Source organism: Marinobacterium aestuariivivens, from assembly GCF_042661465.1.
GTDB lineage: Bacteria > Pseudomonadota > Gammaproteobacteria > Pseudomonadales > Balneatricaceae > Marinobacterium_A > Marinobacterium_A aestuariivivens.
The window spans coordinates 5,713,822-5,770,004 of the sequence record NZ_JBHSWE010000001.1; the positions used below are offsets into that span (position 1 = coordinate 5,713,822).

The following is a 56,183-nucleotide window of genomic DNA, read 5'->3' on the forward strand; positions in this document are numbered from 1 at the left end:
CAGTCCATCGCGCCGGAGGTAGGCTCGATGAAGGTGTTCGTGCGTACCCCGCAGTACATCGTACCGATGAAGAACTACAAGTACTCCAAGGAGAATTGGGCGAAGTGGGGCGAGCGATTCCATGAGTTGAAAGCCCGCGTACGCCAGACCTTCGCCGGCTTCGATTACGACTTCGAAGCCCCGCCTTGGGCCGACCTGACTCGGCAGCAGCGCACCGACATTCTGGAACAACATTGGCTGGAGGGCTCGCTGTCCTTGTGGCTGGCGACGTTCCCGGAAATCTTTTACGACGAAGAGGTCAGCGAAGAGGTGTCCAAATTCGTCCGCGACAAGATGCGAGCACGTCTGCATAACGATCCCAAACTGTGCGACCTGCTGATCCCAACCGACTACGGCTTCGGCACCCACCGCGTACCGCTGGAGAACAAGTACCTCGAAGTCTATCTGCAGGACAATGTGGAGGCGGTGGACTGCCGCACGGCACCGATTGAAGAGATCGTCCCCGAGGGAATCCGTACTGCCGACGGCAAAATCCATGAGGTGGATGTCATTGTGCTGGCGGTAGGCTTCGATGCCGGCTCCGGTGCACTGAGCCGCATCGATATCCGTGGTCGCGACGGCCGCGCGCTGAAACAGCAGTGGCAGGAAGAGATCCGTACCGCCATGGGGCTGCAGGTCTACGGCTATCCGAACCTGTTCACCACCGGCGCCCCGCTGGCACCGTCCGCCGCGCTGTGCAACATGACCACCTGCCTGCAACAGCAGGTCGACTGGATCACCGGTTGTATCGACCATGCCCTGAGAAACGGCAAGCAGACGGTGGAGGCCACCAAGGCGTTCGAGGATGCCTGGGTCGAGCATCACGACGAGGTGGCATCGAAGACCCTGGTGGTCAAAACCGACTCCTGGTACATGGGCTCCAACGTGGATGGCAAGCCGCGCCGCCTGCTCTCCTACATCGGCGGGGTAGGCAATTACCACAAGCGTTGCGACGAAATCGCGGCCGAGGGTTACCCCGGCTTCGCGATGTCCTGAAGCTTATCCACCGTTACGCAGAAATCGCCGGCTGTGCACAGCCGGCGGTCCCCCCTCCGCGCGCAATACGTGTCGTATGCAAGGAGATTTGTCGTGAGCAACTACTATTCGCAAGAGAATCATGGTCCATTCGAGCTGATCGGTATCGGTGACCTGCAGCTCGAGGAGGGCGGCACCCTGTCCGACTGCAAACTCGCCGTTTCACTACACGGCCAGCTCAACGCCGCTAAAGACAATGCGATCCTGGTACCAACCTGGTACTCGGGTACCAGCAAGATCATGGAACAGGTCTATATCGGTACCGGGCGGGCACTGGACCCGGATAAATATTTCATCATCTGCGTCAACCAGATCGGTAGTGGACTTTCCACCTCGCCAAGCAACAGCAGCGGTCCCGACTTCCCCCAGGTACGCATCAGCGACGATGTCCGCGCCCAGCACCGCCTGCTGACCGAACATTTTGATCTCGATAGCCTCGCCCTGGTGGTCGGTGGTTCGATGGGTGCCCAGCAGACCTACGAGTGGGCCGTGCGCTATCCGGAGTTCGTCAAACGTGCCGCTCCCATGGCCGGTACGGCGAAGAACACAGAGCACGACTTCCTGTTCACCGAAACCCTGATCGATGCCATCACCACCGATCCGGGCTTCCAGAGGGGCCGTTACCATTCGCCGGAAGAGGTCGCCGCAGGCCTGAAACGCCATGCCCAGTTGTGGACCCTGATGGGCTGGAGCACGGAGTTCTTCCGTACCGGACGCCACCATGCGCTGGATTTCGCATCGATGCCAGCGTTCGTGGATAACTTCATGACCGGCTACTTCGCACCGATGGATCCGAACAACCTGCTGTGCATGGCGTGGAAATGGCAGCGCGGCGACGTCAGCCGCCACACCGCTGGCGACCTGTCTGCCGCGTTGGGACGCATCAAAGCCAAGACCTACGTGATGCCAATCAGTCATGACATGTTCTTCCCCTGCACCGACTGCCAGGCTGAACAGCAGTTAATCCCCGACAGCGAATTCCGCCCGCTGCAGAGTGTCGATGGTCACCTGGGCCTGTTCGGCACCGATGCGCAGATGGTGGAGCAATTTGACGCCAACATCCGGGAGCTGTTGGCTACGCCGGTCGCCTAAGCCCGGCATATGGTTGTCGCCCGCTCGGATCGGTCTTCTCCGGTCATGGAGATCCACCATCTTTAGCGGACGCTGTTCCAGGTGCACCTCTCGCCCCCGGAACAAATAGCCCCAAAGTGTCATGGCACCTTGCACCGCTCAATGGCACTATGGAGCTTGGATGGGTGGCAACACCCATCCCCTACTAACGGTACCGATTAAAATAAAAAGCCATCCGGGCCGCTAGGCAGTTAGGGCAAGCAACGGCGGCAACGCCGCAGCTAACCCTTTCCTGACCTGCAGGCTGCTGTGACAGCAGGTCCCTGAACCGGGGTTCCAACTTCAAGGGGAGTCGGCGCACTTATCCCTTGAATAGCTGCCGCAGAGCACTCGTCAGCCCGGCGAGGATAGTCCTATGCCGAAAGTTATCACCCCGGACGAGCTTCCCAAGTGGGTTCCGGGCAAACTGCTGACCAGCAGTGCCTCTTTGGGCTGGAAGGACGTTGCCCAGCGCTCCTATCTGTACAAGGGACAGGAGGTGCCGATTCCCCCTCTCGATCACTTCATGATCGTACGCTATCGCAACGGCCATACCCCCATGTACCGCCAGCTGGACGACAGCAAAGGCACCCGCACCACCTGCGCACCGGGCGACATCTCCCTGCTGACCAATGCCCAGAACTCCCACTGGCACTGGACCCAGGACATCGAGGTCGCCCACATTTACCTGTCCAATGCATTGATGTCGCGGGTTGCCTGCGACGTTCTGGGACGCCCAGTGGAGGATGTTCGTCTGCACGATGTTCTGCAGATGCAGGATCCGATTCTGACCTCGATCACCGATGCCATCGATACCGAAGTACATGCCAGCGGCTTGGGCGGCACTCTGTATGTCGAAGCGCTGGGCATGCAGATGGCGGTACATCTTTTACGCCGCTACGCCAGCGTAACCTTTCGAAATCCCGCCGATGTCGGCGGTCTGACACCATGCCAGAAACGACGCTTGATCGATTACATCGAGTCGCATCTGCACAGCGCTATCCGGTTGGAGGATCTGGCCCAGGAGGTCGGTCTCGGAGTATGGACCTTCTCGCGCAAATTCAAGGAGAGCTTTGCCACATCACCCCATGCGTTCGTCACCGAACAACGGGTGCAAAAGGCCCGGGCAATGCTGACGGAAGGACGTTTTGCAATCAAGGAGATAGCCTATCTATGCGGCTTTTCCGATCAGGCCCACCTGACTCGTGTGTTACGCCTTAAACTCGGTGCGACTCCGGGGCAATTGAAAGGGACGACTCGCTAGACATCCGGGCCATATGCCACCTCCTTGTCCAACAATGGTTCTTTCACACCACGGCATGATTCGGATCGCGCTTCTGGAATCGGCCACGCCGGCTTACTTTGTCCAGGTGCGGACCACCAATTGATTCCGTTATGAGCCATTCGGAATTGATCTGCCAGCGGGGATGAAGTATCGGCCTGCCCAGACGTTCCCGGCGGAATTCGCAGGCTCCTCCGACATTTGCTTCCTGCAATGCCGGTATTTCTGCCGCCCCTGGCGGTCATTCCACCCTACCGGGGCAGCGTCAGGCAGGCTTCGAGCCCGCCCTCGGGGCGATTTTGCAGCCGCAGTTCGCCGCCGTGGGCGCGGGCAATATTGCGGGCGATCGAAAGCCCGAGGCCCATGCCGGCCTGACCGCTGCGCTGCGTCGACAGCCGGGTATAGGGCGCGAAGGCCCGCTCGAGCTTGTCTTCGGGGATGCCGGGGCCATCGTCGAGCACGCGGATTTCGAGGCGCTCCGGACTGTCGTCCATGCGGATAGCAGCGCTACCGCCATAAAAGAGCGCGTTGTCGATCAGATTGCCCAGACAGCGCCTGAGCGCCAGCGGCTTGCCAAAGAAAGGCATGTGCTGCTCTCCCTGCAACGTCACCGTTTGACCGCCGAGCCTGGCACTGTCGCACAGATGCTCGAGCAGGCGATGCAGGTCGACCTCGACCCGGTTCTCGTGAATGTCGGTGTCCTTGACACTCTGGAGTGCCCCCTTGACCAGCATGTCGAGATCCTCGAGATCACGGCAGAAAGCCTCGCGCTCATCGTCATCGTCGAGCATCTCCGCGCGCAGTCGCAGCCGTGTGATCGGCGTCTTAAGATCATGGGATATCGATGCGAACAGCCGCTCCCGGTCATCGAGATAGCGCTGGATCCGCAGTTGCATGGCGTTGAAGGCCCGCGCCGTCATTTCCAGCTCGTAGCTGCCGGTCTCCGGCACGGGTTGCGCCTGTCCCTGACCGAAGCTTTCGGCGGCCCGGGCAAGGCGTCGCAGCGGTCGGGTCAGCGAGCGGACGATCCAGACACCGAACAACATCATCACGACAAGGGAGATCAGCAGCGACAGCAGGCGCTCGTTCGACAGCGGCGTACCGGTCTCCAGGAATCCCGGGTCAGGCATCAGGGTCGCGAGATAGAGCCACTGCTCGTCGGCGATCGGTATCTGGATCACCAGGATGGGCGCCTCGCGGGAGCCGACCCGCAACGCCTGACTGCCCCAGCGTTCGGGCAGATCGGTGAGCAGGATCTCGTTGCTGATGACGTGCAGATCGGACGGCCGGGAAAAAGCGATGCGAAGGTGCTGATCCGGCCCGAGTTCGCGCCCCAGTACGTCGCGAAACTGATCCACCACCACGCCCTTGAGCCGCGAGTCCGGCAGGTCGTTGATGCGGATCTCCTCGCGATTGAGGGTAACGAAGAAACGGGTACCGCCCATGTCCCGCAACTGGTCGAGCACCACATGGCGGTAGGCCGTCGGCAGCGAGGTGAAGAACTGCACCGTGGAGGCGACCCGGAACGCCATGTGCCGGGACATTTCCCGGACATTGGCTTCGCTGTCGGCGCGCCACTGCGTCAGCCAGATCGCGCTCGACACCAGTTGCGCCAGCAATACCCCCAGTGCCAGCACCGCCAGGATTCTGCCGGAGGCGGATCGCGGCCAGTGCCGCAGGCGCTTAGCCAGCCAGGCCATGATACACCCTGCCCCTTCGCTCAACCCGCAAAAGGGCGAGCCAGATCGCGCCCGACACCCGTTGCGCCAGCAGCAACTCAAACGCCAGCGCCAGCGCCAGCACCGCCAGGATTCTGCCGGAGGCCGAACGCGGCCACTGCCGCAGGCGCTTAGCCAGCCAGGCCATGATACACCCTGCCCCTTCGCTCAACCCGCAAAAGGGCGAGCCAGATCGCGCCCGACACCCGTTGCGCCAGCAGCAGCTCAAGCGCCAGTGCCAGTACCGCCAGGATCCTGCCGGAGGCCGAACGCGGCCACTGCCACAGGCGCTTAGTCAGCCAGACCATGGGCTCCGGCCTCAACGCTGCGGCACATCGCTCTGCTCCACCGGCGCCGCCAGCACGTAGCCCTGCCCACGCACGGTCTTGATCAGCTGCGGCGAGCGGGCGTCGTCACCCAGACGCTGCCGCAGCCGGCTGATCTGGACATCGATAAAGCGATCCATCGGCAGGTTGTCGCGACCGCGGGTGGCCTCGGCAATGCGATCACGGCTCAACACCTCCCCGGCGTGATCCAGCAGCAAGCGCAGAAGCGCGTATTCGGCGCCGGACAGTTCGACGGTCTCGCCATGGCGGTCGAACAGCTGACGCTGGACCGCGTCGAGCTCGAAGCCGGCAAACCGCTGATAGCGCCCGCCCGCCGCGGGTGGCGAAGCCTCCGGTGCCTGGTCGCTGCGGCGCAGGATGGCGCGGATGCGGGCCAGCAGCTCCCGCGGGTTGAACGGCTTGGCGAGATAATCGTCGGCACCGATTTCCAGCCCGACAATACGATCCATCTCATCCGAGCTCGCCGTCAGCATGATCACCGGCACCCGGGAAAAGGTCCGCAGCTTGCGGCAGACCTCGAACCCGTCGTCCCCCGGCAGCATCACATCCAGCACCACCAGCGCGGCCGGCGCACCGGCCTTCAGCTCGGCCAGCAGACTTTCGCCGTCGGCGGCCGTGCGTACCTCGAACTGATTGCGCTCGAGGTAACTTTTCAACAGCGAACGGATATCGGCATCGTCATCGACGACATGGATCGGCTTGTGCTGAGTCATATTTCAATCGCGTCAACAGTTAACAGTATTGAGCTAACAATGGCTACTCGCTGCTTTTGCTGTAACTGTATTCTGTTCACTGTTAACTATTCACTATTCATGCGGATAGCGGGTCGGTATCAGGCTGTCCTTGATCTTCTTCAGATAGCGCTGAAAGTCCACCCCCGTCGCAGGATCACGCCGGTGGCCAGCACATCGAGCAGCGTCAGCTGGATAATGCGCGACGTCATCGGCATATAGACATCGGTATCCTCCTGGCTCGGTACCGGCAGCAGCAGGGTGCACTCCTCGGCCAGCGGCGAGCGCTCGCTGGTGATACCGATCACGGTCGCACCGCTTTCCCGCGCCAGCCGGGCGATATCGACCAGCTCGCGGGTCCGGCCGGTATAGGAGATCAGCACCACCACGTCTCCGGTATTGGCGCCTGCCGCGACCATGCGCTGCATCAGCACATCGTCATAGGCCATGACCGGAATATTGAGACGGAAGAACTTGTGCTGCGCATCCAGCGCCACCGGCCCCGACGCCCCCAGCCCGAAGAAGGCCACCTGCTTGGCCTGACTGAGATAATCCACCGCACGGGTGATCTGGGCCGCATCCAGGCTCTGGCGTGCGGTATCCAGGGCCGCGATGGTCGACGAGAAGATCTTGTCGGTGTATTCCTCGGTGCTGTCGTCCTGCTCGACGCTGCGCGAGACATAGGGCATGCCCCCGGCGAGACTCTGGGCCAGCTGAATCTTGAAGTCCGGGTAACCGCGGTTGTCGAAACTGCGGCAGAAACGGTTGACCGTCGGCTCGCTGACGCCCGATGCCTGGGCCAGCGCCGTGATGCTGAGGCGGGTCGCGGTCTGGGGATCGCGCAGAATCACCGTCGCCACCTTGCGCTCGGACTTGTTGAGGCTGTCGAGCCGCTGGCGAATCTGCTCGAGTAGATTAACACTATTAGTGTTCATGCTGAGTTCTGCATTGGTAAATTAACTACATTTTGCTTTCCGGGCCCACTATAGCGTCCCACCGGCCTCGCTGCCAGCCGCCACCTGAGGCCGCGGCCTCAAGGAACGGTAAGAAACCCACATAATTATGTAAGTTTTACAAATTTATTCGTTGACTCTCCGGAAATCGCCCGATACGATCACAGCATATTCGTTGAATAAACAAAAAAACAGGCCAAGACCCATGCCCACTGCCGATACCTCCTGCGACATCCTGTTCTTCGGCGCGCTCGGCGATCTGACCCAGCGCAAGCTGCTGCCGGCACTTTACCAGCTCGAACGTGCCGGCCTGCTCCATGCCGACACCCGCATTCTGGGCCTGGCGCGTGGATCCGAACCCGCCGAGAGCCTGACCCAAAGCGAAGCCAGCCTGCGTCGTTTCGTGAAGGAAAGCGAGATCGAGGAAGCGCCGCTGCGCACCTTCCTCGGCCGGTTACAGTTCCTGAATTTCGATTTCGGCGCCAGCGAAGGCTACCGGGACCTCAAGGCGCTGCTCGACGAACAGCCCGGGCGCAACCGTATCTTCTACTATTCCACCGCCGCCTCTATCTACGGCATGATCAGCGAAAATCTCGATGCCGCCGGCTGCATCGACGAGCGCAGTCGCGTGGTGCTGGAAAAGCCGATCGGTCACAGCCTCGAGTCGTCCCACGAAGTCAATGCCGCCGTCGCACGTCACTACGACGAGGCGCAGATCTACCGCATCGATCACTACCTGGGCAAGGAAACGGTGCAGAACCTGATCGCACTGCGATTCGCCAACAACCTCTTCGGCAATCAGTGGAATCAGAACCACATCTCCCATGTCGAGATCACCGTCGCCGAGAAGGTGGGCATCGAAGGGCGCTGGGGTTACTTCGACAAGTACGGCCAGCTGCGCGACATGGTGCAGAACCACCTGCTGCAACTGCTCTGCCTGGTGGCCATGGACCCGCCGTCGGATCTCAGTGCCGACGCCATCCGTGACGAGAAGGTCAAGGTCCTGAAGGCCCTGCGCCCGATCACCGACGACATCCGGGACACCCATGTGATCCGCGGCCAGTACGCGGCCGGCGAGATCGACGGCAAGCCGGTGCCCGGCTATCTCGAGGAACCCGACGCCAACGTCAGCAGCGACACCGAATCCTTCGTCGCCATCAAGGCTGAGATTCGCAACTGGCGCTGGGCCGGCGTGCCCTTCTACATGCGTACCGGCAAGCGGATGCCGGAGAAGCTGTCGCAGATCACCATACACTTTCGCCAGCAGCCGCATTACATCTTCGACCCGGAGCAGCGCAAGCTGGCGGAAAACCGGCTGACCATCAAGCTGCAGCCCGACGAAGGCATCTCGCTGCAGATCGTCACCAAGGACCAGGGCCTGGACAAGGGCATGCAGCTGCGCTCGGCACCGCTGCAGCTGAGCTTTTCCCAGGCATTCGAGATGACCCGGGTACCCGACGCCTACGAGCGACTGCTGCTCGAAGTGATCCAGGGCAATCAGTACCTGTTCGTGCGGCGCGACGAAATCGAACATGCCTGGACCTGGTGCGACCAGATCCTGGCGAACTGGAAAGCAGGTGGCGCACCCCTGCCCTATCCGGCCGGCAGCTGGGGCCCCGACGCCTCCGACGCGATGCTGACGGCAGACGGGAGGCACTGGCATGAGCAAGAGTGAGTTGAAACTGCCCGAACAGGTCAGCCTGCTGCGCTTCGACGATCCCGAGCAACTGTGCGACGCCCTGGCCGAGCGCATCGGTACGGTGATCAGGACTGCGACTGCGGACCACGAGCAGGCGTCGATCGCGCTGTCGGGCGGCCGTACGCCGGTTCCGCTGTTCGAACGCCTGAGCCGGATGGCCCTGCCCTGGCAGGACACCCTGGTCACCCTCGCCGACGACCGCTGGGTCGCGACGGAAGAGGCGGACAGCAACGAAGGTCTGCTGAAACGCCACCTGCTGCACGGGCATGCCGCCGCTGCACGCTTTATCGGCCTCTGGCTGCCGCAGGGCAATGCCCACCAGATGGAGGAGGCCTGTGCCGAGCGCCTGGCACAGCTGCCCGATCAGCTCGACCTGGTCGTACTGGGCATGGGCAACGACGGCCATACCGCCTCGCTGTTCCCCTGCTCGGAAGACCTCGGCCGTGCGCTGGAAACCGACCGCTCCTGCTGTGCCGTGACGCCGACCAGCGCCCCCCACGAGCGCATGACCCTGAGTGCGGCGCGCCTGCTTGCGAGCCGGGAGCGGATTCTGCATCTCAAGGGCGAGGACAAGCTGGAGACACTGCAGCAGGTGCTGGCCGGCGACGATATCCGCGAGATGCCGATCCGCCTGTTCCTGCAGCGCCCCCTGACCATTTACTGGAGCCGCTAGGCCAGCCAAAGATTTCCAGCGACAGCCGCCACCCCGGTCTGTCGCCAAAACAGGACAGATTATGACTATCAAGACCCTTACCGCTGACAAGACCGCCCGGATCGACGAAATCTGCGCCCTGGCGCCGGTTGTTCCGGTACTGACCTTCAACTCGGCCGCCGAGGCGCTGCCAATCGCCGAAGCGCTGCTCGAAGGCGGCCTGCCGGTGCTCGAAGTGACCCTGCGCACGGAAGCGGCACTGGAGTCGATCCAGTTGCTGTCAGAACGCCTGCCGGAAGCCCGCGTCGGCGCCGGCACCATCGCCGATCCGGCGCAGTACCGGGCCGCCTGCGAAGCGGGTGCCTGCTTTATCGTGACCCCGGGATCGACCCGCGAACTGCTCGATACCGGCATCGACAGTACGGTACCGCTGCTGCCCGGTATTCAGACCATTTCCGAGATGATGGAAGGCCTGCAGCGCGGCTACCGTCGCTTCAAGTTCTTCCCGGCCAGCGTCGCCGGCGGCCCCGGCCCTGAAAGCCTACGCGGGCCCCTTCCCGGACGTGCGCTTCTGCCCGACCGGCGGCATCCGCCTCAACAGCGCCAATGAATACCTTTCGCTGGACAACGTCATGTGCGTCGGCGGCTCCTGGCTCACGCCCGCCGACCTGATCGAAGCCGGCAACTGGTCCGGCATCCGTGACCTGGCCCGCGAAACCGTCCAGCGCCTGCGCGGCTGACCGCCGCCCCGCATGGCGGGGCCCCTGAACCCTGACATGGCTGTTTTGCGCCGCTCACCGAGCGGCGTTTTACCGCCAGCCCCTATTGGCGCCGGAAAAATACAGCGTCCGGAAACGAAGTTAACGGTATAAAACTTCGGCACCCCACGCCAGTTCCAGGGCTCGGCGCTCGCCGGACCGCAGCCCCCTGACCACCAGGCCATAGGAGCGGTCGATCATGCGCTCGATCTCGCCCCGGGGCAGCGAGCCGTCCAGCACCACCGTGTTCCAGTGGCGCTTGTTCATGTGATAGCCCGGCTTGACTGCCTCGAAGAGGTCCCGCAGCATCTGCGCCTCGGCGGGATCGCACTTGAGGTTGACGCGGGCAATGCTGCCCTCATCGAAAAGGATCGCGAACAGCTTGTCGCGGATCTTGAACACCGCGGGACCGGGGCCGAACGGGTAGTCCTCCCAGGCCTCGGGCCGGCTCAGCAGATAGTCCCGCACCTGATCGTAGTTCATGGTTCAGCATTCCCAGATTGCCATTGCAGTGCTCAGCATTCGCGGTGGAATTCGCTCCGCTCATTGCCACCCTACGCTCTGCCCATCCTCCATTGCATCACGCATCACGCATCACGCATCACGCATCACAATATTTCGAACGACTCGACGTAGATCAGTTCGCAGGCCCCGTTGCCGGTATCGTCCCGGGTCAGCGAACTCTGCCAGCGCCAGCCCTCGGGGCTGACCGCGCGCACCAGATAGCCCTTGATGCGCACGAGATCACCGGGACCCGCCTTGCCGATCTGTTTTTCGATCCAGGCGTCCGCCGGGATCAGGTGCATGTTGGCGCTGGAGCGTTCGATCTCGCGCCGGGGGATCGGCATTTGCTCGGCGCGCCAGCGGTACCAGCGTCCGGACTGGCTGATCTCGATCTGCTCGAGCACCCGGGAATCGGACATCCGCCCCCAGCCGAGCGCCAGGTCGTACTTCGCCAGGTCGGACTCGCGGTCGAGCCAGTAGCGCTCCCGACCGAGCACCCGGGCGTCCAGCTCGAAGCCGGCCAGCACCTCGATACGGTGCCCGTCGAACTCGAACGCGCTGCGCTCCACCTCGGTCTGCAGCGGCGCGGCCGCCACCAGCACGCCGTCGGGCTGCGTCTGCCCGGCGTCGCGAAACAGGAAAAGCGCCAGCAGCACCGCCGCCAGCAGTATCAGAATTCGGCGTGACATCCCGGTCCCTTCTGTCCGGAGCATATGAAGCAGCCCGCAGTCTAAACTACCGAATGCGGCCCCAGGAGGAATCTTCGCCGATGTCGGACGCCAGTGCAAAACTCAAGGTCTATTACGATGGCGCCTGCCCGCTGTGCCGACGCGAACGCAGACGTTACGAAACCCTGGCGGGCGAGGCGGCGGAGGCGGTCGAATGGGTCGATATTACCGGGCGGGACGAGGAGCTGCGCCGCCGCGGGATCGATCCGTACAGGGCGCTGACCGAACTGCACGTCGAGGACGAGCAACAACGCATCCATAGCGAACTCGATGCCTATATCCTGCTGATGCAACGGGTACCCCGACTCAGGCCACTGGCCTGGCTGATCAATCTGCCATTGCTGCGGCCGCTGCTGGCCCGCCTCTATCACTGGTCCGTCATGCGACGCCTCAGGCGCGAGGGCCGACTTTGACCGAAAAGCGACGCGCAAAATACTACTTTGGTACCCTTTGATCCGCTCTATCGTAGCATTCAGTATTCCGGGCTCCGGGGGTCTAATGGGAGCATGAATATAAAAAGCTGCCTGCTATCCCTGCTGCTGTTGCTGCCGGTAACAGCCACTGCAAACCCGACGGCGACCGGCGAGTCGCTGTTTTCGGACGACGGCTACCGTATTGCCCGCTATCGCAGCCCCACACCCGATCGGGTGGAGGGTGGCCGCACCCTCGACACCGGGTCGCTGCAACGGCTGCTCGGGCAGAACCCCACACCGGCGCTGCTGAATGTACAGGCACTGACCTGGCGCGACGGCATCTTTGTCGAGCAGGAGGCCCGCTATCAGATCCCGGGCAGCCGCTGGTTGCCGAATGTGGGCAAAGGCGTGCTGGAACCACGCTGGGAGCAGTATTTCAGGAACGAACTCGAACGAGCCACGGGCGGTCTGCGGGACTTCCCGCTGGTCTTCTACTGCCGCGCCGACTGCTGGATGTCCTGGAACGCGGTGCGCCGCGCCGCCGAATGGGGCTACAGCCAGCTGTACTGGTACCCCGAAGGCAGCGATGGCTGGCGTGATGCCGGTCTGTCGCTGGAGCGTGCGACGCCGACCCCCTTGCAGGCTGCGCAGTAATCTGCGATACAAGCGGTTAAGATAGCGAACAGGCACACTCCCCTCGGCGGGAGACAATAACTATAAAGGGAGAAACTTGTGTACAAGATTCTGATTGCGGACGATCACCCCCTGTTTCGCGAGGCCATCACCAATGTCATCCGCACCCGCTTCCCGGGTTGCGAAACCTTCGAAACCGAGGATCTGGACCAGGCGCTGGCGCTGACGGCGGAACACGACGATCTCGACCTCATCCTGCTGGACCTCAACATGCCGGGGATGAACGGCCTTAACGGCTTGATCACCCTGCGCAACGACTCCCCCACCGTCCCCGTCGTGATCGTATCGGCCGAGGAGGACAAGCAGGTCGTGCTGCAGGCCATCACCTACGGTGCCGTCGGCTTCATTACCAAATCGTCGCCACGGGAACAGATGACCGAGGCGCTGCAGCAGATCCTGGACGGCAACGTCTACCTGCCCTCGGACATCATCCGTGCCAGCAAGCCGGAAAGCCGTCGCGCCCATCGCAACGACGACACCCAGATTCCGCCGGAACTGCTGTCGTCGCTCACCCGGCGCCAGCTGCTGGTACTGGAACGCATGTCCAAGGGCGAATCCAACAAGCAGATCGCCTACAACCTGCATATAGCCGAAACCACGGTGAAAGCCCATGTCTCGGCGATCCTGCGCAAGCTGGGCGTGCACAACCGCATCCAGGCCGTGCTTTCAGCCGGCAATATCGATTTCAGCCAGTACCTGCGGCGCTAGAATCCCGGCGAAGGACCGCCTACAATGCGCTGCACAGACCGCAGAAACCACGGTGAAGGCCCATGTCTCGGCGATCCTGCGCAAGCTGGGCGTGCACAACCGTATCCAGGCCGTGCTTTCCGCCGGCAATATCGATTTCAGCCAGTACCTGCGGCGCTAGAACCTCACGTCCCGGCACGGGACTCATCCGCGCTTGCATTTGGCGGGCCAACTGAAGGACACTATTCGCCCTGAAAGGCCCCTTGCGGGCGACACAGCCGACTTGTGGCCGGTCCGACCGGCACTGAATGGACTCTTGCCGATGAATCTAGACTCGTTGCTGGTACAGGTCGTGGAACCGTCCCGGGTACAGCGCCATATCATTGCCGAAGCACTGCGGGGGCTGGGCGTTCAGCATCTGGAGCTGTTCGATCAGGCTGGCGCGGCGCTGGCGGCGATGCGCCGGGAGACGCCGGACATCGTGCTGTCGTCGATGCACCTGCCGGACATGACCGGCACCGAGCTGGTGACGGAGATGCGCCGCGATGCGTCGCTGACCGATGTGACCTTTCTGCTCGTTTCCTCCGAGACCCACTACCGCTTCTTGGAACCGATCCGCCAGGCCGGCGCCATCGCCATCCTGCCCAAGCCGTTCGACCGCGACGAGCTGCGCACGGCGCTGCAGAGCACGCTGCTCTACCTGAACGAAAGCGACAGCGAACCGCCGGATAGCGAGGAACTCGAACATGTGCGGGTGCTGCTCGTCGATGACAGTGCCCTCTCGCGACGCTACCTCGCCCAGTTGCTGAGAAACCTGGGCATCGCCAGCCTCATCGAAGCCCAGGACGGCGCCGAGGCACTTCAGATCATGCAGTCCAGCACCTTCGACCTGGTCGTTACCGACTACAACATGCCCTACGTCGATGGCGAGGAGCTGGTGACCCGTATCCGCCAGAACAGCGATCAGCCGGCAGTGCCGGTGCTGATGGTGACCTCGGAGCAGAACCGCAGTCGCCTGGCCGCCATCCAGAGCGCCGGCGTCTCGGCCATCTGCAGCAAACCCTTTGGCTACGACACCGCCAAGCAGCTGATCCAGCAGCTGGTGCTCGATCGCGATTTATAGGCCAGACACCGCAGGTTGGGTAGAGGCCCGCAGGGCCGAAACCCAATATGGAAGCGATAAGCGATAAGCGGCAAGCGGTACCTGCGGGTACCGAAGCTTTTGGCTTCGAACTTGCCATTTGGAGAAGCCTGGTGTTGGGTTTTGCGCCTTCGGCACGCCACCCAACCTACGAACTGTTAACCGTTGTCTGTTAACTCTTACTCAACAGATGATTCAGCGTGGTCTTGAGCTTCATCGGCTTCACCGGCTTGTGCATCAGCAGGTAGCCGAGATCGCGGATCTGCTGTTTCAGCTCGAGACTGTAGTTCGCGGTCAGCATCAGCACCGGCAGGTCATCCTTGCGCTGTGCGCGGATATCGGCGACCAGATCGACCCCGTTTTCGTCATTGTCCAGATGATAGTCGACGATCAGCAGATCGACGTCCCCCTGCGCCACCGACAGCTGCCGTGACAGGTCGTCCAGCGACAGCGCCGTAACGACTTCGCATCCCCACCCCCGAGCAGCGTCGCCATGCCTTCGCAGATCGCCTGGTCGTTGTCGACCACCCAGATGCGGGCGCCTTCGAGCCACTCCTGGGGTGCCTGCGGCAACTGACGGCTGGTCAGGTTGACCGGAGACAGCTGGCCGAACGGCACTTCCACCGAGAATACCGAGCCACGCCCCTCGACCGAGGTCACCGCGACCTGATGCCCGAGGATCCGCGAGATCTTGTCGACGATCGCCAGCCCCAGCCCCAGCCCCTTGTCGGGCTGGGCACCGCCGGCCGGCGCGATACGGCGAAACTCGAGGAAAATCTCGGTCAGCTTCTCCTCCGGAATGCCGATGCCGGTGTCCCAGACTTCGATCAGCAGGCTGCTGCGTTTGCGCCGACAGCCGAACAGGATCCGTCCGCTGCGGGTATAGCGCAGCGCATTGGAGAGAAAATTGCGCAGTATCCGCGCCAGCAGCTGGCTGTCGGACTGGACCACCGCACTGCTGGGGACGAAGTGCAGTGCCAGCGACTGGCCGAGCGCCACCTGCCGGTATTCGTTGGCGATGTTCTCGAGCAGCCCGCGAATGCAGAAGGCGTTGATGTCCGGCGTGATAACGCCGGCATCGAGCTTGGAGATGTCGACCAGCGTACTGAGAAGGCTTTCGACATCGGCCAGGGAGTTGCTGACCGAACGCACCAGACGTGCCACCGGCTCGACCGCCGCCTGTTCCTGCAGCGCGCCGGTGAACAGCCGGGCGGCATTGAGCGGCTGCAGCAGATCGTGACTGACCGCGGCGAGAAACTTGGTCTTCGACAGGTTGGCCTGCTCCGCCTCCTTCTTGGCTTCCCGCAGGCGCGCCTCGATCTCGACCCGCTCATGGATCTCCTGACGCAGCTGATCGTTCACCGCGGTCAGTTCGACGGTACGTTCGCGCACCCGCTGCTCGAGATGCTGGTAGGCCTGCTCCAGCGCGTGGGCGGTACGCCGGCGCTCGGTGATGTCGCGGATCATCACGAAAATACCGACCGCCCGGCCGCTGCTGTCGAGGTTCGGCACGTAGGATTTGAGCATGCAGCGCACTTCGCCGTGCACGTTCTTTTCGTCGATCTCGAAGGTGACACTCTCCCCGCGAGCGCCCGCGCCATGTAGGGCCTGATCTTCCTGAACTGGGCCTCGCCCTGCACCTCGCTGATCAGCCGGCCATTGAGCTCCCCGCGTGGCCAGCCATACCACTCGTCGTAGACCTTGTTGGTGAACTGGTAGCGCAGATCCTCGCCGACATAGCCGATCAGCGCCGGCACATGGTCGGTGATCAGCCGGACCCACTGCTCGCTTTCGCGCAGGGTTTCGGCGTAACGATGGCGCTCGGTGATGTCGGTATAGGTATTGACGTAACCGCCGGTCGGCATCGGATGGGTGCGGACCTCCAGCACCCGGCCGTCGGCCAGGGTCTTTTCCCGCGCCTGAATGCCGTCCAGAGGCAGATCCGCGGACACGGGCAGCGCGACATCGCTGCCCGCCAGCAGCGCGGCGAAGTGGCGCTGCTCCGGCACCCGCGCCGGGTCGATGCCGCAGAGCTCGATAAAGCGCTGATTCCAGACCTCCAGTTCGTCTTCGGCATTGACCAGCGCGACCCCTGGGACAGATGATCGACCAGGCTCTGCAACAGCCGCGACTTCTGCGCCAGCGCACGCTCGCGGCGCGCCTCCTCGAACGCCTTGAGCTCGGTGATATCGGTATAGAGCACCACCAGGCCACCATCCCGGGTCTGGCGCTCGCTGACCTGGATCCAGCGGCCGTTGACCAGCTTCATCACCGGACTGCCGCTACCGCGGGCCGTCCCGCTCTCCTCGACGATCAGCCCATGCTCCCGGGCCAGCCGCTTCAGGTCCTGGATGGTGGTGCCCTGTTCGATGCGGATGCCGGTGCCATGCCAGAACGCCCGGAAGCGACTGTTGAACAACAGTATGCGCCGCTCGCTGTCGAACAGTACGAAGGCATCGGAAATGCTTTCGATGGCATCGATCAGGCGCTGGTGGGCCGTCTCGGCCTGCCGGTTGGCCTCCGTCAGCGCCCGGTTGCTGCGTTTGAGCTGGGACAGGGCGCTGTTGAGCGCTTCGGTGCGTTCGCGCACCTGCTCGGCCAGCACCACCGAATGCTCGAAGGCCGCATAGGGGTCGGTGCGATGTCCGCCGCCGGACTCGACCCGCTCGATCAGCGCACGGTTGATCTTGTGCAGCTTGGCATTGTCCCGTTCCAGTTCGGCGACGCGGGCCTCCAGCGCCCGCACCTGATCTCCCTGGCAGGCCGCGGCCACCTCGTCAGCGCCCGCCATGACGGTAGCCCCCGATCGCGACGCCGGTGAATGTCTGGTTCAGATGCATGCCATTGAACTGTTCGCCGTAAGTATTGAACCCGATCACACGATGGGCGCGGAGAAACTCGGAGGTGGCATCGTGCAGACCGCTGTAGCGGGCCTCCAGTCGGCGCAGGAAACAGTCGCAGCCAATGACCAGCTGCGGCACCCCGATCGACTGCTCGATACGGGCGAACTCCGCCTCGAGATCCGGCAGCATCGGTCCCGGGCGCATGGCGGTCAGCACGATCCCCTTTTCCACCGCACAGTAGAACGTCATGCTCAGGTCCGGGTTCACGCGCTGGATCGAACGCACGTAATAGTCGTCGCTGATGCGCACCGCCACCGGGTTGAGCGCGAAGGCGCGATAATCGAGCGACGAGACCGGCACCCCAATCACCCGGGCGTATTCCTGCGCCGCGGGCTCGGCGTTCAGCTCGGTGACCGTGCGGCTGTCGGGATCGGCGCCCGTCACCACCATTTTCTCGCCCGGGTCCTGCATGTGGTGGGTCGAAAACACCTCGAACTCGCAACGGGTATTGAACAGCAGCACCACCGCCGAATCGGTACGGAAATGCCCGTCGCAGTAGACGTGGGTATTCGCCAGATGGATGTCGTCGCCGGCCGAGCCGCCAAAGTTCGGGATGCTGCCGAGCGCCGAGTTCAGCGTCACCAGAAACAGCTCCTCCTGGCTGGAGAGGCCGTCGAGCAGCGTCAGCGCAAAGGAATGACCCTTGATCGGCGCGACATTGCGTGCGCGGCAACCGGCGGTCAGGTTCTCGACCACGGCCTGGGCATCGGTCAGCGAAAAGCGCCCGATTTCCTCGACCAGCTCGTTTTCGACCGCGAAAGCCCGGGCATCGAAGCCGATGGCGGTAATGCAGCCCTGACCGTAGCCTTGGGGCGTGATCTCACCGGCGGTGGTACAGCCCGCCAGGCCAATGCCGGCAAAATCCCGCTGCAGTGCTGCGCCCAGCACCTCGAGGTCGTATTCCGCGGAACAGAAGAACAGCACGAAACCGGGTTCCGGATCACGGAATGCCTCGCGCAGTTCCTGCGATGCCCGATGCGGATCGGCGCTGTAACTGGCCGCGGTGGTCGCAGGCAGGAGTGGTTGGTCTGGGTTCAATGCCTGCCTCCTTGAAAACAACGGCCTCTTCGATTCTAGTCCCTGCACCCCGCCAGGGATATGCTACTTGCGTCCCGGTCGGCGGGACGCCAACGGCGACGCATTTATTTGATTTGCATAGGTAATGTAACGAATGCCCGGCACGAACCTGCGATCCCCTACTACTTTGGTCGTAAATTTTCTTTCTGCGGACCCCGCGACCGGTCATGAGGCGCCTCGGTGCACCCGTACACTAAACTGTCGACTGTAGGCTTTTCACTCTTCTTCACGGAGGACAACAACCATGAAAGCTTCCCCTGTGCTGCTGGCCGCCGGTCTGTGGCTGGCCACGGGCCTGACCACTGCGTCGGAGCTCGCCAGCCGCTTCATCGATGAAGCGCGCGCGGCCTGCGCGACCTATGAAAACGGCGAACTGGGCTATCAGCCCGGCACCATCCGCCTGATCGATCTGAACGGAGACGGCATTGACGACGAAATCATCGACGAGAGCACTTACAAATGCACTTCGTCGGCGACGATGTTCTGCGGCACCGGCGGCTGCGGCCTCAAGGTGATCGTCGGCGACCGGGTGCTGGAGCGGCTGGTCAAGCAGTGGCAGACCCTGGAATGGGACGGTGACCGGATGCTGCTGTTGCAGTTGCACGGTGCCGAATGCGGCGGCAGCGGACTGGAACGCTGTTACGAGGCGGTCAGCTGGGGCGAGGGCGATTTTCGCAGCGTGCGCCGGTAGCGACCGGTCGTGGAAGCCCACTCTGCACGGTGGTTATTCGCACCGGGGCGGCGCTCCTACGGGTGTGGCGCTGTAATTTACCGTAGGAGCCTCTCCCCGAGGCGAACAAATTCGGCACGGTGGTTATTCGCACCGGGGCGGCGCTCCTACGGCGGGTGCTGAAATTTCCGGCACAGGATCCCCCGAACCCCGGACTAACCCTCTTCGTCCAGCAAGTGTCGCGGCTCGAAGCCCATGATCAGCGCCCCCCAGTGACGTCCATCGATATGGATCGGGATCGAGAGGTCGTTGAGCACTTCACCGGTGTCGCGGATAAAGGTCTGCAGCAGGAAAGGCGCGCTGTGGGTGGCGCGCCGCTGCTCGGCGCGGGTCCCGAAGAATATGCGCCGGTGACGGCTGTGCAGATTGTCGGCCACGGCATCGCCGGTCAGGGCCCTGGACACCTTGCTGTGGTGGGCCGGTGCATAACCGTTGCGATCGACCCCGATCGCGTAGGTGAACTCGGGCCGCTCGCGCAGGAAACCATCGAACAGCGGGCGCAGCAGTTTCTCGTAGGCGTCGACATAGCCGACGTCGAATTTCGCCGGTTCCTGCCCGGGATTGGTCCGCCGGTACTGGCTGTCGAAGATATCGAGCCCCTGCTGCTGCAGCGCGGCCAGCGCCTGCGTCGTCTCGCCCGCCCAGCGCCGCCCGGTCTGGATCATGTTCTCGAAACCGCCATAGCCGATGATAAAGCGCGACAGCAGCTCCTGGCTCTCCTCGGTGCTGATCTCGAGCTGCTCCGACGTATCCTGGGAGTCGTTCATCTCCTGCTCGATCGCCGTGGCGATCTCGCTGATCCGGCTGACATGACCGTGCGAGTTCTTGTTGGTATGGGCCAGTTCGTCGATCGCCGCACTGATGCCCGAGAGCTGACTGCTGACCTGCTCGAAATCCTGCACCATGCGCAGGAACTGCCCGCTGGTACTGTCGATGAAGCTGTCGGTGTCTTCGACGTAACTGAGAATATCCCGGGCACTCTGGCGGGTGCTGGCCACCAGCGCCGCCATTTCGCCGACATTGCCGTCGATCTCCACCGTGGCCTGGCTGACCTTGCGCGACAGGTTGCGCACTTCGTCGGCGACCACCGCGAAGCCCCGGCCCGCCTCGCCGGCCCGCGCCGCTTCGATGGACGCATTCAGCGCCAGCAGATTGGTCTGATCCGAGAAATCCTTCACCATCGACAGGATATTGGTGATATTGCCGGAGTTCTCGCTCAGGCGCTGCACGGTCTCCTGGAAATCGGTGACCCGGCTGTGGATCGCCCCGACCTGCTCGCGTACCCGCTGCAGCTCGCTGCTGGAATCGCGCACATCGCGCAGGTTTTCGCTGTTCTGCTCATTGATTTTCAGGGTGGTGCCGGCAATCTCGTCGAGCGCCTGGGTCGCCTCCTGACTGGACTGGAACACCAGCTGCGCCTGGCTTTCCTGCTCGCTGACCGAGCGATGGGCTCGCTCGAGCGCCTGCTTGAGCCGGGTCGAACAGAGCGCCACGCGGACGCTGCGCCGGCGCGTCTCCGCGATCATGCGCCTGAGACTGGCGGCGAAGTCATTGTAACTGCCGGCCATCTCGGAGATTTCGTCGAAGGTGTAGTCGGGCAGCGTGGCGGAGATATCGCCGTCCTTGTCGCGTATGCCCCTGAGCACTGCGGTCATCTCCCGCACCGGACGCAGAAACAGGTGGCGCATGAAACCGATGCTGAACAGGCCCGAGAGCAATGCGAACAGGATCACCGCCCCGCCCACCCAGGCGGCCTCGGCAAACAGCCCCCGCAGCGCTTCGCTCCGGTCCTCCGGTAGGGCCAGCGCATCGAGCATGGACCCGGCCTCGCCGGCGTAGTAAAAGCCGGCGAGCAGCAGGACAAGATAGGGCAGCAGCAGGAACAGGACGTTGCCGGCAATCTTGCGGGTAAGGCTGCTGAAGAAGGTTTTTTCAACGCTGGTGTAAAGACTCATCGCTGCTCTCGGCTGTTATTCTTGTGATCCGGCACCCCTAGGAGCCTGTCAGACTTAACACTGATCTACTGCGAAAAAGCCGATTTTGGCCATTTTTTGAGCGCTTTCTTGTTAAATAGAACCACTATTCGCCGCAAAATCGCTCAAAAACTGCCTCAAAACGGACTTTCCCTCGCTACGATCGGCCAAGCCCGACAGACTCCTACGGTGCCACCGGGTACAACAGCCAACCCTGGCTGCCCGCTGCAAATCGCTCCGCCCCGGCAACCGCAAGGCCGGGAAAACTGCATCAAAATTGAAACATAAACCCGGCCGGGTGCCCATAGGCGCAAAGTACGACAAAAGTCGTACTACCACTCGAGCCAGCAGGCGCGTTCGCGAAAATAGTCCTGATGCTGCCGGTACCCGGCGCAGTGCCGGGCCACCAGTTGCCAGAAACGGGGGGAATGGTCGAAATGACGCAGATGGCAGAGTTCGTGGATCAGCACGTAGTCGGCGGCCTCCGGGTGCGCCAGCACCAGCCGCCAGTTCAGCGCGATACGGCCGCGACTGTCGCAGCTGCCCCAGCGGCGCCGGAAGCCGCGTACCGATACGCCCGAAGGCTGCAGCCCGGTATGCGCCGCCAGCGCCCACAACCGTGCGCACAGAATATCCGTGGCCTGCCGTTGCAGCCACTGCCGCAGCTGGTCGGCCACGACCTCCTCCTGCGGCCGGCGAATACGCCGGGACAAGGTCACCTCGAGACGGTCGTCCCGGTGCGCAACCGCCGCCGCGGCCCCCGGCTGCCAGTCCAGCCGGAGCGCCTGACCGCGAAACGGCACGCGGGCGCCGCGGGCCACCTCGATCAGGTGGGCATCGCGCTGTGCCCGTACCGATGCCAGGCGACTGCGAATCCACTGTTCGCGGCTGCGGACAAAGCCGTCGATCCAGTCCGCACCGACCCAGTGCGGTACCCGAACCTCCACTGCATCGGCCCGGATCTGAATCGCGGCGGTCCTGCGATGGCTGCGCACAATGCGATAATCGAACGGCAGCGGAGCCTCAAGGCGCTGGGATGACATCGGTCTCTGGATCACTACACTGTTTCAGGGAGTCGCCATTATACGGGAAACCGCCGTCATGAAAGCATCCACCGCCAACAGCTGCGAACAGCTGGTGCAGGAGATACGGCAGTGCCGCCACTGCCGGGGCTGCCGGACGGCGTGCGTCCGATCATCCAGGCGGCGGCCTCCTCGCGCCTGCTGATCATCGGCCAGGCGCCCGGCGCCCGTGCCGATGCCCGCGGGCGCCCCTTCGACGATGCCAGCGGCGACCGGCTGCGCGACTGGATGGGCATCGACCGCGATGACTTCTACGACCCGCGGCAGGTGGCCATCATGCCGATGGGGTTCTGTTTTCCGGGTCGCGGACGCAGCGGCGACCTGCCGCCGCGCCCCGAATGCGCCCCGCTCTGGCACCGACGCCTGCTGGACGAGATGCCGGCTATCCGCCTCACCCTGCTGATCGGCCAATATGCCCAGCGCGCCTACTCGCCGCAGCCGTTCAGCAGCCTGACCGACTGCGTCGAACACTGGCGCGACCTGCCGCCCGGCTACCTGCCCCTGCCCCACCCGTCGCCACGCAACCAGGCCTGGCTAAAACACCACCCCTGGTTCGAGACCGAACTGCTGCCGGAATTGAAGAAGCGGGTTCGGGAGGCTTTGAATCCGTAGGATGCTGCTGAGCGAAGCGCATCATGACGACTGACAGGTGACGCGTTACGCGTTACGCATACAGGCACGCACCGCTTCGCGGTAGGCGCGCTGCACCCGGCTGTCGTCGCGGCCGGCATAGCGAAGCTGTTCGTAATGACCGGCCACGGCGCTCATCAGCGCCGCCAGTTCCGGGCGCGCACCGGCCACCCGTTCGGCGTAATAACCGACCGGCTCGCCGGTACGGCGTTCCAGCCCACTGGCCGCCAGTTTTCGGGACAGCCGCTGCAGCGACCGGTCGACCGGATCCAGGGTTCGGGGCCGGCGCTGACGCAGCAGCCCGATCGCCACCCAGCCAAGGATCAGACTGAAGGGCAGCGCCAGCGCCAGTGCCAGTTTCCACAGCGTCAGATCGCCGAACCACTGCTCCAGCAACGAGCCCTGGCGCAGATGGAAACTGATCACCCAGCGATGCCAGCTGTAATTCAGAGCCTCGATGCGCAGGCGCATCTCGTTGACCCAGCCGATACGCCCGAAGCGGACCGGCGACAGCGGGGTCTCGGAGAGAAACCCCGGCTCGTCGGCCAGCAATTGATCCGCACTCTGCTCGACCCTTTCCGGCGCCACGGCCGCCGTCGGATCCACCCGGACCCAGCCGCGCCCCTCGTACCAGACCTCGGTCCAGGCATGGGCCTCGTACTGGCGGATCAGCAGATAGGACTCGTAGGGATTCCACTCCTCCCTGGTAACCGCCGACCACCCGTGCCGGCACTCCGGCGGCCCTGAGCATGAAAGTCAGGGCACCGGCATAATGGCCGCAAAAACCGCTTTTGGTCTCGAACAGGAAGTCGTCGATACTGTCGTCGCCCAGGCGCGGCGGCGTCAGGGTATAGCGGAACTCCCGGTTGAACAGCGCCAGCGCGCGCCCGACCAGATCCTCCGCCGACGCCGCCTGGTCACGCCAGCCCGCCGCCAGTTCCCGGGTCCGGGGTTCCCGCCGGACGGCAGTTGCAGATAGCGCTCGCGTGCCGATTCGCTCAGCGGCTGTGGCAGCTGCGCCAGCGGCCGCGAAACCAGCTCGAAATCCGCGCGCTGGCGAATGCGTGACGGCGCCCGCAGCGTCCAGTTCGCCGCCAGACGCAGCGGCCAGGGAGCTCCGACCGGATAATCGAGCGCGTATACCCAGCGCTGCCCACTGGGTTCGAGGGTCATCTGGTAGCGCAGCAGCGGCCCCGGCGGCAGAGCGGCGGTGCTCGGGGGCGTCAGCCGGTCCGACTCCGCCTGCCAGCGGCGGCCGTCGAAATGGTCGTAGGTGAGTCCGCGCCAGTAGCGCTGCGCCGGCGGCGGCACCGCCCCACTGCTGAACTCGACCCGAAACGCCACGGCACTGGAGCCGGTCAGCCGGCTGACATCGCCCGGCGAAAGCGTATCCGACAGTCCGGTCACGGCCTCCTCCTGGGCCATGGGCGCATACCAGAGGGGCCCGATGCGCGGCACCACGAGAAACAGTACCACCATCAGCGGTATGGCCGGCAGCATCAGCCGGCCCGCCGCCCGCAGCGGCCGCCAGAAGTCCGGCTGATGCTCGCTCTGATAGACCGCATTGAGGGCCGCGGTAATCAGCAACAGCGCCGCCAGCACATAGAGGGCATGCAGCAGTGTCTGACCGAACAGCAGCTCGGTGGCCGCAAGAAAATAGGCGACATAGACCAGTACCAGGGCGTCGCGCCGCTTGTAGATCTCCAGCAGTTTCAGTGCGAATCCCGCCACCAGCAGCGCCACTGCCAGCTCCGGGCCGTTGCCACGGCCGATCGATACCACGGCCCCGATCCCGGCCGTGATCGCCATCATGAACTTGACGCTCCAGTGGGGGAAGGAGGTGCGCCCCAGGTGAACCATCAGCCGCCAGCCCAGGGCACCGAGGGTCAGCAACGGAAGCCACCAGGGCAGGCGCAGGCTGTGGGGTATCAGCACCACGATGACCATCAGCAACTGCCAGACCAGCGCCGGCCGGGTGAGCTGATAAACCCCTTCATCGATTCTGTGTCTCCTTGCCGAACAGCGCCAGGGCCCGCAGGACATCGTGTCGATGCCGGCTGCCGCGTCCCGGCGCGATTTCGCGACCGGGCAGTCGCAGGCCATACTCAAGCCGTTCGCGCGAGAGTTTCAGGGCCCAGTAGCAGAGCCGCGAAAGCCGGCTTTCGACATCCAGTTCAGGCCACAGGGTCCAGTCGAGCCAGAGCTGCTCATCGGCATGGTCGCCGAACTGCTTGGCATGCAGCCCCTGCCCCGCCGCCAGCTGTTTCCAGGCGATATGGCGCGGCGACATGCCGCGCTGATAAGCTTCGAGGCCGACGAAGTCGTCACTGCCACGCCCCTGCAGCACTTCCCCGCGGCCGTCGATGCCGCCGCTCCCCGGCAGGCTGTCGCCCGTCAGCGGCCGCGGCCAGGCCAGTGCCCGCAGGTCCGTCTCCAGCCAGGTCCAGGCCCGCAGCAGACCCAGGGGATACAGCGTCTCGATCAGCAGCACCCCGGGACGCCACCAGCCCCGTTCCGGCGCCTCTGCGTAGAGGCGCACGCGGCGTTCGCTGTCGCCGATCAGGTCGCAGCTGACCGGCGCCTGATCGGCCCAGGAGAGCTGAATGGCTTCGTAATCACGCCGGCTGCCGGCGCGCAGCAGCAGCTCGAACTCGGCCTGCTCGCCGACAAGACAGGGGCGCGCCGTCAGTGCGGTAATCGTGAGACCGGCAAGATTGCCGTAGGTGTGGAGGATCGACAGCACGAACAGCGACAGCAGCAGGAAACTGGCACCGTAGACCAGATTGTTCTCGTAGTTGATGCCAAGCAGCAGAATGATCAGCGCCGTCACCAGATACCAGAGACCGGCCCGGGTCGGCAGAATATAGATACGATTCTGGGTCAGCGTCAGACTGTGAACTCTGGGATGACGCCGCAGCGCCCATTGCCGCATACGTCTGGACAAGTTCATCAAGATCCTTCTTTTACCCCACCACATCCACCTGCTCCAGCATCTGGCGGATCAGCGCTTCGCTGCCATGACCGCCAACCTGCTCGGCTGCCCGCAGACGGTGGCCGATCACCGGCTCCAGCAACGTCTGCACGTCTTCCGGCACCACGTATTCGCGCCCCTGCATATAGGCCCAGGTCCGGGCGCACTGCAACAGCGCCAGACTGCCGCGCGGCGAGACGCCATAGGCGAACTGGGGCGCCTCCCGGCTGTACTGTACCAGTCGCTGCAGATAGTCGATCAGGCTGTCCGATACCCGTACCCGGCGACAGGCTTCACGAATCTCGTTCAGGTCGTCAAGGTCGATGCAGACCGGCAGCGGGCTCTGCTGTCGCCGGTAGCGCCCCTCGCTCAGCAGCTGTCGTTCGGCCTCCGGTGCCGGATAACCCAGCTCGATGCGCATCAGAAAGCGGTCGAGCTGGGACTCGGGCAACGGAAAGGTACCGAACTGGGTAATCGGATTCTGGGTCGCGATAACGAAGAAGGGTTCCGGCAGCAGGTGCGTCTCGCCGTCGAGCGTGACCTGGCGCTCCTCCATCGCCTCGAGCAGGGCGCTCTGGGTCTTGGGGGTGGTACGGTTGATCTCGTCGGCGAGCAGCAGCTGGGTGAACACCGGTCCCGGATGGAAACGGAACGCCGATGCCTGCTGGTCGAAAATCGAGACGCCGATGATATCGGCCGGCAACATGTCACTGGTGAACTGAACGCGCTGGAAACTGAGCCCCAGCACCTGGGCCAGGCCATGGGCCAGCGTGGTCTTGCCCATGCCGGGCAGGTCCTCGATCAGCAGATGCCCCTGGGAAAACAGACAGGTCAGCGCCATCCGTATCTGACTGTCCTTTCCGAGCACCAGCGTACTGACACTGCTGACCGCCTGCTCGATCTTCCGCCGCATTCGCGCTCCCTGTTCCGATGTGACCGGCGTCGCCAGCATGCCACAGCCCTCCTTCGGGTGCCATCTCAGGTTTTCAGAGCGGATGGAGCGCAGCCGTGCAGCCCGGGCGCTCCGTCCTGCAACAGCCCATACATATATAGACCTCCGTCCGGCCAGGGACCGGACGGAGGCCCGATCGAATCATGGCCGCCGTCAGAACTTTAGCGGGATGGATTCGCGATGGTAGTCCATGACGACGCCCGAACAGGCTTCGTCGTGGGGTACGACCTGGACCAGGTTGGCGCTGTGGACACCCGCTTTGTGGCACAGATCGTAGGCCTGAGTCACGTTGGTGCAGGTCATCACTTCGCCATGGTTGTCCCTGATCAGCTCCTTGCCGTCGTCGTATTCGACTTCGACCACCATGGGACCACAACCGGACTCGATGAAGTTGACGTTTTTGAGACGATGGCTCGAAGCCAGTGCCTTGAACTCGGAAATCTGCATTTCACACCTCCCGGTGCTGCGGCCACCCCGCCGGGGCGGTCCGAATCTGGCAACGGCGCCGCGAGTGTGCACCGGCGTCACCGTGCCGCCTTCCGTTAGATACGCCGCTGGGCGACAGGTTCAGTCACCCATCCGATTAAGTGTAGCCCAGCCAACGGGGTCGACGCCGGCTTCAGACCTTCGCGAGACCCGGCGCAACCGGCCTTCTACCGAGCTCGGGCCGGCCGAACAGATACCCTGGCCAAAGCCGCAGCCGAACGCCATCAGCCAGTCCCGCTGAGGTTCGGTTTCAATGCCTTCGGCGACCACCTCCAGACCGAGCTTTGAGGCCATCGCGACCACCGCCTGAATGATCTGCCGGTCGTCTTCGTCGTTCTCGAGATCCTGCACGAAGCAGCGATCGATCTTGAGCTTGTCGACCGGCAACTGCTTGAGCAGCGCCAGCGATGAGTAGCCCGTGCCGAAATCATCAATCGAGATACGCAGTCCGAGCGCCTTCAGATCAGCGAGAATGGCGGCCGTCGCCTCGAGGTTGTCCATCAGGGTGGTTTCGGTGATCTCGAGTTCCAGCAGCCGAGGCGGCACCCCGGTCGCAGCCAGGATGCGGCGAATTTCCGCCATGAACCCCTTGTCCCGAAACTGTTGCGGACTGATGTTGACCGCCACCGGTACCGCGTGATCACCCTCTTCAAGGCAGGCCACCAGGGTGGCGCAGACCTGCCGCAATACCCAGTAACCCAGCGGGACGATCAGACCGGACTGTTCCGCCGCCGCAATGAACTGGCCCGGCGCAAGCCAGCCGTGCCGAGGATGCTGCCAGCGGATCAGCGCTTCGCAGGCGACCGTCCGGCGGCGCTCGAGCTCGACGATCGGCTGGTAGGCCAGTGTCAGCTGGGAACCGGCCAGGGCCTGTCGCAGGTCCTCTTCCAGGCGCATCAGGCGCATGGCCTCGTCCTGCATCTGCTGATTGAAGAAGGCGATACAGTTCTTGCCGCGGCGCTTGGACGCATAGAGCGCCAGATCGGCATTGCGCAACAGCTGACTGGCCGAGTCGCCGTCGGTCGGTGCCACCGTGATACCGATCGAGGTACTGATCACCAGCTCGCGGCTCTCGACCTTTATCGGCTGACGGATCGAGGCGATCAGCTTCTCCGCCAGGCGCAGGATGTCCTCGGTGCCGCCGCTGTCGAGCAGCACCACGGCGAACTCGTCACCGCCCAGGCGCGCGACGATGTCGTTGGCCCGCACCAGCCCCCGTAAACGCTGTGCCACGGCGATCAGCAACTGATCGCCCACCTCATGCCCCATGGAGTCGTTGATACGCTTGAAGTCGTCGAGATCGAGATAGAGCAGTGCCAGGGCCCGCCGCTGCGGGCCTGTTCGCGCAACGCCTGCACCAGCTCCTCCTGCAGCAGTCGCCGATTGACCAGCCCCGTGAGGAAGTCGTGATAGGCCAGCTGGTGCAGCTCCCGGGTACGGGATTCGACCAGGGTACGCAGACGCTGCGGTTCGCGCAGCACATAGTGCACCAGCCAGGTGAACACGAGCGCCGCCACCAGGCTGACCAGTTGGCCGATCCAGAAGCCGCCCGGGCCCTCTTCGGCATTGCGCCCCATTCGCAACCGCCACTGGCCATTCGGCACCCGGACAGTGAGCGTCTGCAGATCTTCGCGCGGCGGGCGATCGCCGCCGGCCATCACCGGGAACTCGACGCCCGACGGGGTCAGCCGGATCAACTCGAAGTAATAGCCGCTTTGCACCAGCGCATCGAGATCCATCACCGACAACAGCGGATCCAGATCGATAACCGCCGCAACGAAACCCCAGAACGCCTCGCCGTCATCGTCGGACGCCAGGAATACCGGGTTGTAGCCAATGACCCCGATACCGCCCTCGCGCAGCTGCAGGGGACCGTCGAGCGTCAGCCGGCGCTCCTGGCGGGCCTGCTGGGCCGCAACGCCCGTGCGGGCCTGTTCGAATACCGAACTGCCGAGGGCAGAGGCGTTACCGGTAAGGGGGAAAATCTGGCTGACAACGCCGGCAGGCGCGAGCCGCAGGCTCGACACGGCGGGAAAATCACGCAGGATTTCGGCGGCCCGGACGGTAAAATCCGGTGGTTCGCCCCCGCTGCGCCGGACCTCGTGGGCCAACAAGGCGGTCGTGACCAGCGACTGATTCAACAGCTGCTCGATGGCACCGGCCTGGCTGTTGAGAATATCGCGCAACAGGGACGCCTGTTCCTTCTGAAACAGGGTCTGGTTCAGATGATTCCAGTAGCTGCCCAGCGCCAGCACGGCGAGGAAGACGACACCCGAAATCAGAGGGGTTTACGCAACGCCGCTTCTCCTGTTGCGCGGTTTGGGCCCGCACCGATTGCGGGCCTGGCCCTGCCCTTGCACCGACGGGACCGGCACAGCGGCCCCGCCAGGCTGGCTTGACGAGCGGGCGTCTGACGCAGCCGCTCGGCGGGCCTTAGTGGTCGTGACCACCTTCACCGTGAGCGTGACCGTGCTGCAGCTCTTCTTCGGTGGCTTCACGCACATCCACGACTTCGATGGCGAAGTTCAGGACTTCTCCGGCCAGCGGGTGATTGCCGTCGAGGGTGACATTGTCATCTGCAACGGCGACCACGGTTACCGGCTGTTCGCCCCAGGGAGTCTGGGCCAGGAACTGCATGCCCACTTCGATCTGCTCGATGCCGACGAAGTTGCTGCGATCCACGGTCTGCACCAGATCGTCACGACGGTCGCCGTAACCGCGCTCAGGCTCGACGGTGACGTCCAGCTTGTCGCCGGCGGCCTTGCCGGCCAGCGCCGACTCGAGACCTTCGACGATATTGCCGCCGCCATGCAGGTAAGCCAGCGGCTCCTGACCGTCGGACGAATCAATGACGTTGCCTTCGGAATTTTTCAGTGTGTAGTGAATCTGTACAACGGTATTGGCAGCAATCTGCATTCTCTTTCTCCGTTTGGTTGTAAAAAAACTGGCCCAGAACACCAACGGATTGACCCTGCCCGGCGTGGACATTCGAGCATTGGCACTGAACGGCAGATTTTAGGGTTGTCGATATCAGGCGCATCCTAACGTGCCGGGCCAGCGACTGCCACCCCTGCACCGACATCGGTCTGCTTTTCACAGACGCCTTTCCAGCTCCTCATCCTTGTCACCCCGACGCCAGAGGTTCTCCGGCGTCAGGTTGACGCCGCCGATCCAGCGGTCGATCGGCTGCTGCAGCAGCCAGTCCCGTTCGCCGGCCAGCACTTCATGACCGGCTTCAGTGGGCGTGAGCTTGAGCCCGAGAAACTGTTCGTCGGCGCCGCCGAGACCGGGGCGATCAAAACGGCCATTGCCGGCCTGCAGCAGCGGACAGGGTCCGCCGAGCAGACGTTCGAGCACCCGCCAGAAACTGGCATCCCCCATAAAGGCGATGGCCTCACGCTCGCGCACACCGCGGAACAGGCCGGCAGGGTCGTCGACGCCGCCGGCGGCCACTTCGAGCGCCAGCCGTTCGGTCCGGCTCAGGCCGTCGGGTCCCGGGTATTCCTGCACCAGTCGCTGCAGTGCCGGCCCCAGAAACGGCAGCGCCGACAGATCGCGCTGCAACAGCGCCACCAGGACCCGGGGATTGGGCGCGGTAAAGGCACGCCAGGCATCGGCGCCGAGGCGCAGCTGTCCCTCGGTGATAGTTTGCCGGCCCGCCAGCAGCGCCCTTGCCCTCGCGGGGTCCGCACGCCCGAGATAGTCCTCCACCAGCACCAGCGACGGCCAGCCGAGCCCCTGGCCTTCTTCGCTGTACCAGTGCAGCAACTGCAGCAGGTGCAACTGGTCGTACAGCTCGAAGGAATTCCAGATCACGACGCCACCTTCGCGGGCTGCACTGCGAAACAGCGCATCCCGCGCCTGAAAGTGGGTCAGCGCCTCGAAATCGGTTGCCCAGCCGCAACTGGCGATATAGGCGGCCCTGACGGCGGACAGCTCATCCAGGGTCAGACCGGCCGGGACCGGCCCCTCGTGCAGCACATCGTCCCAGGCGAGAAAGTCGCCGTCGATGCCGCATTGCGCCAGCCACTGATTGGCCATCTGGCCGTTGGTGATATGTCGCATGCCGTCACTCCTCCCGTTTAACTGAAGACAGGTACGCCCCCGGGCGGTTCCGCCGGAGGCTTGAAGACGCTTCACTGGTCGGCCAGGGCACCTGCATCGATGCTCACCAGGACACCCTCGGCCGCTTCGACGTGGGGATTGCCATTGCCCTGAACCTGGCGGATCCTGCGGTTGCGCTCCAGCTCCCAGGCGTCCACCGGGTCGGTGAGATGCCAGGCTTCGAGCAACCGGGTTTCACTGCGGCTCAGGCGCAGACCGTAGCGGTCCCGCATATAGAAGTAGGTGCGGGCGATATCCCCGCGCACTCCGGCCGCCGGCTCGGCGATCCGCCCCTTGAAGTCAACCTCGATATCGCAGTGACCATAGGCCCGCGATTCACCGGAAATCATACCGTAAGCGTAGTTGGAACGATCGCCGTTGACCTCGCCGATCGCCGGCACCAGGTTGTGCATGTCAGCCTCCATGCGCTTGAAGGTCGCATCCTTGCGGCAGGCACGACGACCGCCCTCCTGCCAGCACTGACGCTGATGGCCGAACACCCAGGCCGGCATCACGTGTTCCCATTCGATACGCCCCGCGCGATTGGCGTTCTTGCGCGGCTGGTAGCCGCATCCGGCCAGGTCCGGTTCGAGCCGCTTGCCCCTGGCGCCGAAACGGCAACCGCAGTAGAAGGACACCGAATGGACACCGTAGATAACGGCCAGCTCGCGTTTGGCCGCACTGAAGGAAGCCGGCTGATCGGCCAGCGCATACAGTGGCACCATCAGTGCCACCCACAACATACGCATAAAGAAGAGGATCCATTACTCTGGCGTCCCGCCAGCCGTTCGCCGGACGTTCCTGTCCGTGCCTTTTTCGACGTTTCGGCCGATCTTATTAACCTGACGTGCAAATAGGTTCCCTACCTATTTGCACGTTATGTACAGGACGTACTGTATGCCGCGTACGCATGGATTCGTATAAGCGGCCACGCCACGGAAACGGGCGCAGGTGCGCGGACATGCTGGTTTCCGTGGCGCTCGCATTGGCCTGCCGCCAATGATGAAGCCTCCCTGCTTCATGTATTAACCCGGCGGGTTAATAAAGTCACAAAATAAGAAAATTAGGAAATCGTCCTAGTTTATTTCACCGCAATATTGGCTAAGGTTTGCAGTGTCGGCACAGCCAATCCGTGCCGGTCCATTGTCAGGAACGACTGGAGGCAACGTCATGGAAAGCACCTGCCCCTCATGCCAGCTACTTGTTAGCCAGGGTCGGCCCCATCCCCATCTGCATACGCTCAGTACGCTCAAGGACAGTCAGCTGTTCAAGTGTCGCTGCTGCAACAGCTACCTTCACCGCGACCAGAGCGGCTGGGAGGTTCTCAGCGCCGGCCATTATCAGGACGAGGCACCCACCGCCACAGGCGGCCGGGCACTTAAAACCGCCTGATCCGGTATCGTCCCCGGCGAGCCGGCCACCGGGTGGCTGATCCACTGATCGTGCAGGGCCCACCCGCCGGACCGGCGAACTATACGTGGTTGCACAGGACGATCGCAACCTGGGCCGGGCCGTTACCGCAACCGCAGGTCGCCTCTGTTTTTCAGCGTCGCCAGGTTCGGTACGAAGGCTTTCAAGGAGAGAAAAAATGAACGATTCGGCCGGCTGCTGCCCGGCGCTGAGCCACCTCAGACCACCAGTGCTGAACCTCGATCAGTTCTGCATCCTGTTCGAGAGCGACAGTCTCTGTATCGCCCGCTGCGACCGCTGCGGCAGCTGGCTGGTCAACGAGGGGGAATACTGGGAACCCTTGCTGAATATGGATAATCTGGAGTTTACAGAATCGATTTGAGTTAACAGTGTTTTCGAGTCAACAGTGTTGAGTTAACAGCAACAGCCCGGACGCTGGGTGGGAACTGGAAACTGTCTACTGGCAACTGTTTACTCTTCAACTGTCTACTCGACCTGCGCCACCCGGCGGTCGCGGGCGGCCTTCTCGAGCGCGGTGCGGATCGCGGGATATTCATCCATCGCCTGAATCACGTCGTCACGGCGCAGCTCATACAGTGAACAGGGCGTTACCGCCCGCACCGTGGCACTGCGTGGCGCCTGGTGCAGCAACGCCATTTCGCCGCAGAAATCGCCGGCCATCAGGGTTGCGAGCTGGCGCGGCTTGCCCCCTCTTCTTCCCTGATGACGCGTACCACGCCGCGGGCGATCAGGTAGAGCGAATATCCGGTCTCGCCCTGGGTAATGATGCGATCGCCCTCGGCCACCGTCAGCGAACGCATCCGTGCCGCCAGCCCGGCGAATTCGGCCTGCGGGATCTCGCGCAGGAAAGGCACCTTGCGCAGCAGTTCCGAGGGTTCGACCTTCAGCCGCTTGACCTCGTGCCCCCGCAGCGCCCGCAGGTTGCGGGCCATTTCGTGCTCCAGGGACTCGGCGATCCCGGCCGGCAGCGTGCCGCGTTCGAGCTGCTCGTCGATCGCCTCGACCTCGGCCAGCAGAATCAGCCGCTGACCCAGCCGCTCCTGCATGTCGGAGACGAACTCCGGAAACTGTTCGGCCATCTGGTCGAGCTGTGTGCGGGCACCGTCGTACCAGCCGACATATTGATCGCGCACCTCGGAAGCCACCGCCGGCGAGATGGATTCGGTCTCAACCAGTTCGTCGAATCGCTCCAGCACCCGACCGCAGCTCTGGTAGCGACCCCAGGCCATCTCATAGTCCATCGCCACCTGATGGATGCGCAGCCGTTCGAGGTAACTGCCCAGGGCACTGAAACGCCCCAGCAGTCGCACACGCAGCCGATCCAGCGTCGAACGTCGCTGCTCGCTGAACTCGATGCTGTCGAGGGTATCCTGGAAGCGCACCGTGTCGAGATTCAGCGCCACCTGCTGGCGCAGTCGCAGGTAGGCGGACTCGCTCAGATGCCCCTTGTTGAACATGTCGATAAAGAGCGCCTGCTCTTCGGCGAAACCACGCAGAAACAGCAGCCGGCGCTCCTCGTTGGCATTGAGTTCGGCGCGACGCAACTGGGCCAGTTCCTCGCGGATCGTCAGCATCTCGCGATCGGAATTGAGCTGCAGTTGCTGGGCGATGGAACCGGAAAAGAGCCCGCCGGCCATCAGTTCCGGTATGCGGCTCTGGGCACGACGCTTGGCCAGCAGATTGCCCTCGACACGGGCGAAACGGTCCGCCAGCGACGGCCGGTCCAGCTGCAGCCGATGCACCAGCCGGTCGATCGTCAGTCCCGGCACCAGCAGCGTGAAGAGCACCGCACCGATCACCAGGGTGGTGAAGATGTCGGAATACTCGAACGGCGGCAGGCTGAGTACGATGGCCAGCGCGATGGCCCCGCGCAGACCGCCCCAGTAGATCACCGCCTTGTACCCCAGTCCGACCGGCTGGGCACCCGGCATGCGCTCCACCAGCGGCATCAGTCCGAACACCACCGCCAGCCGGGACAGCAGCATCCCGGCGATGACCCAGACCAGCAGCGGCATCGCCTCGACCAGAGACGACAGCTCCACCGTGAGTCCGACCATCAGGAAGATCAGCGCCGTGGCGATAAAGGCCATGTATTCCCAGAAATGCTCGAGATAGGCGCGCACCGCCGGCGTGACCCGGATCCAGCCCCAGCCGCTGAAGGTCAGGGCCGCGGCCACCGTCGCCATCACGCCGCTGACATGCAGAAGTTCCTCGGCCACCAGGAAGGAGGTGTAGGCCAGGATGGTGGTGAGGGTGATCTCGATTGACGGGTCTCCCTCGACAAGCGTCAGCAGGTAGCCCGTCAGCAATGCCATCAGCCAGCCGACCACCAGTCCGCCGATGAATACCACGACGAAATCGACGACGCCGTTGAACAGCGACTGGGTCGAGACAGCGCCGGCCACCAGGATGCCCACCAGCACCCGGGCCAGCACGATAGAGGTGGCGTCGTTGAACAGGCTCTCGCCCTCGACCAGTACCGTGAGCCGGCGCGGCGCGCCGAGACGCTTGAACAGCGCGATCACCGCCACAGGGTCGGTGGCGCTGAGAATGGCCCCGAGCAGCAGCGCTGCGGGAAAGGCGACCGGCGTCGCCAGCGCCATGATCCCGCCGATAATGAAGGTGGACACCAGCAGCCCCGGTATCGCCAGCACCAGCACCGGCACCAGGTCGCGGCGCAGCTGGCGCGCGTCGAGGTGAAAGGCCGACTCGAACACCAGGGTCGGCAGAAAGACATAGAGAATCAGCCCGGACGATATCTCCAGCCCCTCGAGGGGCCCGAGGGCCTGGGGCCAGGTGCCCGCCAGCTCTGCCAGCGCCATACCCACCAGCACCAGCGCCACGGTGAAGGGGAAGCGCAAACGTTCGGTGAACGCCAGCGTCGCGGCCGCGATCAGCAGCAGCACGATAATGCCGGCGACCAGGTGCGCGATATGCAGGCCCGACTCCATGGGTGGCCTCGATTGGCAGGAAGCGTTGCTTACATTAAAGAAGCCGCAACGGCCAACATCAAACCGCAGCGGCGACAGGCTCGCAGCGCGGGCATGCCACATTGCCAAATCAAAGTTTCAATTGATACCAATCATTCACAACGAAACGAAGATATGCTGGAAAAACCGGGACAGATTACACGAACAGGTTGAAATAGCCACAGATGACGCGTAAATTTATTCTCACTTGAGAGTATATGCCTTTCAGAGCACTCTCTTTCGCGAGCAACAGACCGTAAAACAACAAGCGCAACGGACCCAACGATGATCAATCCGAGCGAACTCCAGTATCTCAACGGTTTCGGCAACGAACATGAAACCGAAGCCCTGCCCGGCGCGCTGCCGGTGGGACAATTCAACCCGCAGCGCTGCCCCTACGGCCTTTATGCCGAACAGTTCAGCAGCACCGCCTTTACCGCCCCGCGCCACAGCAATCGCCGCACCTGGACATACCGCCTGCGGCCGTCGATCGCCATGGGCGATTTCAGCCCGATCGACCAGGGACTGATCCGCACCGCGCCGATCACCGAGGCCCCGTGTCCGCCGAACGTGATGCGATGGGACGCGCTCGAGATTCCTCATCAGCCGACCGATTTCATCGACGGACTGGTCACGGTGGCGGCCAACGGCGATGCCCGTGCCCAGACCGGTATCGGCATCCACGTCTACCGCGCCAACGCAGGCATGGGCAATCGCTTCTTCTACAACGCCGACGGCGAACTGCTGTTCGTGCCGCAGCAGGGGCGCTTCTGGCCTATACCGAGATGGGCATCCTCCACGTCGGGCCCGGCGAGATCCTGGTGATCCCCCGCGGCATCAAGTTCAGGATCGAGCTGCCGGACGGTCCGGTACGCGGCTATATCTGCGAAAACTACGGCGCACCGCTGCACCTGCCGGAGCGCGGCCCGGTCGGCGCCAACGGCTATGCCAACGACCGTGATTTCCAGTATCCGGTGGCCTGGTTCGAGGACAGCGAAGGCGACTACCGCCTGGTGGCGAAGTTCTGCGGAGGCCTGCACGAGGCGGCGCTGGATCACTCGCCGCTCGACGTCGTGGCCTGGGTCGGCACCAGCGCGCCCTACAAATACGACCTGGCGCGCTTCAATGTCATCAACACCGTCAGCTTCGACCATCCGGATCCGTCGATCTTCACGGTACTGACCGCCCAGAGCGATACCGCGGGCGTGGCCAACGTCGACTTCGTGATCTTCCCGCCGCGCTGGATGGTGGCCGAGGACACTTTCCGTCCGCCCTGGTACCACCGCAACATCATGAGCGAGTTCATGGGCCTGATCGAAGGGGTCTACGATGCCAAGGAACAGGGCTTCGAGCCGGGCGGCATGAGCCTGCACAACTGCATGAGTCCCCATGGCCCCGAGGCCGGCGTGTTCGAAAAGGCGAGCTCGGCGCAACTGGCGCCCGAGCGCTACCAGAACACCCTGGCCTTCATGTTCGAGTCGCGCTACGTGATCGAGCCGACCCGCTTCGCCCTCGAGACCGAGGCACGCCAGCACGACTATATTGAATGCTGGTCGGGACTTAAAAAATACTTCAACGGCGAGAAATAAAGCATGAGCACACTGAACGAAACCCACGACAGCGCCCTCACCAGCTGGGTCGCATCCGCCAACAGCGGTGATACCGACTTCCCGATCCAGAATCTGCCGTTCGCCAGTTTCCGCCGCCGGAACTCCAGTGAAACCTTTCGCGGCGGCGTCGCCATCGGCGACCAGATTCTGGACCTGGCCGCGGCGAACAACAGCGGCCTGTTCGACGGTCTCGCCGCCGACGCCCTGAAAGCGGCCGCCGAGCCGCGGCTGAACCGTTTCATGAGCCTAGGCGCCGAGGCCTGGTCTGCATTGCGCCTGGCGCTGTCCCGGGGACTGCGCAGCGGCAGCGAGCAGCAAGCCGCCCTGCAGGGCTGCCTGATCGCCCAGGCCGATGCCGAGTACGACCTGCCCTGCACCATCGGCGATTACACCGACTTCTATACCTCGGTTCACCACGCCACCCGCGTCGGCTCGCTGTTCCGCCCGGACAACCCGCTGCTGCCGAACTACAAGTGGATCCCGATCGGTTACCACGGCCGCGCCTCGTCCATCGGCGTCTCGGGCCAGCAGTTCCCGCGTCCACTGGGTCAGACACGGGCACCGGACGCCGCCGAGCCGAGCTTCGGCCCCTGCAAGCGCCTCGACTACGAACTGGAAGTCGGCATCTTCATCGGTGCCGGCAACGCACTGGGGGAGCCGGTCGGCATCGACAGCGCCGAGGATCACGTATTCGGCATCTGCCTGTTCAACGACTGGTCGGCGCGGGATATCCAGGCCTGGGAATACCAGCCCCTGGGCCCCTTCCTGTCGAAGAACTTCGCCTCGACCATCTCGCCCTGGATCGTGACGATGGAGGCCCTGGCCCCCTATCGGAGCGCCTTCAGCCGCCCGGCCGAGGATCCGCAGCCGCTGCCCTACCTCAGCTCCGAGACCAACAGCCGCGAAGGCGGCCTCGATATCCAGCTCGAGTGCCTGCTGCAGACCGAACAGATGCGTACCCGGGGTGAGGCGCCGACACGGCTGTCCCGGTCCAGCTTCCGGCACTCCTACTGGACCGTCGCCCAGATGGTGGCGCACCATACCGTCAACGGCTGCAACCTGCAGCCGGGCGACCTGCTCGGTTCAGGCACCCAGTCAGGTCCCGAGCACGAGGAAGCCGGCTCGCTGCTGGAGCTGACCGTAGGCGGCAAACAACCGATCAGCCTGCCGAACGGCGAAACCCGCACCTTCCTCGAAGATGGCGACGCCGTGGTGATGCGGGGCTTCTGCGCAAAACCGGGCGCCGCCCGCATCGGTTTCGGCGAAGTGGTCGGTACCGTACTGACGGCACGCGTGTAACCGCACCCATTCCTGCTACAAATTTCGTAGGATGGGTGAAGCCGCTATGGCACTCCGCTGCCGGCGAACAAGAAGTTCGCTGCGGCGGAACCCATCATTGACTTCACAGCTCCAGTACCAGGCCGATATTCCGCGATGGGTTACACGGCGCCTTGGTCACCTGGGATCGGATATCGCCCCACCAGCGCCGTTACACCCATCCTACAAGCTTCCGAAGGACAATCATGGAACTCTACACCTACTTCCGCTCATCCGCCGCCTACCGGGTGCGCATCGCGCTGAACCTCAAGGGCATCGGGCACCGGCTGACGCCGGTCAACCTGCTGACCGGCGAGCAGCTCGGCGACGCCTACCGGGCGCTCAACCCCAGGGGCTGCTACCGGCGCTGAAACTGGACGACGGCCGCCTGCTGACCCAGTCGACCGCGATTCTCGAATACCTCGAAGCCGAATATCCACAAACGCCGCTGCTGCCGACGGACAGCGTCGAGGCCGCACGGGTACGGGGCTGGGCCGGCCTGATCGGCTGCGATATCCATCCGCTCGACAATCTGCGGGTGCTCAAGTACCTCAAGGGTACGCTGAAGATCAGCGACGACGACAAGACCGCCTGGTACCACCACTGGATCCACGAAGGCTTCAGGGTGCTCGAAGCGCAGCTCGAAGCGGCGCCCTACTGCCACGGCGCGAACATCACCCTGGCCGACCTCTACCTGGTGCCCCAGGTCTACAATGCCCTGCGCTTCGATCTGGACATGACGCCCTACCCGAAGATCCGGTCGATATACGACGCCTGCAACGAACTGCCCGCCTTCGACGCCGCGCGACCGGAAAACCAGCCCGATTCGACGATTTGATGGCCGGAGGTTACGCGTTACGCGTGACAGTTTGAGCCCTATACATTCCGAAAAAGGCCCCGCCATGACTAAACCATGGCGGGGCCTTCTGCAAACTCAACGCATCTAGAGCGGTACGCCTCGCTACGCTCGAGGTACCCTACAGGACTGCGTCACGCGTCACCTCAGTCCGCAAACTCCTCGGCATGCAGCCAGGCGGCATGGTCGACCGCCCGTTTCGTCTTGCTCCAGGCGTCCAGCATTTCCGGGGCCAGTGCATGCAGCCTGTCGATCTGGCCGGGTTTGTCGGTGCGCACCGTCAGCTCTAGGCGATGGCCGTTCGGGTCGAAGAAATAGATCGACTTGATGATCTCGTGGTTGGTCGGCCCCACCACCTCGAGTCCCTTGGCCTCGAGTTCCGCCTTGGCTTCCAGCAGCGCCTCCTCGTTCTCGAGCTCGAAGGCGATGTGCTGCACCCAGGCCGGAGTATTGGGATCGCTGCCCATCTCGGGCGAATTCGGCAGCTCGAAGAACGCCAGGATATTACCGTTGCCGGCATCCATGAACAGGTGCATGTAGGGATCGGGCTCCCTGGTCGAGGGCACCCTGTCCTCGGAGATCGCCAGAATGAAGTCCATGTTGAGATAGTGCCGATAGAACTCGACGGTTTCCTTCGCATCCCTGCAGCGATAGGCGACGTGGTGAATCTGCTTGATCTTCATGGTGCTCGCTCCGGCTTGCTTACTTAGTCTCATATGAAACCAAATATATTCTCATATGAGAACATTTGCAAAGCCCTTTCGTTTTCCGTGTGATTCGAACCGGAAAACCGGCGCTGTCCGGACGGCTGTAGAGCCCGAAATCACTGGGATCCGGTAGACAGGAGCGCGACGGAGAACAGCCCGACCCAGCATCGGCAACATTGCAGCAACTCTTCTCAAATGAGAAAATAACGCCAACGGATACCAGCCCCGGACGCACCGCCATGCCTGAACAGTCCAAAAAATCCCTGATACTGCAGCAGTTCATCCCCTATCGGATGGTCAATACCGCCAAGCGGATCAGCGACAGCCTGTCGCAGATCTACGGCAGCGAGGCGTTCGGCGTGACCATTCCGGAGTGGCGTATTCTCGCCCGCCTGGCCGAGGATGAACGCCTCAACGCCCGCGATATCGGCCGCATCACCCAGATGGACAAGTCCAAGGTCTCCCGTGGCGTCAAGCTGCTCGACGGCAAGGGCTATCTGATCAAGGTAAAGGACGAACAGGACAACCGCGTCACCTACCTGTCGCTGTCGGAATCCGGCCGCCGGCTCTACCATGAACTGGCGCCGCGGGCGCTGGAATGGGAAAGCCGCCTGATCAAGGCACTGGATACCAGCGAATACCGCGATCTTATGCGCATTCTGGAAAAGCTGGACAAACAGCTCGATGGTATGGAGCCCTAAGCCGCTACCGGCCCCGACCGCTCACTGACGGCGGGTGCTGAGCCCGTACTTGCGCAGCCGGCGGAACACCGTCGGCTGGCTGATACCCAGCATACCCGCCAGTTCGTAAGTGCTGGCGCAGCGCTCGAGTGCAGCCTCCAGCAGGCGTTTCTCGTACCGCTCGAGCGACTCGGTCAGTGAGGTCCCGTCGAGCAGCGGCGGTTCGGCAAGCATCGTCGCCGCGACCGGTGGCGTCCCGGAAGTCGCCGGTGTCGGCGCCGACGGATCGAACCGGACCAGAGAACCGGGGCTGGCGACATAACAGCGTTCCAGCACGTTCTCCAGTTCACGCACGTTGCCGGGCCAGTCATGCTGTACCAGACGCTGCCTCGCCTGACTGTCGAGCACCTTTCGCTGGCCGTAGCGTTCGTTGAGGCGCGCCAGCACCCGGTCCAGCAGCACCGGGATGTCGTCCGGCCGTTCGCGCAACGGCGGGATCGTCATCGGTACCACGTTCAGACGGTAATAGAGATCGAGCCTGAAGCCCCCGCCTCGACCTGCTCATGAAGATCGTGATTGGTGGCGCTGATCAGGCGGAAGTCGATGGCACGCGGGGCGGTACTGCCGATGCGCGTGACCTTGCCGTCCTGCAGCACCTTCAGCAGTTTCACCTGCATCGGCAGGGGCAGGTCGCCGACCTCGTCGAGAAACAACGTGCCGCCATCGGCCTGCTCGATCAGCCCCGGCTTGCCCTGACGGGCGGCGCCGGTGAAGGAGCCCGGCGCATAACCGAACATCTCCGACTCGAACAGGTTCTCCGGAATGGCACTGCAGTTGACCTCGATAAAGGGGCCGTCGCAACGCGGACCGAGGCGGTGGGTCAACTGGGCGAAGGCGGTCTTGCCGACGCCGGACTCCCCGAGCAGCAGCAGGCTGGCGTCGGTGGGGGCGATACGCTGCAGCAGCTCGTAAAGTTCCCGCACCTGAGGACTCCTGAAACTCAGCTCATCGACACTGATCGTTTCGGCGTCTCCCGGGTAACGGCGCTGCGCCAGTTTCTGCTGCAGCAGTTCGTATTCCTGCTGCAGCAGCTGAAGATCGGTCAGATCCTGGGAAAAACTCACCACCCGGATCAGTTCGCCATCGTCGTCGAACACCGGGAAGCCCTGCGCCATCACGCTGCGCCCGGTCTCGGTCGCCTGCATCAGCTGCACCGGCGCACGCTGCTGCAGCACCTGCACCGTCACCGACGGCCGCAGCACCCCTGCGCGTTCGAGTTCATGGACGCAAACGCCGAGCAGCTCGTCGATCTCGCGGCCATAGATGCGCGCGCAGTTACTGCCGGCCCGGAGGATGCGACCCTCGCCATCGGTGATCATGATATTGTCGCGCGACTTCTCGAGTATCGTTTCGAGCTCGCGCTCGGTATGGGATCTGTCCAAAAGACCTCCTGGCCAGAACTGTAACGCCGTACCCAAAGGGCATTTCCCCGGTGCGAACACCCCACGGGCCAACTCGGTTCGCGGCGAGGCGCCGCTCCTACATGCCTATCAATTTTGAATCATAATTCATTTACGAATCAACCGACCAGTCATTTCAATTCATAATCGAATCAAAACCCACTAACTCATTGATATTATGTCCATAAAAAACTGGCACGCATTTCGCTATATACCAAGCAGGGTTCAACCAGACAGGCAACAAGAAGGTAGCAATATGTCAGAACGTCGCTTCAATCAGCCGCTCGGCGGTAACGAAATGCCCCGCTTCGGCGGTCCCGCCACCATGATGCGACTGCCGGCCCAGGAGACCGCGGCGGGCCTGGACGCGGCCTTTATCGGCGTGCCGTTCGATATCGGCACCTCCAACCGTCCCGGCGCCCGCCTGGCGCCGCGGCAGATCCGTGACGAGTCGCGCATGCTGCGTCCCTACAACGTCGCCACCTTTGCCGCGCCGTTCGAGAGCCTGCAGGTGGCCGACATCGGCGATGTGCCGATCAACACCTTCAACCTGCTGAAAAGCATCGATATCATCGAAGCCTTCTATGACCAGGTGCTGGAGCATAACTGTAAACCGCTGACCCTCGGCGGCGACCACACCATCGCGCTGCCGATCCTGCGTGCACTGAAGAAGAAGTACGGCCCGGTCGGCATGATCCACGTCGACGCCCACGCCGATATCAACGACCAGATGTTCGGCGAGAAGATCGCCCATGGCACGCCCTTTCGCCGCGCCGTCGAAGAGGGTCTGCTGGACTGCGACCGCGTCGTCCAGATCGGCCTGCGCGGCACCGGCTACAGCGCCGACGAGTTCGACTGGCCCCGCGAACAGGGCTTCCGCGTCGTGCCGGCCGAAGAGTGCTGGCACAAATCCCTGACACCGCTGATGGAAGAAGTGCGCGCCAAGGTCGCCGGCGGTCCGGTCTACATCAGCTTCGATATCGACGGCCTGGACCCGGCCTATGCCCCGGGCACCGGTACCGCCGAGATTGCCGGCCTGACCGTGCCCCAGGGCCTGGAGATCATCCGCGGCTGCAGGGGGCTCGATATCGTCGGCGGCGACCTGGTGGAGATCTCGCCGCCCTACGACACCAGCGGCAACACCGCCCTGCTGGGCGCCAACCTGCTGTTCGAAATGCTCTGCGTCCTGCCGGGCGTGAAATACGACCGCTGACCGGAACCCGGGCGGCGGCAACCCGCTGCCCGGCATACGCACGACTCGCACCACTATAATTAGAACCCAAAGGACCCCATCATGAATCAACACCTGGACCAACAGGAAGCCGGCAGCCTGCTGCTGACCGACCGTGACGACAAGCACCCCAGGCACAGCCTTTTCGCCTACCTCAAGTTCATCATTCCGTCCCTCATCGGCGTGCTGTTCTTCCTCACGCCGATCGTGGTGGACGACAAGGTCACCATCGGCATGGGCGTGCTCGCCGACCTGCTCAAGGGGGCCACCCAGGACTATCTGCCGGGCTTCGCCACCGCGCTGCTGGTGATATCCGCCGCCGTTTCCCTCTACGCGGCGATCGCGAAACCGCGCTGGACCGAAAGGGACAACACTCTGGTCGAGGTTTTCACACCCAAAGGGCTCTGGCTGGCGCTGCGGCTGGTCGGTGCCGCCTTTGCCGCCATGACGCTGCTCCAGGTGGGTCCCGAGTGGGTCTGGAACCGCAATACCGGCGGTGTCATGCTGCTGGACCTGACGCCGGTACTGATCACCTTCTTCTTCTTCGCCGCCATCCTGCTGCCGTTTCTGGTGGATTTCGGCTTTATGGAGTTTATCGGCACCCTGGTACGCAACCTGTTCCGCGCGGTGTTCAAGCTCCCGGGGCGCTCGTCGATCGATGCGGTCGCCTCCTGGCTCGGTTCCGGCACCGTCGGCGTGCTGATCACCACCCAGCAGTATGAGCAGGGCTTCTATTCCAAGCGTGAAGCCGCCGTTATCGCCACCAACTTTTCCATCGCCTCGATCGCCTTCAGCCTGCTGATCAGCAACTTCATCGGCCTCGATCATCTCTTCGTCCCCTTCTATCTGACCGTGGTCGTCGCCGGCCTGATTGCCGCCGTGATCACGCCGCGGCTGCCGCCACTGTGCTGGAAAAAAGACGAATACAATGAAGCTGCCGGCAAGCAGATCAGGGAGGAGCTGCCCAACGGTCACTCGCTGTTCTCCTGGGGACTGGAGCAGGCGGTACGCCGCGCTGCCACGGCGCCGAGCGCCGGCGCACTGGGCAAGAGCTGCCTGCTGAACGTGACCGATATCTGGTTCGGCCTGTTGCCGCTGGTGATGGCGATCGGCACCGTCTCGCTGGCGCTGACCGAATACACGCCGATCTTCACCTGGCTGTCCTATCCGTTCATCCCGCTGCTGGAACTGCTGCAACTGCCGGAGGCCCATGCTGCCGCCCCGACCATGCTGGTGGGCTTTGCCGACATGTTCCTGCCGGCGGTGCTGGGCAAGGGCATCGAGAGCGAGCTGACCCGCTTCGTTATCGCCAGCGTCTCCCTCACCCAGCTGATCTACATGTCCGAAGTCGGCGTGCTGCTGCTGAAATCGAAGATCCCGCTGAACCTGCTGGAACTGTTCGCGATCTTTATCCTTCGCACCCTGATCACCCTGCCGATCATCGCGCTGATCGCCCATACGCTGGTGTTCTGATCCGACCATGACAGGCGGCCCCCATGCGGGCTGCCTTCGCCAAGGAGAATTCGATGAAAACCTGTGGAGAAGTACTGGTCGAGCTGCTGGAAGGCTACGGTATCGATACCGTTTTCGGCATTCCCGGCGTTCACACCGTCGAGCTGTACCGGGGTCTGCCGAACACCGGCATCCGGCATATCACGCCGCGCCATGAACAGGGCGCCGGCTTCATGGCCGACGGCCATGCCCGCGTGACCGGAAAACCCGGGGTCTGCTTTATCATCACCGGCCCCGGGATGACCAATATCGCCACGGCCATGGCCCAGGCCTGTGCCGATTCGATCCCGATGCTGGTGATCTCCAGCGTCAACCATCGTCACGAACTGGGGCTTGGCGCCGGCCGCCTGCACGAGCTGCCGAATCAGCGCCAACTGATATCCGGCGTTACCGCCTTCAGCCACACGCTGATGCGCCCGGACGAACTTCCGGCGGTGCTGGCCCGGGCCTTCGCGATCTTCGCAGGTGCACGGCCGCGCCCGGTGCATATCGAGATTCCGCTCGATGTGATCACCGCACCGGCCGATCACCTGAGCCGCAGTATCCCGGCGCTGCCCGCCCGGCCGGCTCCCTGCCTGGCGTCAACCCGACAGGCGGCCACGCTGTTGCGCGAAGCGCGGACCCTGGTGCTACTCGGCGGCGGTTGTGCCGACGCCGCCGCCGTCGCTCGGGATCTCGTCGAAACCCTGGATGCGCCGACGTCGCTGACCATCAATGCCAAGGGTGTGCTGCCGCCGGGTCATCCACTGTCGCTGGGGAGCAATCAGTCGCTGAAACCGGTGCGAGCTCTGGTGCGCGAAGCCGATGTGGTGCTGGCGATCGGCACCGAGCTCGGCGAGACCGATTACGACGTGGTCTTCGACGGCGGTTTCGAGATCCCCGGAAAACTGATCCGCATCGATATCGACGCCGAGCAGCTGAGCCTCAACTTCAGCGCCGATCTCGCCATCCTCAGCGATGCCGGCCTTGCGATACAGGCCCTGATGGATGCACTGGGCCATGACCGTCACAGCAGGAACGGAGCCCGGCGCGTCGCCGAAGTCCGAGCCCGCCTGGACCAGGACTGGCAGCAATCCTTCCGTGCCCAGCAGCGGGTACTGGAGACGGTGCAGCAGGCGCTGCCCGGCGTCATTATCGCCGGCGACTCGACCCAGCCGGTCTATTCCGGCAACCACCTCTACGAGGCGGTGGAACCGCGTACCTGGTTCAACTCGTCGACCGGCTACGGCACCCTCGGCTACGGCCTGCCGGCGGCTATCGGCGCCAAACTGGCGCGCCCGGAGCGCCCGGTGGTGGCGCTGATCGGCGATGGCGGTATCCAGTTCACGCTGCCGGAGCTCGCCTCGGCGGTCGAAGCCGGCGCGCCGATCATCGTGCTGCTGTGGAACAACAGCGGTTACGGCGAGATCAAGCGCTACATGGAAAACCGCGAGATTCCGACCATCGGCGTCGATATCTACACGCCCGACTTCCTCGCCATCGCCCACGGCTTCGGCTGCGATGCCGTTGCGGCCACCAGCTTCGAGGAACTGCACGACCAGCTGCAGGCGGCGGCCAGTCCAGGCGCCCGACCCTGATCGAAGTGCGGGAAGATGCCGACTTTATCGAAAGCTTCGGACAGGCCTGAGACTGTGGAGATCAAGATGTACGATAAGCTCTTTATCAACGGCGACTGGATCGCCCCCGAAACCGCAAACACCCTGGCGATCATCAATCCGTCGACCGAGCAGGTCATTGCAGACGTCGCCGCCGGCACGGCGAGGGATGTCGACCGGGCCGTCGCGGCCGCGAAAACGGCGCTGTGCGACTGGCGCCGGGTCAGCGGTGCCGAACGCGCAGGCTACCTGCGCGCCATCGCCCGCGAAATAGAGTCCCGTGCCGGCGAACTCGCGACGCTGTCGTCACGCAATAACGGCAAGCCCCTGTTCGAAGCCGAGATCGATATCGCCGATGCCATCGCGACCTGGGACTACTATGCCGGGCTGGCCGAACGACTCGACGCTCGCCAGAATGCCGAAGTGCCGCTGGCGATGCCGGGCTACAGCGCCCGCACCCGGCTGGAGCCGGCCGGCGTCGTCGGCCTGATCGTGCCCTGGAACTTCCCGTTCGTCACCACCGCCTGGAAGGTGGCCCCGGCCCTGGCTGCCGGCTGTACCGCGGTGCTCAAGCCTTCGGAAGTGACGCCGCTGATCGAACTGGAGCTGGGCAATATCGCGCAGAAAGTCGGCCTGCCGGCCGGGGTACTGAATATCGTCTGCGGTACCGGCGCCGAGGTCGGCGCAGCCCTGACCTCCCACCCCGACATCGACAAGATCTCCTTCACCGGCAGCAACCGGGTCGGCGAGATCGTGATGCAGAGCGCAGCGAAGCAGGTCAAGGGGTGAGCCTCGAGCTTGGCGGCAAATCGCCGATGCTGGTGTTCGAGGACGCCGACCTCGAACAGGCCTGTGACTGGATCATCGGCGGCATCTTCTACAATGCCGGCCAGATGTGCTCGGCCACCTCGCGGCTGCTGGTGCACGAGCGCATCGCGCCGCAACTGCTCGAACGGCTGAAGGCCGCGGCCGAGTCACTGCGACTCGGCGACGCTTTCGACAACGATGTTCAGATGGGGCCACTGACGAGCCGGTCTCAGCTTGACACCGTGCTCGGCTATATCGAGCACGGGCGCGCCGAAGGATTGACGCTGCTGACCGGCGGACAGCGTGCCGGGGGCTTCGACAAGGGGTATTTCGTCGAGCCGACGATCTTCGTCGACGTGCCGGCCGACTCGAGACTCTGGCGCGAGGAGATCTTCGGCCCTGTACTCTGCGCCCGTACCTTCGCGAGCGAAGACGAGGCGATCGCACTGGCCAACGACAGCGACTTCGGCCTCGCCGCCGGCATCATCAGCGGCGATCCGGACCGATCCCGGCGCGTGGCCGAGCAACTGCAGGCCGGCCATATCTGGATCAACAGCCTGCAGCTGGTCTGCCCCGAGACCTCCTGGGGCGGCTTCAAGCGCAGCGGCATCGGCCGCGAATTGGGGCCCTGGGGGCTGTCCGCCTATCTCGAGGTCAAGCATATCACCCGGCCTCTCGATGCCTGACGGGCAGGCAGGGTGTCCATAACGGATGCCCGCCTGCCGCTGCACGGCAGACCCGCAACGGCTCCCTGACTCACTCCATTGCACGGCGGCGCCACCGGGACTCCGGATCTCGATTAAACTGTCCGTTAAGCCCTGCACGACACCATCATGGGACTATTCGCAACGGACTGGGGGTCTCCTGCCAATGAACGCCTTAAACAACCTGTCGTTTCGCACCAAGCTGACGCTTCCCATTCTGATCATCGCCGTGATACTGCTGATCATCGCACTGCTTGGTATCAGCGTGAGCCGTTCGCTGACAGCCAGTGCCGAGCGTCTCGGTCACCGGTACCTCCCGGCCGTCGATGTGCTGATACAGGCCGATCGCGATCTGTACCAGGCGCAGGTCGCCGAGCGCAGCCTGGTCTTCATGGGCCGGAACAGCAGCGACTACGCAGCCCTTATACAGCAGCACGAAGAGAATATCGGCCAGGCACTGGAACGGGTGAATCGCTTCGCCAGCCTGATGGATGACGCCGAAGTGCAGGCACTGGTCTCGCAGTTTCGCAACCGCTTCCAGACCTGGCAGGCCACGACCCGATCGATCGTCGGTCAGGCCGGCAGCAATGCCGCGGCCCTCAGCTTCGGGCGCGGCGCTCAGGAGTTCGGCGCGATGCGGGACCTGCTCGACCAACTGACGGAGATGACCGAGCTGGAAGCCGACCGGCAGGTGGCCGGGGCCGAACGGCTGTCATCCCGCGGCATCGGCCTGCAACTCGCGGCACTGGCGTTCGGACTGCTGGTCTGCCTGCTGTTGGCCTGGCAGTTCCCGCGCGTCGTGACACGGCCGTTGAAGCAGATACTGGCGAGGATTGTCGATATCGGCCAGGGCGACGGCGACCTGACCGCCCGCGTCGGGCTCGAGCGGCGGGACGAACTGGGTCAGCTGGCCCGGGGCTGGACGACTTCCTCACCAAGCTGCAGGGCATCATCGGCCAGGCCAAGGGTACTTCGACCCAGGTCGCGGTCTCGGCCGAACAGCTCTCGCGCATCACCGAAAAGACGACCGGCAACGTGCGCGACCAGCACAGTGCGATCGATCAGGTGGCCACCGCCGTCAACGAGATGTCCGCGTCGGTACAGCAGGTTGCGCAAAGTGCCGGCGAGGCCGCCCAGTCCGCCCGCCAGGCCAACCGGGATACAGGCCGTGGCCAGCAGGTCGTCAACGAGACGATCGATGCCATCGCCCAGCTGGCCGACGATGTCGACCGCGCCGCGGACGCCATGCGCGAGGTGGAACAGGACAGCGGGAGTATCGGCCTGGTGCTGGACGTGATCCGCAACATCGCCGATCAGACCAACCTGCTGGCGCTGAACGCCGCCATCGAGGCGGCGCGGGCCGGCGAACATGGCCGCGGCTTCGCCGTCGTCGCCGACGAGGTTCGCAGCCTCGCCAGCCGCACCCAGCAATCGACCGAGGAGATCCGCCAGACCATCGAGAAACTGCAGAACGGTACCCAGAGTGCGGTGCTGGTGATGGAACAGGGACAGACGCGGGCGCGCGGCAGCGTCGAGCAGGCCGGCCAGGCCGGCGAAGCCCTGGCCGCCATCGCCGCGGCCATTGCCTCGATCAGCGACATGAACACCCAGATCGCCACCGCCTCGGAACAGCAGAGTGCCGTCACGGAGGAGATCAACCGCAACATCCACCAGATCAGCAGCCTCTCGACACAAAGCGCCGAAGGCGCCCGCCAGGGCAGCGAAGCCACTTCGGAACTCGCCCGCCTCGCCGCCGAGCTGCAGCGGGAAGTCGGGCGTTTCCGCACCTGATGACCGGTTGCCGGAACCATTCCCCTGACCAGCCCGAACGCCGCGGCCGGGGGCTCGAGCCTTAAGCGTTAGCGGCGCCACCATCATCAGCTGCGCTATCGAGGCGCCCGATAGTAGGGGAAGGTCACGAGCAGGTTAATTGCCTTTCCGGTATCGAATGATGACTCGGTGAAGGGAAAAAACTGCGCAACCCTGTCAACCGCTGCGCAAAAGCGCTAACCCATTCCCGGCCCCCTTTACATACTCATCACAGGCACATTGCCCGTGCCTTGTAATCCAACAACAACAAGGGCTGAACATGAAAAACAAGCGATCGCTGTTTTGCCACCTGATGCTGGCACTGACGACTTTGACCTTGACGGGGCTCGCCTCGGCGGAGAACGAAAAACCGAACATTCTGCTGATCGTGGCCGATGACCTCGGCTATTCCGATATAGGCGCCTTCGGCGGTGAAATCGAAACGCCCAATCTCGATGCGCTCGCAGAGTCTGGCGTCCGGCTGACAAGCTTCCATACCGCGCCGACCTGTTCGCCAACCCGCGCCATGCTCTTAAGTGGCACGGACAGCCATCAGGCGGGACTCGGCAACATGGCCGAACTGCTTCAACCCGAGCAGCAGGGCAAACCCGGCTACGAGGGCTACCTGAATACGTCGGTTGCAACGCTGCCGGAGATCCTGCACGACGCCGGCTACAACACCTACATGGTAGGCAAGTGGCACCTCGGTCGTACCGAAGACAAAAGCCCCGCTGCCCGCGGTTTCGATAAGTCCTTTGCGCTGATCCAGGGTGGCGCCAGCCATTTCGACGACCAAAGGGCCATCATCAGTGTCGATCCAAAGGCGATCTATCGCGACAACGGCAAGAGCGTCGAACTGCCCGAAGGATTCTTCTCATCCGATTTCTATACCAACCGGATGATTCGCTACATCGAGGAAGATATCACGCAGGATAAACCCTTCTTCGCCTATGTCGCCTATACGGCACCGCACTGGCCCTTGCAGGCGCCCGATACCTATTTGCAGAAATACCAGGGGCGCTACGACGAGGGCTACGAAGCGATCCGGACGGCGCGGCTGAAACGCATGAAGCAAATGGGCCTGATAGACGAGGCGGTCAACGCCAACACCCCCTTGACGCAGCTGCCCCGTTGGGAGGAGCTGAGCGATGAGCAGAAGCGCATCGAAGCGCGCCGTATGGAAGTCTACGCCGCCATGGTGGATAACATGGACCACAACATCGGCCGCCTGCTGACCTGGCTGGAAGAACAGGGGAAACTGGACAATACCGTCATCCTGTTCATGTCGGATAACGGGGCCGACGGCAACAGCCCCGAAGTACTGCCCGGCAACCGTGAATGGTTCGCAAGCGAATACGACAATAGCTTCGAGAACATGGGTCGACGCGACTCCTATATCTGGTACGGTGCCCAGTGGGGACAGGTCAGCGCTACGCCCTTCCCCCTGTTCAAGGGTTTTACCTCCCAGGGCGGCATCGTGACGCCGGCCATCGTCCGGCTGCCGCAGCAGACCCACGGCGGCAGAATCGACGACTCCTTCATCAGCGTCATGGATGTATTGCCAACCTTCCTGGACGTGGCCGACATTGTACCGCCGCAGTCGCCCTATAACGGCCGCGACATCCACCCGCTTCAGGGACGTTCTTTTCTGGATACCGGCAAGGATCAGCAGGCGCGCGCGATCGGCTGGGAGCTTTTCGGTCGCTCGGCGATCCGCAAGGGCGACTGGAAGATCCGCTTGCTGGAGCAGCCGTACGGCAATGGCGATTGGGCCCTGTACAATCTCAAGGAGGATCCCACCGAAGGCGTCAACCTGGCACAGCAGCATCCGGAGAAGCTGGCCGAACTGATCGGTGAATGGGAAGGCTATATCGAGCGAAACGGTGTATTCCCGTCCGACCCGCAGCAGATGAAGAAGATCGGTTACAGCTTTACCACCTGTCTATTCGAGCGCTGTGTCGAATAAACGATTTAACGCAGACGGGGTCGCGACCGGGCCCCGTCGTTCAGCGGCCGACGCCAGTGACAATGCGACGACTCAGCGTTTCGGAGGGCGTTTCGCCGAAACGCTCCCGGTAAAGCTTGGTGAAATGACTGGGATGGGTGAAGCCAAAACGAAACGCCAATTCGCCGATGCTGCAGTCTGGCTGCTGGCGGAGCAGTTCGTGGACACGCTCGAGTTTCCTTTCGCAGATGTAGCGTGCTGGCGACGTATCAAGGAACTGCCGGAAACCCTGCTCGAGCGAGCGGCGGCTGCAACCGGCAACCTTGACCAGATCGGCGACCGAGGGGGTACCGTCCAGATTGTCCATTACCCAGTCAACGCAGCGTTTCAGTTGCAACGGCAGAATCGCCGGGATGCCGATACTTGCCGCTTCGATCTGCTCGGCGATCGCCTGGATAAGAAGACGTTCCCAGTGACGCTGCATCTCATCCGAGAGGACCCCGCTGTTTATGCAATGCTGAACGGAAATGCAGTGCAGAAGATTGAACATGGACAGCGCGGCCGGATCGCCCGCTGAAAACTTCAACTCCCGCTGCGAATGGCGGCCGGTGATAACGGACCGCTCGAAGGTCGCCACAATGGCGGTGGTACCCACCTGCCATACGAGGTCCACCTCATGACCGGGTAGCGCCAGCAACAATTCATTCGGTTCCAGTCGCTTTCCAAGCGTCAGAACTTCCAGCGCGCCGGTGAGCGGCATAATCAGATGACAGCCGCTCAAAGGACCGGAACAGACCTGAACTTTTCCGGACCAGCCAGCGCCGAACAGGTAGGAGCCACCGAGAGATTGCTGCGTGACAACGGTGTTTCCGGTACGGGAACGTGACAGCGGCCTCAATTCGCGCGGGTCAATGCGCGTGTTGAGAAACCGTTGAACCTCCTGGTAGTCAGGCGAATTAAGATACTGATTATGAGAAAAAGGAATCGAATTGATCATATGGGAAGCTTCTTAGTCGTTTTATTAGTATTCAAGCAATAAACGTACCTTAGTCGTGCAACGTGCGACGGCACGAGTTGAGCAGAGTTCACCGAGTCGTCAACGGCTCTCCCACTTCCGGATTCACGATCTGGACAAAGAGTGGCGTAAAGAACCGATGGAATTTGACCATATGATAACGAACCTGTTGCTGTTCTTGATGCTACTGTCAGGCCTGATGTCCAATGCCGATGCCCAGCCCGCTTCGGGCTGTATTGGCTGCCACCCGGAGCAAAGTCGCGATTGGTCCCGCTCCCAGCATGCGGTCTCGATGCAGCGGCCAACCGAAGCCAGCGTACTGGGCGATTTCAACGAGGCTCGCTATCTCGACGCCGAAATAGAAGCGCTGTTTACGTACGACGATAATGGCTATCGGGTCCGATTGACCGAACAGGGACAAACCTCGGACTGGAGGATTCGCTATACCTTTGGGGTATATCCGCTGCAACAGTACCTGTTCGATATCGGCGAAGGTAAGTTGCAGGCATTGAATATTGCCTGGGACACCCGTCCGGCCACTTCGGGAGGACAGCGCTGGTTCCGTCTCGATGATCCAGCCTCCAATCCATCCAATGTTGCAATTCACTGGCGGGGCATCTACCAAAACTGGAACAGCCAGTGTGCCGACTGCCACTCCAGTGGCGTAGAGAAAGCCTACGATGCCGGGCAAGACCGCTACGCAACGCGATTTACCGAAGTCATGGTGGGCTGCACTGCCTGCCATGAACAGGCACTGTCGCATGCAGAAGCTGCCTGGGCGGGAAAACGCCTGCCTGCCGGCAACGATCTCGCCACCAGAGGCAGCTGGCTGACCGGCACCGATATCACGGTCCCCCGCCACCAGGGCCCGACGTCGAGTCCCCTGCAGGTCAGGAGCTGCGGTCGCTGCCATTCGTTACGCACCAAGCTGAAAGACAGTACGGGCGGACTGATGCATGATCAGTACTCTCTGTCCCGACTCGATGAACCACTGTACTTCCCGGACGGCCGTGTTCGGGAAGAGGTGTTCATCCTCGGCTCCTTCATGCAAAGCAGGATGTATCAGGCAGGCGTGGTCTGCGGTAACTGTCACGACCCCCATTCCGGCAAGACGATCCTGGAGGGCAATGCGCTTTGCAGCCAGTGCCATAATGCCGGACGTTACGATACGGCAGAGCACCACCATCATGAGGACGACACGACGGGAGCCCGTTGTATTAACTGCCATATGCCACAGCGTACCTATATGCGGATCGATGCGCGACGCGAACACAATTTCACTGTTCCCCGCCCCGATCTGGCGGCCAAAAGTGGCAGCCCAGACCCCTGCCTGGGTTGTCACGCCGATCAGGACACTGCCTGGTCGCAGGCCCAGGTCAACGCCTGGGCCCCCGACGTTTCTCGGCCCCCTCCTGGTACGACATACAACAGGGCCCGGCAACGGCAATACTGGCCTTTATCGAATCCAGGGACGCGCCGGCTATTCAACGCGCTACTCTGGTGGAACGGTACGCTTCGATACTCGCCCGCCAGCGACCGCAGTTGCTCGCCAAACTCACCGGCAAAGATGACCCTCTGTTGCGTGAAAGTGCGTTCAAAGCACTGCGTTATCTACCGCCGGAAGCACCCAACGACCTCCTGCGAACCGGTCTGGAAGCGCCTGAACTCAGCGTACGGCTGGCCAGCTTTGAATCCCTGCTGCTGCGAGGCGATACGGCTAACGGCGATGAAGCGCTGGAGCAGGCACGCGGGGAGTATCGCCGCTATCTCGATCAGCAGGCCGATCTGCCAGCGGGCCGCACATTGCGCGCCCGCTACTTTCGACTCAGCGGCGAACCCGCTGCAGCCGAGACGGATCTGGAGCTGGCGTTGAGGAAAGATCCCGGTTACCTGCCGGCCATCGTCGAACTGACGGCGCTGCTACGCGACCAACGCCGGTTTGATGAAACGATCCGGCTGCTGAATCGTGCTCTCAAGAACCTGCCGAACAACGCGACGCTCCATCACCTGCGAGGTCTCACCTACCTGCAGCAGAAAGAGTACCCGCCGGCACTGGTCGATCTGGCCAGAGCCACCGAGCTCGAACCGGATAATGCCGACTTCGGATACCGTTATGCGGTGGCGCTTTACAGTACCGGTGACATCCAGGCTGCGGCCATGGAGGCGAAGCGACTGTTGAGGCGTTTACCCGCAGACCCGCGCATCGGGCGGTTGTTCGAGCTACCGGGGCTTGCCCGCTAAATGGAATCGCAGCTATGCCATCATGCGACGTCTGCATGGCGCTAGCGCCCGAGCTTTTTCACCGACTGACCGCCGATGCCGAAGTGCTGCTTCGGCATTTCGGTGATGATTACCCGGACGCTCTGCTCCGGGGCGTCGAGGAACGGGCGATGGCGGCGGTGACTTCCGCGATCAGGCGCTCCTTCTGTTCGTCGCTGCGGCCTTCCAGGATGTGGATCTGCGCGATGGGCATCAAGGCTCTCCTCGGATGTGGATCGGACCGCGCGCCATGGATTACGCCGCGGTCCAGCTGGCGGACGAAGACAGTATCGCCCGAAGGCTGAGATGATCGCACCGATGCACTCGCGCAGCCACCGATGCTGATGTTTTTGAGCTCAGCCAGCCTCTGCGAGAAAATCGCCAACCAGCCGAACGAAGCGATCGGCATGCTCGATCTGAGTCCAGTGCCCGCAGTGACCGAAGACATGCAGCTGGGCATTCGGAATCCAGTCCGCGAGCGTCAGGCTGCTGGCAAGCGGGATTACCTTGTCTTCCCGACCGTGAAACACCAGGGTTTCGTGGGGCAACCGGCGGATATCCGCTTCGGGACTCGCCAGTGCATCGACCCAGCGCTGACGCGGCGCAGGAAAAAGCGCCGAGAAGGACTCCTGGAAGCCCGGCCGTATGCTGGCGTTGTAGCGCAGCTCAGCCAGTTCGTCGGTCACCAGACCGCGATCATAGGCGAAGATATCCAGCAGCCCTTTCATCGTTTCCAGGGACGGCTCGTAGCCCCAGACGGCATCGAGTCCATCGGTGATCGGAAACGAAACGCCGACGCTGCCCATCAGCACCAGCCGGCGCACCCTTGCCGGATGGCGAATCGCAACGGCCAGCGCGACGGCACCGCCAAAGGAATT

At 63.1% G+C, this 56,183-nt stretch carries 52 protein-coding genes and 11 pseudogenes (2 of these 63 only partly in view); 29 read left to right on the plus strand and 34 right to left on the minus strand.

The genetic code is table 11. The features are described 5' to 3' along the window. The 3 genes from ACFQDL_RS30080 to ACFQDL_RS30090 all read left to right on the plus strand — a co-directional run. Window positions 1–1,035, plus strand: the 3' portion of a protein-coding gene (locus tag ACFQDL_RS30080) for a flavin-containing monooxygenase (protein WP_379912587.1). Its footprint begins 609 nt before the window's first position; only the last 1,035 of its 1,644 coding nucleotides appear in the window; its start codon lies off the left edge, out of view; it ends in the stop codon at window positions 1,033–1,035. Between the two features lie 93 nt (window positions 1,036–1,128). Then, window positions 1,129–2,166 (plus strand): alpha/beta fold hydrolase, encoded by a 1,038-nt coding sequence (locus ACFQDL_RS30085; RefSeq protein ID WP_379912589.1) that lies wholly within the window; start codon window positions 1,129–1,131, stop codon window positions 2,164–2,166. A gap of 394 nt (window positions 2,167–2,560) precedes the next feature. Beyond that, complete coding sequence (locus ACFQDL_RS30090; RefSeq protein WP_379912591.1) at window positions 2,561–3,448, plus strand: helix-turn-helix domain-containing protein; 888 nt, start codon at window positions 2,561–2,563, stop codon at window positions 3,446–3,448. Between the two features lie 269 nt (window positions 3,449–3,717). Here the strand turns inward: ACFQDL_RS30090 and ACFQDL_RS30095 are convergent, their stop codons facing one another. From ACFQDL_RS30095 to ACFQDL_RS30115, 5 genes and pseudogenes are all read right to left on the minus strand, one after another. Beyond that, complete coding sequence (locus tag ACFQDL_RS30095; RefSeq protein WP_379912593.1) at window positions 3,718–5,166, minus strand: ATP-binding protein; 1,449 nt, start codon at window positions 5,164–5,166, stop codon at window positions 3,718–3,720. Further along, on the minus strand, window positions 5,150–5,332 hold the full coding sequence (locus ACFQDL_RS30100) for a hypothetical protein (RefSeq protein WP_379912595.1): 183 nt from the start codon (window positions 5,330–5,332) through the stop codon (window positions 5,150–5,152). The genes ACFQDL_RS30095 and ACFQDL_RS30100 overlap by 17 nt, the downstream gene beginning before the upstream one ends. After that, complete coding sequence (locus ACFQDL_RS30105) at window positions 5,316–5,492, minus strand: hypothetical protein (protein ID WP_379912596.1); 177 nt, start codon at window positions 5,490–5,492, stop codon at window positions 5,316–5,318. Before ACFQDL_RS30105 ends, ACFQDL_RS30100 begins: the two co-directional genes overlap by 17 nt. Before the next feature lie 11 nt (window positions 5,493–5,503). Then, window positions 5,504–6,244 (minus strand): response regulator, encoded by a 741-nt coding sequence (locus ACFQDL_RS30110; RefSeq protein ID WP_379912598.1) that lies wholly within the window; start codon window positions 6,242–6,244, stop codon window positions 5,504–5,506. Window positions 6,245–6,337: 93 nt separating this feature from the next. After that, window positions 6,338–7,197: pseudogene (locus ACFQDL_RS30115) on the minus strand (MurR/RpiR family transcriptional regulator). 223 nt (window positions 7,198–7,420) lie between these two features. Between ACFQDL_RS30115 and zwf the strand changes: the two are divergent. From zwf to ACFQDL_RS30130, 3 genes and pseudogenes are all read left to right on the plus strand, one after another. After that, window positions 7,421–8,890, plus strand: coding sequence for a glucose-6-phosphate dehydrogenase (gene zwf, locus ACFQDL_RS30120; protein ID WP_379912600.1), 1,470 nt, complete (start codon window positions 7,421–7,423; stop codon window positions 8,888–8,890). Continuing rightward, window positions 8,877–9,587, plus strand: coding sequence for a 6-phosphogluconolactonase (gene pgl / locus ACFQDL_RS30125; protein WP_379912602.1), 711 nt, complete (start codon window positions 8,877–8,879; stop codon window positions 9,585–9,587). The genes zwf and pgl overlap by 14 nt, the downstream gene beginning before the upstream one ends. Before the next feature lie 61 nt (window positions 9,588–9,648). Next, window positions 9,649–10,306, plus strand: a pseudogene (locus tag ACFQDL_RS30130) (bifunctional 4-hydroxy-2-oxoglutarate aldolase/2-dehydro-3-deoxy-phosphogluconate aldolase). Window positions 10,307–10,426: 120 nt separating this feature from the next. On the opposite strand, the gene ACFQDL_RS30135 reads toward ACFQDL_RS30130, so the two are convergent. Next, window positions 10,427–10,807, minus strand: coding sequence for an MmcQ/YjbR family DNA-binding protein (locus tag ACFQDL_RS30135; protein WP_379912604.1), 381 nt, complete (start codon window positions 10,805–10,807; stop codon window positions 10,427–10,429). Window positions 10,808–10,932: 125 nt separating this feature from the next. After that, the gene (locus ACFQDL_RS30140; protein WP_379912606.1) at window positions 10,933–11,517 is read right to left on the minus strand and encodes a hypothetical protein; all 585 of its coding nucleotides are present in this window, start codon (window positions 11,515–11,517) and stop codon (window positions 10,933–10,935) included. An 80-nt stretch (window positions 11,518–11,597) separates the two neighbouring features. On the opposite strand from ACFQDL_RS30140, the gene ACFQDL_RS30145 reads away from it, so the two are divergent. From ACFQDL_RS30145 to ACFQDL_RS30165, 5 genes and pseudogenes are all read left to right on the plus strand, one after another. Further along, window positions 11,598–11,969: a thiol-disulfide oxidoreductase DCC family protein gene (locus tag ACFQDL_RS30145; RefSeq protein WP_379912608.1), complete on the plus strand. Its 372-nt coding sequence runs from the start codon at window positions 11,598–11,600 to the stop codon at window positions 11,967–11,969. Between the two features lie 93 nt (window positions 11,970–12,062). Next, window positions 12,063–12,623, plus strand: coding sequence for a rhodanese-like domain-containing protein (locus tag ACFQDL_RS30150; RefSeq protein ID WP_379912610.1), 561 nt, complete (start codon window positions 12,063–12,065; stop codon window positions 12,621–12,623). 78 nt (window positions 12,624–12,701) lie between these two features. Beyond that, window positions 12,702–13,370, plus strand: a complete 669-nt coding sequence (locus tag ACFQDL_RS30155) for a response regulator (protein ID WP_379912612.1) — start codon at window positions 12,702–12,704, stop codon at window positions 13,368–13,370. 40 nt (window positions 13,371–13,410) lie between these two features. Further along, a pseudogene (locus ACFQDL_RS33120) lies at window positions 13,411–13,530 on the plus strand (LuxR C-terminal-related transcriptional regulator); the annotation flags it as partial. Between the two features lie 141 nt (window positions 13,531–13,671). Then, window positions 13,672–14,472 (plus strand): response regulator, encoded by an 801-nt coding sequence (locus ACFQDL_RS30165; RefSeq protein WP_379912616.1) that lies wholly within the window; start codon window positions 13,672–13,674, stop codon window positions 14,470–14,472. Between the two features lie 190 nt (window positions 14,473–14,662). Here ACFQDL_RS30165 and ACFQDL_RS30170 read toward each other — a convergent pair whose 3' ends face one another. From ACFQDL_RS30170 to nosP, 4 genes and pseudogenes are all read right to left on the minus strand, one after another. Further along, window positions 14,663–14,908: a response regulator gene (locus ACFQDL_RS30170; RefSeq protein ID WP_379912618.1), complete on the minus strand. Its 246-nt coding sequence runs from the start codon at window positions 14,906–14,908 to the stop codon at window positions 14,663–14,665. Continuing rightward, a complete protein-coding gene (locus ACFQDL_RS30175; protein ID WP_379912620.1) occupies window positions 14,881–16,707 on the minus strand; it encodes a PAS domain-containing sensor histidine kinase in 1,827 nt (608 codons plus the stop codon). The genes ACFQDL_RS30170 and ACFQDL_RS30175 overlap by 28 nt, the downstream gene beginning before the upstream one ends. Then, a pseudogene (locus ACFQDL_RS30180) lies at window positions 16,667–17,281 on the minus strand (PAS-domain containing protein); the annotation flags it as partial. The gene ACFQDL_RS30175 and the pseudogene ACFQDL_RS30180, both read right to left, overlap by 41 nt. Further along, window positions 17,268–18,431, minus strand: coding sequence for a nitric oxide-sensing protein NosP (gene nosP / locus ACFQDL_RS30185; RefSeq protein WP_379912622.1), 1,164 nt, complete (start codon window positions 18,429–18,431; stop codon window positions 17,268–17,270). The gene nosP and the pseudogene ACFQDL_RS30180, both read right to left, overlap by 14 nt. Before the next feature lie 283 nt (window positions 18,432–18,714). Here nosP and ACFQDL_RS30190 point away from each other — a divergent pair, with 283 nt between their 5' ends. Further along, the gene (locus tag ACFQDL_RS30190) at window positions 18,715–19,161 is read left to right on the plus strand and encodes a hypothetical protein (protein ID WP_379912624.1); all 447 of its coding nucleotides are present in this window, start codon (window positions 18,715–18,717) and stop codon (window positions 19,159–19,161) included. Window positions 19,162–19,355: 194 nt separating this feature from the next. Here the strand turns inward: ACFQDL_RS30190 and ACFQDL_RS30195 are convergent, their stop codons facing one another. Then, a complete protein-coding gene (locus ACFQDL_RS30195; protein ID WP_379912626.1) occupies window positions 19,356–21,155 on the minus strand; it encodes a methyl-accepting chemotaxis protein in 1,800 nt (599 codons plus the stop codon). A 350-nt stretch (window positions 21,156–21,505) separates the two neighbouring features. After that, window positions 21,506–22,216, minus strand: coding sequence for a M48 family metallopeptidase (locus ACFQDL_RS30200; RefSeq protein ID WP_379912628.1), 711 nt, complete (start codon window positions 22,214–22,216; stop codon window positions 21,506–21,508). Between the two features lie 111 nt (window positions 22,217–22,327). Between ACFQDL_RS30200 and ACFQDL_RS30205 the strand changes: the two genes are divergently transcribed. Beyond that, a complete protein-coding gene (locus ACFQDL_RS30205; RefSeq protein WP_379912630.1) occupies window positions 22,328–22,867 on the plus strand; it encodes a uracil-DNA glycosylase family protein in 540 nt (179 codons plus the stop codon). Between the two features lie 45 nt (window positions 22,868–22,912). On the opposite strand, the gene ACFQDL_RS30210 is transcribed toward ACFQDL_RS30205, so the two are convergent. The 12 genes and pseudogenes from ACFQDL_RS30210 to ACFQDL_RS30260 form a co-directional block, all read right to left on the minus strand. Then, window positions 22,913–23,491, minus strand: a complete 579-nt coding sequence (locus ACFQDL_RS30210; RefSeq protein ID WP_379913451.1) for a DUF4129 domain-containing protein — start codon at window positions 23,489–23,491, stop codon at window positions 22,913–22,915. Between the two features lie 3 nt (window positions 23,492–23,494). Beyond that, a pseudogene (locus tag ACFQDL_RS33125) lies at window positions 23,495–23,569 on the minus strand (hypothetical protein); the annotation flags it as partial. A 73-nt stretch (window positions 23,570–23,642) separates the two neighbouring features. Beyond that, window positions 23,643–23,780 (minus strand): annotated as a pseudogene (locus ACFQDL_RS33130) (hypothetical protein); the annotation flags it as partial. Then, on the minus strand, window positions 23,729–24,928 hold the full coding sequence (locus ACFQDL_RS30220) for a TgpA N-terminal domain-containing protein (protein WP_379912632.1): 1,200 nt from the start codon (window positions 24,926–24,928) through the stop codon (window positions 23,729–23,731). The pseudogene ACFQDL_RS33130 and the gene ACFQDL_RS30220, both read right to left, overlap by 52 nt. Beyond that, on the minus strand, window positions 24,879–25,829 hold the full coding sequence (locus tag ACFQDL_RS30225; protein ID WP_379912634.1) for a DUF58 domain-containing protein: 951 nt from the start codon (window positions 25,827–25,829) through the stop codon (window positions 24,879–24,881). The genes ACFQDL_RS30220 and ACFQDL_RS30225 overlap by 50 nt, the downstream gene beginning before the upstream one ends. A 19-nt stretch (window positions 25,830–25,848) precedes the next feature. Continuing rightward, window positions 25,849–26,769 (minus strand): AAA family ATPase, encoded by a 921-nt coding sequence (locus ACFQDL_RS30230; RefSeq protein ID WP_379912636.1) that lies wholly within the window; start codon window positions 26,767–26,769, stop codon window positions 25,849–25,851. A 192-nt stretch (window positions 26,770–26,961) separates the two neighbouring features. After that, a complete protein-coding gene (locus ACFQDL_RS30235; protein WP_379912638.1) occupies window positions 26,962–27,255 on the minus strand; it encodes a DUF6482 family protein in 294 nt (97 codons plus the stop codon). A gap of 120 nt (window positions 27,256–27,375) precedes the next feature. Next, window positions 27,376–28,614 carry a putative bifunctional diguanylate cyclase/phosphodiesterase gene (locus ACFQDL_RS30240; protein WP_379913453.1) on the minus strand — a complete coding sequence of 413 codons (1,239 nt, stop codon included), beginning with the start codon at window positions 28,612–28,614 and terminating at the stop codon, window positions 27,376–27,378. Then, window positions 28,533–29,549: a CHASE domain-containing protein gene (locus tag ACFQDL_RS30245; protein ID WP_379912640.1), complete on the minus strand. Its 1,017-nt coding sequence runs from the start codon at window positions 29,547–29,549 to the stop codon at window positions 28,533–28,535. Before ACFQDL_RS30245 ends, ACFQDL_RS30240 begins: the two co-directional genes overlap by 82 nt. Before the next feature lie 178 nt (window positions 29,550–29,727). Continuing rightward, on the minus strand, window positions 29,728–30,210 hold the full coding sequence (locus tag ACFQDL_RS30250) for an FKBP-type peptidyl-prolyl cis-trans isomerase (protein WP_379912642.1): 483 nt from the start codon (window positions 30,208–30,210) through the stop codon (window positions 29,728–29,730). Between the two features lie 177 nt (window positions 30,211–30,387). Then, complete coding sequence (locus tag ACFQDL_RS30255; protein WP_379912644.1) at window positions 30,388–31,359, minus strand: hypothetical protein; 972 nt, start codon at window positions 31,357–31,359, stop codon at window positions 30,388–30,390. A 71-nt stretch (window positions 31,360–31,430) separates the two neighbouring features. Next, window positions 31,431–32,147 carry an endonuclease gene (locus ACFQDL_RS30260; RefSeq protein WP_379912646.1) on the minus strand — a complete coding sequence of 239 codons (717 nt, stop codon included), beginning with the start codon at window positions 32,145–32,147 and terminating at the stop codon, window positions 31,431–31,433. A gap of 421 nt (window positions 32,148–32,568) precedes the next feature. Here ACFQDL_RS30260 and ACFQDL_RS30265 point away from each other — a divergent pair, with 421 nt between their 5' ends. Together ACFQDL_RS30265 and ACFQDL_RS30270 are read left to right on the plus strand one after the other, a co-directional pair. Next, window positions 32,569–32,790, plus strand: coding sequence for a hypothetical protein (locus ACFQDL_RS30265; RefSeq protein ID WP_379912648.1), 222 nt, complete (start codon window positions 32,569–32,571; stop codon window positions 32,788–32,790). Window positions 32,791–32,986: 196 nt separating this feature from the next. Beyond that, entirely contained in the window at window positions 32,987–33,190 is a 204-nt protein-coding gene (locus ACFQDL_RS30270) for a hypothetical protein (RefSeq protein ID WP_379912650.1), read from the plus strand. 104 nt (window positions 33,191–33,294) lie between these two features. On the opposite strand, the gene ACFQDL_RS30275 is transcribed toward ACFQDL_RS30270, so the two are convergent. Further along, window positions 33,295–33,489, minus strand: coding sequence for a cyclic nucleotide-binding domain-containing protein (locus tag ACFQDL_RS30275; RefSeq protein WP_379912652.1), 195 nt, complete (start codon window positions 33,487–33,489; stop codon window positions 33,295–33,297). Next, window positions 33,489–35,780, minus strand: coding sequence for a cation:proton antiporter (locus ACFQDL_RS30280; protein ID WP_379912654.1), 2,292 nt, complete (start codon window positions 35,778–35,780; stop codon window positions 33,489–33,491). Before ACFQDL_RS30280 ends, ACFQDL_RS30275 begins: the two co-directional genes overlap by 1 nt. 303 nt (window positions 35,781–36,083) lie before the next feature. Here ACFQDL_RS30280 and hmgA point away from each other — a divergent pair. From hmgA to maiA, 4 genes and pseudogenes are all read left to right on the plus strand, one after another. Next, window positions 36,084–37,387 (plus strand): annotated as a pseudogene (gene hmgA, locus ACFQDL_RS30285) (homogentisate 1,2-dioxygenase). Window positions 37,388–37,390: 3 nt separating this feature from the next. After that, complete coding sequence (fahA, locus tag ACFQDL_RS30290; RefSeq protein WP_379912656.1) at window positions 37,391–38,707, plus strand: fumarylacetoacetase; 1,317 nt, start codon at window positions 37,391–37,393, stop codon at window positions 38,705–38,707. 224 nt (window positions 38,708–38,931) lie between these two features. Further along, window positions 38,932–39,113: pseudogene (locus ACFQDL_RS30295) on the plus strand (glutathione S-transferase N-terminal domain-containing protein); the annotation flags it as partial. A 3-nt stretch (window positions 39,114–39,116) separates the two neighbouring features. Then, window positions 39,117–39,563: a maleylacetoacetate isomerase gene (gene maiA / locus ACFQDL_RS30300; protein ID WP_379913455.1), complete on the plus strand. Its 447-nt coding sequence runs from the start codon at window positions 39,117–39,119 to the stop codon at window positions 39,561–39,563. A 164-nt stretch (window positions 39,564–39,727) separates the two neighbouring features. Here maiA and ACFQDL_RS30305 read toward each other — a convergent pair whose 3' ends face one another. Next, window positions 39,728–40,264: a VOC family protein gene (locus ACFQDL_RS30305; protein ID WP_379912658.1), complete on the minus strand. Its 537-nt coding sequence runs from the start codon at window positions 40,262–40,264 to the stop codon at window positions 39,728–39,730. A 263-nt stretch (window positions 40,265–40,527) separates the two neighbouring features. Here ACFQDL_RS30305 and ACFQDL_RS30310 point away from each other — a divergent pair, with 263 nt between their 5' ends. Further along, window positions 40,528–40,989 carry a MarR family winged helix-turn-helix transcriptional regulator gene (locus ACFQDL_RS30310; protein WP_379912660.1) on the plus strand — a complete coding sequence of 154 codons (462 nt, stop codon included), beginning with the start codon at window positions 40,528–40,530 and terminating at the stop codon, window positions 40,987–40,989. Window positions 40,990–41,010: 21 nt separating this feature from the next. Here the strand turns inward: ACFQDL_RS30310 and ACFQDL_RS30315 are convergent, their stop codons facing one another. Together ACFQDL_RS30315 and ACFQDL_RS30320 are read right to left on the minus strand one after the other, a co-directional pair. Then, window positions 41,011–41,472, minus strand: coding sequence for an AAA-type ATPase lid domain-containing protein (locus tag ACFQDL_RS30315; protein ID WP_379912662.1), 462 nt, complete (start codon window positions 41,470–41,472; stop codon window positions 41,011–41,013). An 11-nt stretch (window positions 41,473–41,483) separates the two neighbouring features. Next, window positions 41,484–42,410: a sigma 54-interacting transcriptional regulator gene (locus ACFQDL_RS30320; protein ID WP_379912664.1), complete on the minus strand. Its 927-nt coding sequence runs from the start codon at window positions 42,408–42,410 to the stop codon at window positions 41,484–41,486. A 274-nt stretch (window positions 42,411–42,684) separates the two neighbouring features. Here ACFQDL_RS30320 and speB point away from each other — a divergent pair, with 274 nt between their 5' ends. The 7 genes and pseudogenes from speB (at window position 42,685) to ACFQDL_RS30355 (ending at window position 52,052) form a co-directional block, all read left to right on the plus strand. Next, on the plus strand, window positions 42,685–43,641 hold the full coding sequence (gene speB / locus ACFQDL_RS30325) for an agmatinase (protein WP_379912666.1): 957 nt from the start codon (window positions 42,685–42,687) through the stop codon (window positions 43,639–43,641). 81 nt (window positions 43,642–43,722) lie between these two features. Beyond that, the gene (locus tag ACFQDL_RS30330; protein ID WP_379912668.1) at window positions 43,723–45,132 is read left to right on the plus strand and encodes a YjiH family protein; all 1,410 of its coding nucleotides are present in this window, start codon (window positions 43,723–43,725) and stop codon (window positions 45,130–45,132) included. Between the two features lie 53 nt (window positions 45,133–45,185). After that, window positions 45,186–46,748, plus strand: coding sequence for a 5-guanidino-2-oxopentanoate decarboxylase (locus ACFQDL_RS30335; protein WP_379912669.1), 1,563 nt, complete (start codon window positions 45,186–45,188; stop codon window positions 46,746–46,748). Between the two features lie 66 nt (window positions 46,749–46,814). After that, a pseudogene (locus ACFQDL_RS30340) lies at window positions 46,815–48,259 on the plus strand (aldehyde dehydrogenase family protein). A gap of 184 nt (window positions 48,260–48,443) precedes the next feature. Continuing rightward, window positions 48,444–49,574, plus strand: a complete 1,131-nt coding sequence (locus ACFQDL_RS30345) for an MCP four helix bundle domain-containing protein (RefSeq protein ID WP_379912671.1) — start codon at window positions 48,444–48,446, stop codon at window positions 49,572–49,574. Beyond that, entirely contained in the window at window positions 49,481–50,068 is a 588-nt protein-coding gene (locus ACFQDL_RS30350; RefSeq protein WP_379913457.1) for a methyl-accepting chemotaxis protein, read from the plus strand. The genes ACFQDL_RS30345 and ACFQDL_RS30350 overlap by 94 nt, the downstream gene beginning before the upstream one ends. Before the next feature lie 298 nt (window positions 50,069–50,366). After that, window positions 50,367–52,052 carry an arylsulfatase gene (locus ACFQDL_RS30355; RefSeq protein WP_379912673.1) on the plus strand — a complete coding sequence of 562 codons (1,686 nt, stop codon included), beginning with the start codon at window positions 50,367–50,369 and terminating at the stop codon, window positions 52,050–52,052. 40 nt (window positions 52,053–52,092) lie between these two features. On the opposite strand, the gene ACFQDL_RS30360 is transcribed toward ACFQDL_RS30355, so the two are convergent. After that, the gene (locus tag ACFQDL_RS30360; protein ID WP_379912675.1) at window positions 52,093–53,028 is read right to left on the minus strand and encodes a helix-turn-helix domain-containing protein; all 936 of its coding nucleotides are present in this window, start codon (window positions 53,026–53,028) and stop codon (window positions 52,093–52,095) included. Between the two features lie 208 nt (window positions 53,029–53,236). Beyond that, complete coding sequence (locus ACFQDL_RS30365) at window positions 53,237–53,809, minus strand: hypothetical protein (protein WP_379913525.1); 573 nt, start codon at window positions 53,807–53,809, stop codon at window positions 53,237–53,239. A 294-nt stretch (window positions 53,810–54,103) separates the two neighbouring features. Between ACFQDL_RS30365 and ACFQDL_RS30370 the strand changes: the two are divergent. Both ACFQDL_RS30370 and ACFQDL_RS30375 read left to right on the plus strand, forming a co-directional pair. Next, window positions 54,104–54,166, plus strand: a pseudogene (locus ACFQDL_RS30370) (hypothetical protein); the annotation flags it as partial. 422 nt (window positions 54,167–54,588) lie between these two features. Then, the gene (locus tag ACFQDL_RS30375) at window positions 54,589–55,287 is read left to right on the plus strand and encodes a tetratricopeptide repeat protein (RefSeq protein WP_379912677.1); all 699 of its coding nucleotides are present in this window, start codon (window positions 54,589–54,591) and stop codon (window positions 55,285–55,287) included. A gap of 41 nt (window positions 55,288–55,328) precedes the next feature. Here ACFQDL_RS30375 and ACFQDL_RS30380 read toward each other — a convergent pair. Together ACFQDL_RS30380 and ACFQDL_RS30385 are read right to left on the minus strand one after the other, a co-directional pair. Next, window positions 55,329–55,519, minus strand: a pseudogene (locus ACFQDL_RS30380) (4-oxalocrotonate tautomerase). A 142-nt stretch (window positions 55,520–55,661) separates the two neighbouring features. Beyond that, window positions 55,662–56,183, minus strand: the 3' portion of a protein-coding gene (locus ACFQDL_RS30385; protein WP_379912679.1) for an alpha/beta fold hydrolase. Its footprint extends 318 nt past the window's final position; the window shows 522 of its 840 coding nt (coding positions 319–840); its start codon lies off the right edge, out of view; its stop codon occupies window positions 55,662–55,664.

What these genes read in the sequence shown, in the direction of transcription:
- ACFQDL_RS30090 (WP_379912591.1), top strand. Translation starts at nt 2,561, where the DNA reads ATGCCGAAAGTTATCACCCCGGACGAGCTTCCCAAGTGGGTTCCGGGC.
- ACFQDL_RS30095 (WP_379912593.1), bottom strand. Translation starts at nt 5,166, where the DNA reads ATGGCCTGGCTGGCTAAGCGCCTGCGGCACTGGCCGCGATCCGCCTCC.
- ACFQDL_RS30100 (WP_379912595.1), bottom strand. Translation starts at nt 5,332, where the DNA reads ATGGCCTGGCTGGCTAAGCGCCTGCGGCAGTGGCCGCGTTCGGCCTCC.
- ACFQDL_RS30105 (WP_379912596.1), bottom strand. Translation starts at nt 5,492, where the DNA reads ATGGTCTGGCTGACTAAGCGCCTGTGGCAGTGGCCGCGTTCGGCCTCC.
- ACFQDL_RS30110 (WP_379912598.1), bottom strand. Translation starts at nt 6,244, where the DNA reads ATGACTCAGCACAAGCCGATCCATGTCGTCGATGACGATGCCGATATC.
- zwf (WP_379912600.1), top strand. Translation starts at nt 7,421, where the DNA reads ATGCCCACTGCCGATACCTCCTGCGACATCCTGTTCTTCGGCGCGCTC.
- pgl (WP_379912602.1), top strand. Translation starts at nt 8,877, where the DNA reads ATGAGCAAGAGTGAGTTGAAACTGCCCGAACAGGTCAGCCTGCTGCGC.
- ACFQDL_RS30135 (WP_379912604.1), bottom strand. Translation starts at nt 10,807, where the DNA reads ATGAACTACGATCAGGTGCGGGACTATCTGCTGAGCCGGCCCGAGGCC.
- ACFQDL_RS30140 (WP_379912606.1), bottom strand. Translation starts at nt 11,517, where the DNA reads ATGTCACGCCGAATTCTGATACTGCTGGCGGCGGTGCTGCTGGCGCTT.
- ACFQDL_RS30145 (WP_379912608.1), top strand. Translation starts at nt 11,598, where the DNA reads ATGTCGGACGCCAGTGCAAAACTCAAGGTCTATTACGATGGCGCCTGC.
- ACFQDL_RS30150 (WP_379912610.1), top strand. Translation starts at nt 12,063, where the DNA reads ATGAATATAAAAAGCTGCCTGCTATCCCTGCTGCTGTTGCTGCCGGTA.
- ACFQDL_RS30165 (WP_379912616.1), top strand. Translation starts at nt 13,672, where the DNA reads ATGAATCTAGACTCGTTGCTGGTACAGGTCGTGGAACCGTCCCGGGTA.
- ACFQDL_RS30175 (WP_379912620.1), bottom strand. Translation starts at nt 16,707, where the DNA reads ATGGTGGCCTGGTGGTGCTCTATACCGATATCACCGAGCTCAAGGCGT.
- ACFQDL_RS30190 (WP_379912624.1), top strand. Translation starts at nt 18,715, where the DNA reads ATGAAAGCTTCCCCTGTGCTGCTGGCCGCCGGTCTGTGGCTGGCCACG.
- ACFQDL_RS30195 (WP_379912626.1), bottom strand. Translation starts at nt 21,155, where the DNA reads ATGAGTCTTTACACCAGCGTTGAAAAAACCTTCTTCAGCAGCCTTACC.
- ACFQDL_RS30200 (WP_379912628.1), bottom strand. Translation starts at nt 22,216, where the DNA reads ATGTCATCCCAGCGCCTTGAGGCTCCGCTGCCGTTCGATTATCGCATT.
- ACFQDL_RS30220 (WP_379912632.1), bottom strand. Translation starts at nt 24,928, where the DNA reads ATGTCCTGCGGGCCCTGGCGCTGTTCGGCAAGGAGACACAGAATCGAT.
- ACFQDL_RS30230 (WP_379912636.1), bottom strand. Translation starts at nt 26,769, where the DNA reads ATGCGGCGGAAGATCGAGCAGGCGGTCAGCAGTGTCAGTACGCTGGTG.
- ACFQDL_RS30235 (WP_379912638.1), bottom strand. Translation starts at nt 27,255, where the DNA reads ATGCAGATTTCCGAGTTCAAGGCACTGGCTTCGAGCCATCGTCTCAAA.
- ACFQDL_RS30250 (WP_379912642.1), bottom strand. Translation starts at nt 30,210, where the DNA reads ATGCAGATTGCTGCCAATACCGTTGTACAGATTCACTACACACTGAAA.
- ACFQDL_RS30255 (WP_379912644.1), bottom strand. Translation starts at nt 31,359, where the DNA reads ATGCGACATATCACCAACGGCCAGATGGCCAATCAGTGGCTGGCGCAA.
- ACFQDL_RS30260 (WP_379912646.1), bottom strand. Translation starts at nt 32,147, where the DNA reads ATGCGTATGTTGTGGGTGGCACTGATGGTGCCACTGTATGCGCTGGCC.
- ACFQDL_RS30265 (WP_379912648.1), top strand. Translation starts at nt 32,569, where the DNA reads ATGGAAAGCACCTGCCCCTCATGCCAGCTACTTGTTAGCCAGGGTCGG.
- ACFQDL_RS30270 (WP_379912650.1), top strand. Translation starts at nt 32,987, where the DNA reads ATGAACGATTCGGCCGGCTGCTGCCCGGCGCTGAGCCACCTCAGACCA.
- ACFQDL_RS30275 (WP_379912652.1), bottom strand. Translation starts at nt 33,489, where the DNA reads ATGGCCGGCGATTTCTGCGGCGAAATGGCGTTGCTGCACCAGGCGCCA.
- ACFQDL_RS30280 (WP_379912654.1), bottom strand. Translation starts at nt 35,780, where the DNA reads ATGGAGTCGGGCCTGCATATCGCGCACCTGGTCGCCGGCATTATCGTG.
- fahA (WP_379912656.1), top strand. Translation starts at nt 37,391, where the DNA reads ATGAGCACACTGAACGAAACCCACGACAGCGCCCTCACCAGCTGGGTC.
- ACFQDL_RS30305 (WP_379912658.1), bottom strand. Translation starts at nt 40,264, where the DNA reads ATGAAGATCAAGCAGATTCACCACGTCGCCTATCGCTGCAGGGATGCG.
- ACFQDL_RS30310 (WP_379912660.1), top strand. Translation starts at nt 40,528, where the DNA reads ATGCCTGAACAGTCCAAAAAATCCCTGATACTGCAGCAGTTCATCCCC.
- ACFQDL_RS30315 (WP_379912662.1), bottom strand. Translation starts at nt 41,472, where the DNA reads ATGACGATCCCGCCGTTGCGCGAACGGCCGGACGACATCCCGGTGCTG.
- speB (WP_379912666.1), top strand. Translation starts at nt 42,685, where the DNA reads ATGTCAGAACGTCGCTTCAATCAGCCGCTCGGCGGTAACGAAATGCCC.
- ACFQDL_RS30330 (WP_379912668.1), top strand. Translation starts at nt 43,723, where the DNA reads ATGAATCAACACCTGGACCAACAGGAAGCCGGCAGCCTGCTGCTGACC.
- ACFQDL_RS30335 (WP_379912669.1), top strand. Translation starts at nt 45,186, where the DNA reads ATGAAAACCTGTGGAGAAGTACTGGTCGAGCTGCTGGAAGGCTACGGT.
- ACFQDL_RS30345 (WP_379912671.1), top strand. Translation starts at nt 48,444, where the DNA reads ATGAACGCCTTAAACAACCTGTCGTTTCGCACCAAGCTGACGCTTCCC.
- ACFQDL_RS30355 (WP_379912673.1), top strand. Translation starts at nt 50,367, where the DNA reads ATGAAAAACAAGCGATCGCTGTTTTGCCACCTGATGCTGGCACTGACG.
- ACFQDL_RS30360 (WP_379912675.1), bottom strand. Translation starts at nt 53,028, where the DNA reads ATGATCAATTCGATTCCTTTTTCTCATAATCAGTATCTTAATTCGCCT.
- ACFQDL_RS30365 (WP_379913525.1), bottom strand. Translation starts at nt 53,809, where the DNA reads ATGCGACAGTGCCTGTTCATGGCAGGCAGTGCAGCCCACCATGACTTC.